The organism is Streptomyces sp. NPDC006435 (genome assembly GCF_040612315.1).
Lineage (GTDB): Bacteria > Actinomycetota > Actinomycetes > Streptomycetales > Streptomycetaceae > Streptomyces.
The window spans coordinates 73,824-130,907 of record NZ_JBEXPY010000004.1 but is presented as its reverse complement, the minus strand read 5'-3'; the positions used below and the strand labels follow the sequence as shown (position 1 = coordinate 130,907).

Here is a 57,084-nt window from a genome sequence, read left to right as displayed (position 1 = left end):
TCCTGGTGGTCTTCGGACTGATCTTCCACGGACAGACCGTCGAGCAGAGCGGCAAGCCCTACATCAACTACATCGCCCCCGGCGTCCTGTCGTGGGGCGTCGGCAACGCCGCCGTGTTCGGCGTCGGCTTCGTCCTCATGCAGTGGCGGCGCGACGACATCCTGCGCCTCATCCGGATGACCCCGACCCCGGTCTCCGCCGTGCTCGCCTCCCGCTACGTCCTGGCACTGGGCATCGGCGCCGTGCAGTGCGTGCTCTTCGTCGCCGTGGCCATGCTGCCCTCGTTCGGCCTGGAACTGGACGGCCGCTGGCCGCTCGCCCTGCCCGTGCTGGTCCTCGGCATCACCGCGTTCCTCGCCCTGGGCGTCATCGTCGGCAGCTACGCGAAGACCCCCGAGGCCGTCGCCGCCGTCGCCAACTGCCTGATGATCCCGATGGCGTTCCTGTCCGGTTCGTTCTTCCCGCTGGACGCCATGCCGGACTGGATGCAGAACCTCTCCCGCGTCCTGCCGCTGCGCTACCTCAACGACGGGATATCCGGCGCCCTGACCGGCGACGGCACCACCGGGGACATCGGCCTGTCCTGCGCGGTGCTCGCCGGCTTCGCCCTCGTCCTGATCGCGATCGCGCTCAAGACCTTCCGCTGGAGCGACAAGTCATGACGACCGCCACCGCCGCCGCCCCGCCCGTGCGCGGCGAGAGCCCGCTGGAGGACGCCCGCACCGTCCTCCAGCACGCACTGACCGCCCGCCACGCCCGCTCGGCGGACCCCCGGCCCCTGCCCGTCCCGCTCGTCGTCCCGCTGGGCGCGGCCGACACCCTCGGCTTCGGCCGCCCCGACCCGTATGCCGCAGACCGCCCCGCCGCCGACGTCCAGCTCACCTCACGCGCCGTGCTGATCGGCCCCTGGGGCGGCGACCCGGACGCCGCGGCCTGCGGACAGTGTCTGGCCATGCGCTGGCAGCGGCTGCGCAGCCGCTCGGAGCGCGAGGCCCTGGAACTGGGCGGCGCCCCGCACGGCGCCACCCACTGGCCGGTCCTCACGGACTACGCGGTCGACGCCGTCTGGGCCACCTACCGCGCCGCGCTGGGCGGCGGCCACGACCTCCCCGACGCGACCCCCGCCGACCGCGCCCTGCCCCGGGTCACCCGGGTCGACCTGGTGACCCTCGCCACCGCGACGTTCCCGCTGCTGCCCGAACCGCTGTGCCCGGCCTGCGTCCAGGAGGTCCCCGACACCGCCGACGCGGCCCGCATGGTGCTGCGCCCCGCCCCCAAGCCCGACCCGGACGGCTACCGGCTGCGCCCGCTGTCCTCCTACCTGCTGCCGACCGCGGCCCTGGCCAACCCGGTGTGCGGAGCGCTGGGCTCGGACGTCTGGATCAACCCCACGTCCACCACCACGGCGCCGGTCGCCGGCACCCACTTCGTCCGCGGCTACGCCGGACTCAACGACGTCACCTGGAGCGGCCAGGCCAACGGCTACGACACCAGCCGGGTCCTGGCCCACCTGGAGGGCCTGGAACGGTACGCGGGCACCACCCGCAGACGCGGCACCTCGCCCGTCGTGGGCAGCTACCACGAACTGGCCGACCACGCCGTGGACCCCGCCGAGTGCGGGCTCTACGCCCCCGAGACCTACGCGAGCGACCCGATGGTCTCCCCGTTCGACCCGGACCGGCCCATCCCCTGGGTGTGGGGCCACTCCCTGCGCGACGACCGCCCGGTCCTGGTGCCCGCCCGGCTCGCCCACTACAGCGCCGGGGTCGAGGCCGACAACTTCGTCTTCGAGTGCTCCAACGGCTGCGCCACCGGCGGCAGTCTGGAGGAGGCGATCCTCTACGGGCTGCTGGAGATCGTCGAACGGGACGCCTTCCTCCTGGCCTGGTACGGCCGAACCCCGCTCACCGCGATCGACCTCGGCGCCTGCCGCTCCCCGGCCGTCCGCACGATGATCGACCGGGCCGCGCTGCACGGCTACGACGTCCACGCCCTCGACACCCGGATGGACCTGACCGTCCCCGTCGTCACGGCCCTCGCGGTGCGCCGGGACGGCGGGTACGGGACGCTGTCGTTCGCCGCCGCCGCCGGATTCGACCCGGAGGACACCGTCGAGTCCGCCCTGTCCGAAGTCCTCACCTACATCCCGCACCTGCCCTACCAGGTCGCCGAACGCCATGACGAACTCGTCGCGATGGAACGGGACTTCACCCTCGTGCGGCAGCTGAAGGACCACGCCCAGCTGCACGGCCTGCCCGCGATGGCCGAGCACGCGCGGGAGTACCTGAACCCCGTCGCCGTCCGCTCCCCGGCCGACACCTTCGCCGACTGGGAACCGCTGCGCCCCCGCACCGGGGACCTGCTGGACGACCTGAACCTCCTGGTCGGCCGGATCGCCGCCGCCGGGCACGACGTCGTCGCGGTCGACCAGACCACCCCCGAACAGCGCCGGATGGGCCTGCACACCGTCGCCGCCGTCGTCCCCGGCCTGCTTCCGCTGGACTTCGGCTGGACCCGGCAGCGGGCCCTGCTGATGCCCCGGCTGCGCACCGCCCTGCGGACCTCGGGACGGCGGGCGGACGACCTCCCGGAGTCCGCGGTCAAGCGCGTCCCGCACCCCTTCCCGTGAGGACCGCCGCGGACCTTCCCGCAGCGGCCCCCGCGTCCCTTCCCGGGACGCCCGCGGGCCCCCTTTGCGCCGTCGGCGCGAAGAGGGCCCGCGTACCCGCGTGTGCGACCGGATCAGGCGCAGCAGGAGGTGGTGCTGGTGGTGCTGGAGCAGGTCGACGTCGAGGAGCAGGACGTCGAACCGGCGAGCACGACCTCGGCCGCGTCCGAGTAGTCCGAGATCTCGAAGGTCTCCGACTCCAGCTCCAGGATCTCGTCGGCGAGGGTGGCGAGCTCGGTCTTCGGGGCCATGGTGTTCTCCCTTGGCTCACGGGGATCGGCCGGCCGATCCGGCACTGTTCCCCTGCGGTGCTGCCATTGCAGCGGGGACCGCTGTCAGATCGGCCGCGCTTTCGCTGTCAGATCGCTGGCACCCCGTGACAGCGGAACGCCGAACTCCTGAAACCGGACCGGCGCAGGCTCATGACAGGACCCAGTGCTCCCCCCGGCACCGGACCGCGTGCTCCGCCCGGCACCGGACCGCCCCAGCGGAACGAGGTGAGATGGCATGACGACGAAGGAGAACCCCGCTCCACCCCAGCCCCCGCCGCCGGTACCGGCCCCGGCCGTCGCCCGGACGGTCCTGCGCCCCGCGCTGGAGCTGTACCTCGACGTGCACGCCCACCCGGAGCTCTCCGGGGCGGAGGCCCGCACCGCCGACCGGTTCGCCGCCCGGCTGGAGGCGAGCGGCTGCACGGTCACCCGGAAGGTCGGCGGCGGCCACGGACTCGTGGGCGTGCTGCGCAACGGGCCCGGTCCGACCGTGCTGCTGCGCACCGAACTCGACGCGCTGCCGGTCACCGAACGCACCGGCCTCGCCTACGCGAGCACCGTGCCCGGCGTCATGCACGCCTGCGGCCACGACCTCCATCTCGCCGCGGTCGCCGGGGCGGTGGACGAACTCTCCCGGACGCGCGCGGAGTGGAGCGGCACGGTCCTGGTCGTGGGCCAGCCCGCCGAGGAGACCCTGAACGGGGCGCGGGAGATGCTCGCGGACGGGCTGTACGAGCGGTTCGGCACCCCGGACGTGGCCCTCGCCCAGCACACCTCGCCCGCCCCCGCCGGCACCCTCGCGCACGCCGCGGACTTCCGCGCCCCCCTGATGGCGGCCGGTGCGGCGGTGGACATCACCCTGTACGGGCGGGGCGGCCACGCGGGCACCCCGCACCTGGCCGTCGACCCGATTCCGGCGGCGGCGGCCACCGTCCTGCGACTCCAGTCCGTCGTCTCGCGGGAGACGGCCCCGGCCGAACAGGCGGTGCTGGGCGTCGGGATGCTGCGGGCCGGGGAGCGCGGCAACGTGATCCCGGAGACGGCCGAACTGTCCCTGTGCATGCGGGCGTCGTCCGACCGGGCGCTCGACCGGATGACGGCCGCGGTGCGCCGGATCGTGGCGGGCGAGAGCGCGGCGTCCGGCTGCCCGAGGGAACCGGACCTGGTCGTCACCGCGCGCTCGCCCGCCCTGCGCACCGACGCCGCCGTCACCGCGGGGGTGCGCCGGGCGCACGTGGCGCTGTTCGGCCCGGAACGGGTGACGGACTGCGAACCCCTGACGGCCACCGAGGACTTCTCGTGGTTCGGCGCCCCGTCCGGTGTTCCGTCCGACGCTGCGTCCGGTGTTCCGTCCGACGCTGCGTCCGGCGCCCCGGAAGGTTTCCCGCCCGGCTTCCCGGCGGTGGCTACGGTGTACTGGCTGCTCGGCGCGACCGGGGTCCGGCAGTGGCGTGCAGCCCGTGCCGGCGGGCCGCCCGTACCGCCCAACCACGCACCGGAGTTCGCCCCGGACGTGCGCACCGCGCTGCCGACCGGGATCGCGGCGATGGCCTCGGCCGCCCGGCACGTGCTGAACCCGGAAGGGAACGCGCCATGACCTGCTTCGACCGGAAGACCGCCCACGCCGCCGGCCCCGGGCGCGTCGCGGGCCACCCCGCCGACCACGCCACCGGTCACGTCGACGTGATCACCGTCCGCCGGGACAGCACCGCCCCGACCGGGGAGACCACCGTCGTACGCCTGCTGAGCCTGCTCCCCGCCCACTGGGCCTGCACCCCGCACTCCGTGGGATCCGACCGGATCGCCCTGCGCATCGGCCTGACCCGCACCGTGGACCGGCCGACGGTCCACCGCGCGGTCTCCGGCGCCCTCGCCGACCGGGCGCTGGAGGGCTGGACGGAGGAGCGGTGACGGCGGGGGCGGGCTCGGGGCGGGGCCGTCCGCAGCCGCCCCGCCCGCCGCGTCCGGCGATCAGATCCAGCCGCGTTCCCGGGCCAGCAGGGCCGCCTGGGCCCGGCTCGCCGCGCCGAGCTTCTGCATCAGGTCGGCGACGTAGCGCCGGTAGGTCCGCACCGACAGGCCCAGCTCCCGGGCGCCCGCCTCGTCCTTGCCCACGGTGCACATGGACACCAGCACCCGGCGCTCGGTGTCCGACAGGCGGTCGTCGCCCGCCCCGGCCTCCTCGGCGTCCGCCTTCGACAGGTCCTCGGCCTGGTCCCAGATCTTCTCGAAGAGGGCGATGATGTTGGAGACCAGCCCGCTGCGGTGGGCGAGCAGCGCGCCGCGCGAGGTGTCGTGCGGGTCCAGCGGGACCAGCGCGGCCCTGCGGTCGTACACCAGCAGCCGCTCGGCGGTGTGCGCCGTCACCCGGATCGCGGCCCCGTGCTCGACGAGCTCGCGCAGGTATGCGGCGGTTGCCGCATCCTGCAACGCGGCCCGGGCGACGACGTTCCGGATGCGCACACCGCGCCGCAGGCACCGCAGATCCAGCGGGCGGGAGCGGGCGATGTTCTCCGGCGACAGCTTCGTGTACGGCTCCACGGAGAGGATCTCGTCCCGGGCGAAGAAGGCGAGATCGTCGATCCGGTCGCGGATCCGGTCGAGCCCCTCCAGCTGTTCGATGCCCGGCGGGGAGGGTCTGCGGGCCCCCTGCTCCGCGCGTAGACCGTCGACGACGTGCCGGGAACAGGTGACGCGCTGGAGCTCCTGGTGCAGGGCGTGCAGCCGCAGATCGGTCAGCCGGGTCAGCGCGACTTCCGGATCCGTCGGGAAAATGCGCTGGTCAGGGCCTTCCGTGTGGATCAGCCCGAGGTCATGGAGCCGCTCGACGCACGCGCGGGCCGCCTCGGGGGCGGTGTGCAGCAGGAGATGCAGGTCGTCGGCGCAGGTGCCGGGGTTGCGCAGGAAGTGCCGGTAGAGCTCCTCCTCGGCCTCCGCGACCCCGAACACGGACATCTCGTTGTCGCCCACGCGCGCCCCCGCTGACTGATCCGTGCATGGCCGTACACCTCTGGAGGTCACCCGCGGGTGCTGGTCGACGGCTGCTCTGCTCACCGGCTGTGGAATCTTCGGCCAAAGCGTAGACGCTGGGGCCGCTCCTGTGAGGATCCCGGACGCAACTGTGTGGGATGTGGAGATGAACGGTGCGTGGCCCACGACGAGCGGCCCCGGACGTGCGCCGGACGGTAACCGGGGCCCCGCGCACGGGGGAGCGGCACCGGCCGACGACACCCCGACGCCCCGCCGGATTCACCGCCCCGCCGGATTCGCCGCCCCCACGGCCCGACGGATACCGGCCGCCCGCCCGTTCCGACGGACCGGCCGTCGGCCCTTCCCGCCCGGGACGGCTCGTTCCCGGGCCCGGTGACGGGAGCCTTGCCCGAGGAACGGGTGTCATCCGGCGTTCCGGGCCCTCAACAGTACGATCCCGGTGGCCACGACTCCGAGAGCGACCACTGCCAGCACGATGGTCGCAGTGCGCAGCCTCCTCTCGAGGGCTCGGGCGTGAGTACGGCGGATCCTCCGGGTGGGCGTGGGATCCCACCGCTGCTGATCCGCGTCCCACCCGGTCACGGCAGCATTCCGGTGATCGCAGCGGCGGCCACCGCCGCTGCCGTCTGCCCGCCCACGGACCCGGCGGCCCGGCCCGCGAGTACGGCGATTCTCCGGAGCAGTCCTTCTTCGACTCCGCCGCCGGCCCGGATCTCCTCCTCGGCCCGAGCGGCCTCCGTGCGCAGCTCGCCCGTTTCGCCGCGCAGCAGCGTCAGCGCCTCGATCAGCCGAGGTGTCGCCTCGATGAACCGTTCCGACCGGCTGATGGCCTGTGCGTCCGGACCCGAAGCCGCCGCGCCACCAGTCATCCGGCCGATGGAGATGCCACCCGGAAGCGGTGCCGCCACCGGCGGCGGCGAGGGGGTGGCACCGTGGGCGCCGAGCGTCCTGCCGGAATCGTCGGCCGTCGCCCGCGTCCCCGCGGCGACGGCGCCCCCGGCGAACTCGCCGATGACGATGGAGCCCGGCGGTTCCGGGGGCGCTGCGGGCATGTCGGTGCCGGGACCCTCGTCCTCGTCCTCGTTCGTTCCTGCGCTCATTTCCGGTCTCCTTCCGTCGTGCCGGTCGTAGGGGGCGGACACGTCATCGGCCTTGCGGCGAGGCCGGTGACCTCCGCCGCGACTGGCGGCCGATGTTTCTCGCGGTGGCGCCACGACCGGTCGCCACCGCGCCCCCCTGCATGGAGCTGATGTAGACCCCGCCGCTGTTCACCTGGACCACCTGCTGCTTCAGTTCTTTTGTGTCATAGCCCTTCTTGTCCAGCAGTTGGAGAAGGCCGGTGCCGATACGCTCCTGGAGCGTCCTGAGATAGCGTTCGGCGTCCATCGCCTGGAACGGCGACAGAGTCTGCTGCGAGGCCATCTCGCGCACCGATGTCCGAGGCCCGTTGGAGGGCGTCACCTCGAGTGGGTCATGGCGCTTGAACCGTCCTTTTGCCCGGACCGCGCAACTACGTGCCGAATCCGCGGCGGAGAAGACCGCCGCCAACGAGGCCGCCGGGGCCGCCAGCAGGGTCTGCACCGCCGAAACCAACGACAGATCGCGATCCCGCTCGATGATGTCGTCGAGAAGCCTGAACTTCGGCTTCAGCGGGGCCAGGACATGGGGGGCGACCTCCAGCGCCAGCAGCTCACCCTGCGTATGCACGCGGACCAGGACGGAGACCACCATCTGTGAGTCCCACGCGCTCAGCCGGACACGCAGGAAGTGCCGCCTCGCCTCGCCGCCCTCCCCGGCCGACGCGACCAGATGTGCGGTCGTCGTGGCTTCCCGGTGATCGATCCGGTGTCTCGGCGGGCCTGCGGGCAGACAGACCATCTCGTCGATCTCCACCTCCCCGAGCCGGTCCCGGCTCCGCGTGGCCCCGGTGGTCCGGGCCAGATCGGCCACCTTCTGCCGTATCGCGTCCAGCGCCTCCGGGGTGGTGACAGGATCGGAGACGACGGTCCCCGGCTTGGGTTCCAGGTCCATCACCAGCGACCACGACTCGGTGAACTGCCCCTGACCGGCGAACGGGTGGTCCAGGTCGTACAGGGCGATCCGCGAGTGCTGTTCCTGCCGGATGGCCTCACCGATGCTCTGCAGCCGCGCGGACCCGGTCACCTCCTCCCGGGGCTGTTGCCCGAAGGTTTCCTCGTCGAACCGCTCGCGCAGCACCTTCCCGACAGCACGGCGATGGGCCCGCACGGGAACGGACAGCAACAGCGGGAACACCACCGCCGCCCAGTTCGCGGAGTTGTTCCACACGGCGGTGACGGCCGCCCACCAGTAGGCGGTCAGCAGGACCCCGGGTATGAACAGAGTGTGCATGAGCACCCCCCGATTCCCGAGCGGCAGGCTGCTTCCGGTGTGCGCGTCGAAACGGCGGGAAAGGGCCTGTACCAGCCACATCAGCACACTCACGACGGAGTAGGCCAGCACCCAGGTGCCCTTGCCCGGCTCGAGGGAGTCGAAGAGGTCGGGCATGAATTCCGGACACAGCTGAACGAAATTCACCAGGCGCTCAGGGCCATCCTCCGGGGCGGTCAGGTCGTAGGCCCTGGCGAGGCTCCAATCGGTCATCCAGCCGAATTTTCCGCCGCCCAGGTCCACCACCAGGAAGAGCACCCACAGGAACGCGACGCGGCGGCCGGCCCGGAGTCCGAGTCTGCCGGCGCGTAACGCGTGGGCCAGTACCGTCTCCACATCGACATCGGCCGACGGTGCCACCGCCCGCTCGTCGTGCTCGACCAGTTCCTTCACGACGCGGTGCCGGAAAAACGGCTGAAGATAGACGCCTGCACAGAGCAGCCGGGTGATTTCCGAACGGGCACGCTTGCCATGGGGCGAGAGCGGTGGAACTTCTCCGGAATCCGGCTGGGACGGAACCGTCAACGTGCCTCGTTCCTTTCCTGATGTCGCAGATCACGGCTCTTCCATTGCTGTTCCGCCGCCTCTGCGAGCCGCGCGGACGGGGTGGCGGGAGCACAGACTTCAGGGGATCTGTTCGCATGGTGCCCGGTATTCACGGCAGTACGTGACCGGCGTTGGGGAATTCGGTCACCCGGTCTGCCGCACGCCCCGTTGCCGCGCCCGCGCCGGGAAGTCCACGGGCGCGGTTGTCGCACCGGCGTCGTACGCTGGACTCCCCCGGCCCGTGAGACGTGTCGGGCCCTTCGCGTTGCCCCTCGCGCGGCCCTGGCAGCAGCCGGCTGTCGGGATCCGCCCTCGTTCCCGGACGGAAGCCCTTCATGAGTCTGCACGGTCTGCTGGATGTCGTCGTACGTGACCCGGCACTCTCCGAAGCGGTGGAGGCCGCCGGCGACGGCCACCGGATGCATGTGGACCTCGTCGGCCCGCCCGCCGCCCGCCCCTTCGCCGTCGCCGCGCTGGCCCGCGGGACCGGGCGCACCGTGCTCGCCGTCACCGCGACCGGCCGGGAGGCCGAGGACCTGGCCGCCGCGCTGCGCACCCTGCTGCCGCCGGACACGGTCGCGGAGTTCCCGTCCTGGGAGACCCTGCCGCACGAGCGGCTCTCGCCCCGCTCGGACACCGTGGGCCGCCGCCTCGCCGTGCTGCGGCGCCTGGCGCACCCGAGGGAGGACGACCCGGAGACCGGGCCGGTCTCCGTCGTCGTCGCCCCCGTCCGTTCCGTGCTCCAGCCGCAGGTCAAGGGGCTCGGCGACCTGGAGCCGGTGTCGCTGCGCATCGGGCAGGCCGCCGACCTCGGCAAGACGGTCGAGGCACTCTCGGCCGCGGCGTACGCCCGGGTCGAACTGGTCGAGAAGCGCGGCGAGTTCGCCGTGCGCGGCGGCATCCTGGACGTCTTCCCGCCGACCGAGGAACACCCCCTGCGGGTGGAGTTCTGGGGCGACGACGTCGAGGAGATCCGCTACTTCAAGATCGCCGACCAGCGGTCGCTGGAGATCGCCGAACACGGGCTGTGGGCCCCGCCCTGCCGCGAGCTGCTGCTCACCGACGAGGTGCGGGAGCGGGCCGCCGGACTCGCCGAGGCCCACCCCGAACTGGGCGAACTCCTCAACAAGATCGCCGAGGGAATCGCGGTGGAGGGCATGGAGTCCCTCGCCCCGGTCCTCGTCGACGACATGGAGCTGCTGCTCGACGTGCTGCCGAAGGGCTCGATGGCGCTGGTCTGCGACCCGGAGCGGGTCCGCACCCGGGCGGCCGACCTGGTCGCCACCAGCCAGGAGTTCCTCCAGGCGTCCTGGGCCGCCACCGCGGGCGGGGGACAGGCCCCGATCGACGTCGGCGCGGCTTCCCTGTGGGGCATCGCGGACGTCCGGGACCGGGCCCGCGAGCTGGGGATGATGTGGTGGTCGGTCTCCCCGTTCGCGGCCGACGCCGCCGACGAGGAGGACGACACGCTCACGTTCGGCATGCACGCCCCGGAGGCGTACCGCGGCGACACCGCCCGCGCGTTCGCCGACACCAAGGGCTGGATCGCCGACGGCTGGCGCACGGTGTACGTCACCGAGGGTCAGGGCCTGGCCTCCCGCACCGTCGAGGTGCTGGGCGGCGAGGGCATCGCCGCCCGCCTCGACCCGGACCTGGCGGAGGTCTCCCCGTCCGTCGTCCACGTCTCCTGCGGCGCGATCGACCACGGCTTCGTCGACCCGGCGCTGAGGCTCGCCGTCCTGACCGAGACGGACCTCACCGGCCAGCGCACCGCCACCAAGGACCTGGGCCGGATGCCGGCCCGCCGCCGCAAGACGATCGACCCGCTGACACTGGAGACCGGCGACTACATCGTCCACGAACAGCACGGCGTGGGCCGCTACATCGAGATGGTGCAGCGCACCGTGCAGGGCGCCACCCGCGAGTACCTCCTCGTGGAGTACGCCCCCGCCAAGCGCGGCCAGCCCGGCGACCGCCTGTACATCCCGACCGACCAGCTGGAGCAGGTCACCAAGTACGTCGGCGGCGAGGCACCCACCCTGCACCGGCTCGGCGGCGCCGACTGGACCAAGACCAAGGCGCGCGCCAAGAAGGCCGTCAAGGAGATCGCCGCCGACCTGATCAAGCTGTACTCGGCCCGTATGGCGGCCCCCGGCCACACCTTCGGCCCCGACACCCCCTGGCAGCGCGAACTGGAGGACGCCTTCCCGTACGCGGAGACGCCCGACCAGCTCTCCACCATCGCCGAGGTCAAGGAGGACATGGAGAAGTCCGTCCCGATGGACCGGCTGATCTGCGGCGACGTCGGCTACGGCAAGACGGAGATCGCGGTCCGGGCGGCGTTCAAGGCGGTCCAGGACGGCAAGCAGGTCGCCGTCCTCGTGCCCACCACCCTCCTGGTCCAGCAGCACTACGGCACGTTCACCGAGCGCTACTCCCAATTCCCGGTCAATGTACGGGCGTTGAGCCGCTTCCAGTCCGAGGCGGAGTCCAAGGCCACCCTCGAAGGGCTCCGCGAGGGCTCCGTCGACCTGGTCATCGGCACCCACCGCCTCTTCTCCTCCGAGACCAGGTTCAAGGACCTGGGCCTGGTCATCGTCGACGAGGAGCAGCGCTTCGGCGTCGAGCACAAGGAGCAGCTGAAGAAGCTCCGCGCCAACGTGGACGTCCTCACCATGTCCGCGACGCCCATCCCCCGTACGCTCGAAATGGCCGTGACCGGCATCCGCGAGATGTCGACGATCACCACCCCGCCCGAGGAGCGCCACCCGGTCCTCACCTTCGTCGGCCCGTACGAGGAGAAGCAGATCGGCGCGGCCATCCGCCGCGAACTGCTCCGCGAGGGCCAGGCGTTCTACATCCACAACCGGGTCGAGTCGATCGACCGCGCCGCCGCCCGCCTCCGCGAGATCGTCCCGGAGGCCCGGATCGCGACGGCCCACGGCCAGATGTCCGAACAAGCCCTGGAACAGGTGGTGGTGGACTTCTGGGAGAAGAAGTTCGACGTCCTGGTCTCCACGACGATCGTCGAGTCCGGCATCGACATCTCCAACGCCAACACCCTGATCGTGGAGCGCGGCGACAACTTCGGCCTCTCCCAGCTCCACCAGCTGCGCGGCCGGGTCGGCCGGGGCCGCGAGCGCGGCTACGCGTACTTCCTCTACCCGCCGGAGAAGCCGCTCACCGAGACCGCCCACGAACGCCTGGCCACGATCGCCCAGCACACCGAGATGGGCGCGGGCATGTACGTGGCGATGAAGGACCTGGAGATCCGCGGCGCCGGAAACCTCCTGGGCGGCGAGCAGTCCGGCCACATCGCGGGCGTCGGCTTCGACCTGTACGTCCGCATGGTGGGCGAGGCGGTCGCCGACTACCGGGCCTCCCTCGAAGGCGGAGTGGAGGAGGAACCGCCGCTGGAGGTCAAGATCGAGCTCCCGGTCGACGCCCACGTCCCGCACGACTACGCCCCCGGTGAGCGGCTGCGCCTCCAGGCGTACCGCGCCATCGCCTCCGCCAACACGGAGGACGACATCCGGGCCGTGCGGGAGGAGCTGACCGACCGCTACGGCAAGCTCCCCGAGCCGGTCGAGAACCTCCTCCTGGTCGCAGGCCTGCGCATGCTGGCCCGCGCCTGCGGGGTCGGCGAGATCGTGCTCCAGGGCCCGAACATCCGCTTCGCCCCGGTCGAGCTGCGCGAGTCGCAGGAGCTGCGCCTCAAGCGCCTCCACCCCAAGACGGTCATCAAGCCGGCCACCCACCAGATCCTCGTGCCCCGCCCCACCACGGGCCGGATCGGCGGGAAGCCGGTGGTGGGCCGCGAACTGCTGGCGTGGACGGGCGAGTTCCTCACGACGATCCTGGGCTCCTGACCCCGGCGCCCGGTCCCGGCCCCGTCGCACGCGCGCCGGGCACCGGGACCGGGCGCCCCGTCACCCCTGCTGCCGAAGGGCCGTACGCGCCCGGTCGGCGTCTATCACGATCGAGAACTCCTCGAACGCCACCCGCATGACGTCGTCGGGAGTGGGCCGCCGGCCCTCGGGGAGACGATGGGCGGCGAGCCGGGCCGCGCCGCGGGCCAGGATCGCCAGCCGCCGGTCCTCGTCCAGGGTGTCGTCCTGGAGCGCCGCCAGCACCAGCCGCCACAACATCAGCAAACGCTCCCGGCCGCGTGGGTGAGCGGGGCGAACAGACGCGCTCCGACGAGGCAGGCCGGGCCGCGCCCCCGGGGCCGCAGGGCCGGGCGCCCGCCCGGGAGCCCCGGCGCGGACAGCGGGCCGCCGCCCGCGGCCGCCACCGCCGCACGGGCCGCCCCGTGCGTGTACACGGAACGGAGGCGGCCGACGGCGCCGGCCACGACCGCGACGTCGCCGTCCCCCCGGTGGACGACACCGGGGTGCTGGGGCCAGAACGCCACCTGGTCGAGGAAGTCGGGGCCCACCCGGACGACGGTCGTACCGTTCGCCCCCCGGCCCGCGGCGATCCGGTCCACGGGCGGGGCGAACACCAGACGCGCACCGCGAACGGACCCGCGCGACCGCACCGCGACGGACCGGGGCAGGGGCGCCGCCACGACGACGATCGCCCCGGCCCGCAGCGCCCCGAAGTACAGGACGGGGAGAACGGGGTCGCCGCACACCGCGACCTCCACCCGGTCACCGGGACGCACCCCGTGCGCCAGCAGACCGCCGGCGACGCGGGCGCTGAGCTCGTCCAGGTCGAGCAGGGCCAGGACGGTCCCGTCGATCCGCAGTGCAGGCCGCCGGGGGTGGAGCCCGGCCGCATCGGTCAGGACACTGGCGAGATTGGTCACGTCATTCCGCTTTCATGCGCACACGTCGGTCTCAACATGGCGATCCTCACAGCCACCGGACGCCGCGCACCATGTCGACGCCTACAGCGACCTCTGTAGCAGACGACAATGACCTCGTCCCCGTTTCGCCCGTTGTGGGAAGACCGCGGTTCCGGCTGTTCTAGGCTCGCCCCGTGCCCACGACACCATCGCGCCTCCTGGTGGCCGAACTCGCCGAGGCCCTGACGCCCAGACTCGATTCCATCGCCTCGACCATGTCGCAACTCATCTACGAGAACATCGACTTCTACCGGTCCATGGTCGTGGGACCCGAGGACCTGCATGCCTCGATGCGGCTGAACGTCTCCTACGTCCTCAAACACCTCACCGACCACACCTCGGCGACGGTCGACCTGGTCGGCCCCACGGAGACCGGCCGCAAACGGGCCCTGCAGAACGCCCCGTTGCCGGAGGTCCTGCGCGCCTACCGGCTCGGCTTCCGGCACCTCTGGGAGCAACTCCTCGACGCCGCACGGGAAGCGGGCGGCGAGGCTCCCGGCGCCCTGCTGGACTCCGCCTCGCACATCTGGGAGCTGGCGGACGACTACTCGACGGCCCTCACCGACGCCTACCGCGAGACCTGCGCGGAACGGATGGTGGAGACGGACCGCAGGCGCTCCGCCCTGGTCTCCGAACTCATCGACGGGCCCTCGCTGAGCAGCGACACCGTGTGGGAGGTCGCGCGCATGCTCGACTTCCCCTTCCAGGGACGGTTCCTCGTCGTGGCGGCGGAGGTCCGGACCAGCGGCGAACCGCCCCTTCCGGGACTGGACCGGCGACTGCGCGCCCTCGACGTGGGCCACGCCTGGCGCGCACAGCCCGGCTCCGAGATCGGGGTGCTCTCCTGCCCGCCGCGGCAGTCGGTGGAGGAGATCCTCGCCGCCGTGCGCGCCGTCGCGACCAGCCGCGTGGGCGTCAGCCCGCTCTACGAACGGCTCGACCAGACGAGCCGCGCCCTGCGCTACGCCCAGGTCGCCGAACAGTCGCTCACCGCCGACAGCGCGGCGGTGCGCCAGCTCGACGACACCCCGCTGACCGAGCTGGTGATGAACAACCTGGAGACCACCCAGCGCGCCGTGCAGCGCATCCTCGGCGGGGTCCTCTCCCTGCCGGAGGAGGACCGCACCACCCTCCTGGCCACCGCCCGCGGCTGGCTGGAGGCCCATGGCTCGGCGGCCGAGGCGGGCCGCCGCCTGTTCTGCCACCAGAACACGGTCCGCTACCGCATGCACCGTCTGGAGGAGTTCCTGCGGGGCCCCCTGGACGACCCGAAGATCATCGCCGAACTGTCCATGGCCCTCGACGCCGTCGGCACCTTCCCCATGCTCCTGGAGAGCAACCAGCCCCACACCCAGCCCCCGGGCGCCCGTAGCGCGTGACGCCGCTTCAGGCCCCTCCCCGCCGGGCGCGGGACGGCGCGGACACCTTGAACGCGAGCCACACGGTCTTGCCGACGACATGATCGTCGACCCCGAAGCCGTCGGCGAGCTCGTTCACGATGCGTAACCCGCGCCCCGAGCAGGCCTCGGGGTCGGGGTGCCGGAGCACAGGTTGTCCGGGCCCGCTGTCGCGAACCTCCAGCCGCACCGACTCCTCGTCCCGGTGGAGACCGACGCGGAACTCGCGCCCGGGTGGCACGCCGTGGAGCAGCGCGTTGGTGGTGAGCTCCGAGACGCACAGCGCTATGTCCTCGATCAGGAAGTGGAGCTCCCACTCGACGAGGACGCCGGTGACGAAGTCGCGCGAAGCGCCGACAGAGGTGCGCCTGCGGGGAAGCGTCGCTGCTGCGACAGAGGCATGGCGACTCACCGCCTTGCTCACGGTCCGTGATGTGGCGACGACTGTACTGCTATTCGCGAAAAGCGGCAAGGTTTTCCTGTGGTGATGGGACGGGGGCGCTTACCGTGTGGTGCGACAGGTCGGCACGGGCATCGGCTGCGGAGGAGAAGGACATGGGAACGGGTGAATGGACCAGCACTTCGCTGCCGTATCTCGCCGCGCACTCCGGGATCCGGGGCGACGCGTGGGCCGCGGAGGCCGCGGCGGAAGGCCGCCGGGGTGGTCAGCGCATCGTTCGGGCCGGTGAGGTGGCCGCGTCGGCGGAGGTCGCCGGACTCCTGGGGGTTCCGTTCGGCGGACCGGTCGTCGCCCGCCGCAGGATCATGTATCTCGACGACGAGCCCTGCGAGTTGACGGATACGTACTACCCGCTGGACATCGCGGGCGGTACGGCCCTCGCCGGGACGGCGAAGATCAAGGGCGGTGCGATCAGGCTCCTGGCAGAGCTGGGCCACGTGGGCGCACGCGTGCGCGAGGACGTGACCGCGAGACCGGCGACCGATCACGAGTGCGAGCAACTGCGCCTGGCGGCCGGTGAACCCGTGCTGCAACTGACCCGCCTCACCCTCGACGGGACGGACCGGCCCATTCAGGCCGACGTGATGGCCATGCCCCCGCGACGTCAGAAGTTGCGGTACGAGATCAGGATCGGATGACCGTGCCCAGAACCGAAGCCGACGCCTCCGACCGCCGTTCGCTGCACGAGCGGATCGCGGCCGACATCAGGGACCGGATCCTGGGCGGCGACCTCGCTCCGGGCGCCGGCCTGCCCTCCACCGCACACCTCAAGGAGCGGTTCGACGCCTCGAACGCCACGATCCAGAAAGCCCTGCAACTGCTCAAGGACGAGCAACTGGTGATCGGCAGGGCGGGCGCCGCCGTGACGGTCCGCGAACACCGGCAGCGAACCGTCCGCCCGGCCTCGTACATGGCTCCGGCGGCCGAGGGCGAGCCGTACCGCTGGCTGACGGAGAACGCGAAGAACGGCCTCCGGGCCCGCGCCACTCTTCTGGAGGTCGCCGAGTGCGAGCCGCCCGCGGACGTGGCGGAGGCTCTCGGTCTCCAGGAGTCCGGGGCCGCGCTCCTGCGGCACCAACTCCTCACCATCGACGACGAACCGGCCGAGCTCGTCTCCTCGTACTACCCGCTGGAGATCGTGCGCGGCACGGCGATGACGGAACGCCGGAAGATCCCCGGAGGCGCCCCCACTCTGCTTGCCGAGCTGGGTTACCCACCGCGGCTCAGCGTGGACCGGGTCTCCGCGCGGGTCCCGACACAGGAGCAGTACCGGGCCCTGCGGCTGCCCGGTGACCTTCCGGTGCTCCGCACCCTGCGCGTCGTCCACAGTGACGGCGACCGGCCCGTCGAGGCGACCGTCATGGTCAAGGCGGGGCATCTGTACGAGCTGCAGTACGAGTTCACGGCCGGGTGAACGCGGCAGGAGGCAACGCAGGCGCGATCAGCCGGCGTTCTCCCGGACGTCCTGGACGTCCTGGACTTCTTGGGCTTCCTGGACCTCCCGGGCCACCCGTTCCAGCCGGGCGTGGTGGTTCTTCCACCAGGCCGGGTCGTGGGACGGCAGGCTGTCCTGGACCGGGGTGTAGCCGGTGGAGCCGTCGATGAGTTCCCGCACCACGTCGGCGTGGCCGGCATGGCGCTGGGTGTCGGAGATGACACGGATCAGGAGGTGGTGGAGCGTCACCTCCCGGCGCTCCTCGGGCCACCACGGGACGTGACCGGTCGCGTCGAGGTCGAGGGCCCCGATCGTGCTGTCGGAGTGCGCCCAGGCCCGGTGGTACAGCCCGACGACGTCCTCGCGGGACTCGTCCGCGGTGGCCCACATGTCCGCGTTGGGCTCCGCGTCCCGCGTATACCACCAGGACGGCGTCTCCCCGGTGAAGAACGGCCGCCCGAACGTGTCGCCGAAGTAGCCCAGCTCCACGCCCGCGAGGTGCTTGAGCAGCCCGAGCAGGTTCGTGCCCGTGGGGGTCAGCGGGCGGCGTATGTCGTACTCGGAGAGCCCGTCGAGCTTCCACACGAGGGCGTCGCGCCCCTGTTGCAGGTACTGGAGAAGGTCCGCTTTCGGGTTCGGCTCGATCATGCCGGGAAGTCTCGCACCCGGCACTGACAAGGGGGCCGCGGCCGGTGCCCCCGGAGTGGTGCAGGGTCAGTGCCGGATCAGGCCGCCGACCGGTACGGGGGCGACGTGGCCGGTCGCCGGGGTGGTGCGGGCCAGGGCGAGGCCGATGTCGACCAGGGACGACCGGCGCAGGCCGGTGACGTCGGGGAGCGGGGTCCAGGCCGACTCGACGGTGTCGCCGTTCGGTTCGGGGCGGAGCCGGCCGCCGGTGACGCGGACCCGGTAGAAGACGCCGACGTTCTGGTGGTCGGGACCACCGGGCACGGCGCGTTCGGCGGCGGGGATCAGCCGTGAGTCCACGCCCAGCAGGCGTTCGACCACCGCCTCGCAGCCGGTCTCCTCGGCGACCTCCCGGACCACCGCGTCGAACGGGTCCTCCCCGTGCTCGACCCTGCCGCCCGGAAGGGTCCAGGTCCGCGAGACGTGATGGGCGAGCAGCACCCGCCCCTCCTCGACACACACGGCGTACGCCGCCAGCCGGAAACTCATCCTCGTACCTCCCGCCGGACATTGTGCCGGGGCGGGGTGAGGGTGCCGGCCCGCCCCCGGTCCCGCCGGTGCGTTCAGGAGCTCTCTGGTGCGAACAGCAGCTCCGCGAGCGACCGGAAGACCGCCTCGGGGTCCTGCGTGCCCACCGCCCCGTCCAGGTTGCCGCTGAGCAGCAGCGTGGCGAAGCCGTGGGCCAGTGACCAGGCGGCCACGCCCGCGAGCCGGTCGTCGTCGCCGCGCCCGGTGGCGGGGAGGCCGGTGACGCCCGCGCGCAGTTCGGCCGAGGCCCGGTCCTTCGCGGCGAGGAGTTCGGGGTCGTCGGCACGGTGGAGGTCCGGCCGGAACATCACGTGGAAGTGCGCCGGGTGGTCGGCGGCGAAGCGTACGTACCGCACGCCCCGCTCCTTGAGGTCCGGGGCCGCGGCCAGTTCGTCGGCGAAGAGGGCGTAGCCCTCGGCGGCGATGGCGGTGAGCAGGCCCGTGCGGTCCTTGAAGTGGTGGGCGGGGGCCGCGTGGGAGACGCCGGCCCGGCGTGCCAGGTCGCGCAGGCTCAGTGCGCCCGGCCCCTCGGTGCGGATGACGTCGAGTGCGGCGGTGAGGACGGCTCGTCGCAGGTCGCCGTGGTGGTAGGCGCGCTCGCTGGTCATGTGCAGCAGATTACGCGGAATCTTGTCATTGACAAGTTCTGGGAGGGGGAGCACTCTGAGGATCTAGTCAGTGACAAGATCGATGACGTCGCGGAGGGCGGAGACATGTCCGAGGAGCTGGGCCGGGTACGGCGGATGTGGCACCTGCTGGAACCCCTGCACGCCGTCCTGTACTACGCGCCGGAAGCCGTCGAGGAGGTCGCCGCGCTCGGGTACCGCACCGATGAGCGGTGGCCCGGCTACTTCGCCTGGCGCGCGGCGCCGCTCGGGGCGGCCGGTGCGGGGCGGGTGGCCGACACGTTCCACAGCTTCAGTCCGGCGATGGTGGGCGAATACGTGCCCGCCGTCTGGTCCGTCGCCTCCCCGGACACGGTGCTCGCGGCCCGGACGCGGGCGGTCGACCGCAGCTGCCGGAAGGTGCTCGGGGACGCGGTCGCCGGACCGGGACCGGGCGAGGCCGCCGCGCTCGTGCGGCGCGTCGCGGAGGCCGCCGACACCGCCGGCCGGCCGCTCGCCGCGGCCAACGCCGCCCTGCCCCGGCCGGACGAGCCGCACCTCGCGCTCTGGTGGGCGGCCACGGTGCTGCGCGAGCACCGCGGCGACGGCCATGTCGCGGCGCTCGTGGAGGCGGGGCTCGACCCGGTCGAGTCGCTGGTCTCCTTCGCCGCCGTCGGCGCGGCGCGCCCGGAGGTGTTCGCGAGCCGGGGATGGAGCGGGGCGGAGTGGCGGGACGCCCGGCAACGGCTCGTGAAGCGTGGCCTGTTGGACGAGGACGGCACGGCGACCGAAGCGGGGCGGGCGCTGCATGTCGAGGTCGAGCGGCGTACGGACGAGGCGGCCGCGGCCCCGTGGCGGGTGCTCGGCGAGGGGGAGCGGGAGCGGCTCGTCGAACTGCTGGAGCCGCTCTGGGTGGCGGTGATCGGGTCCGGGACGCTGCCTTCCGAGACGACGCTGGGCATCGGGAAGGTGTGAGCGGCCGGAAGGTCGGACGGTGTGATTCCGGCCGCACCCCGGGCGTGGCGTGCTCATGAATGCCCGCGGGCGGGGAAGGCATCCTTACGATTTCATGATTCTGCTTTCTCCCCGTCAGGACGGCTTCACGTGATATCTCCCCGTGTGTACCGAGCGACCCTGCCCGCCCTCGGCGCGGTGGCGGCGCTGACCCTGGCCGGCTGCGATCTCGAACCGTCGTCCTCGGAGGAGGGCGGCCGGGCCGTCACCGGGTTCGGGGCCAGCCCGCTGGACAACGCCGACGGCACGAAGCCGGGGCTCGCGCCGCTCACGTCCGAGGCGGACCGCGCGGCCGGCCGGAAGATCATCGAGAAGGTGGCGACGAAGGGGCGGGGGCCGAAGACCGGGTACGCGCGCGAGGAGTTCGGCTACGCGTGGAAGGACTCGATCGACGGGCTGGCGCTCGCCAGGAACGGCTGCGACACCCGCAACGACCTCCTCGCCAGGGACGGCAAGGACGTGAAGCTCCGGTCCGGTTCGGACTGCGTGGTCGTGTCGATGACCCTCAAGGACCCGTACACCGGCTCGACCATCGACTGGACCAAGCAGCGGCCCACCAGGATCCAGATCGACCACGTCATGCCGCTCTCGTACGACTGGCAGATGGGGGCCTCGCACTGGGACCGGGACAAGCGGCAGCGGATCGCCAACGACCCGCTCAACCTCCTCCCGGTGGACGGCCCGGCCAACAGCGCCAAGCGGGATTCGGGGCCGGCGTCCTGGCTGCCGCCGTACAAGCCGGTCCGCTGCTCCTATGCGGTGCGGTTCGCGCAGGTCTCGCTGAAGTACGAACTGCCCGTCACCGCCGCCGACAAGAAGGCGATGCTGGAGCAGTGCGGCGGGTGAGCCGGAAGGGGTGAGCGGTGGCGGCCGGCCCGTGCTTCCGGCCAGGTCCACGGGCCGTGTCCGGGTGTCAGAGTCCCGCGCCGCCGGTCGCGTCGATCACCCGGCCGGTCACCCAGCGGGCGTCGTCGGAGGCGAGGAACGCCACGATGTCGGCGATGTCCTCGGGGCGGCCGACCCGGCCCAGTGCGGCGAGCGACGCGGCGTGCGCCTCGGCCTCCGCGTCGCCGCGCAGCCAGGCCGCGTTGACGTCGGTGTCGACGATGCCCGGGGCCACCGAATTGGCCGTGATGCCGCGCGGGCCGAGCTCCTTGGCCAGGTTGAGGGTGAAGGTGTCCAGGGCGCCCTTGGTCGAGGCGTAGGCGATGATCTCCGGCATGGCGATGCGGGCCGCGCCGCTGGAGATGTTGATGATCCGGCCGCCGTCGCGCAGCCGGTCCAGCCCCTCCCGCACGATGAAGAACGGCGCCCGGACGTTGACGGCGAACAGCTCGTCGAACGCCTCCTCGGTGAGTGACGCAAGATCCGAACTCCGGCCTATACCGGCGTTGTTGACGATGATGTCCACGCCGCCGCCGGGGACGTGCTCGGTGATCCCGGCGTCGAAGGCGGACCACAGGGCCTCCGCGTCGCCGTGCGCCCCCAGCTCCGCCCGGATCGCGAACGCCGCCCCGCCCCTCGCCCGGATGCCCGCCACGACCTCCTCGGCCGCCGCCGTCGCACGGGCGTGGGCGACGGCCACGACCGCTCCGTCCCGCCCGAGCCGTTCCGCGATGCCCCGGCCGATGCCCCTGCTGCCGCCGGTGACGAGTGCGACCTTGCCTTCGAGTGCGTGAGTGGTCATGGCTGTGCCCACTGCCCTTCCCTCCGGGAGCCCCATTTGTTGAGTGCTCGCTCAAAAATAAGCTAGCACGACTTCTTGAGCGGGCGTTCTAGAATGTGCGGCATGAGTGACGACGACGGCGGTGGCGGCACGGGCGGCGGTGGCGGCACGGGGAGTGGCCGCGGCGGCAGGGGTGGCGCGGCGCGTGGTCGTCCGCGCTCCTTCGACCGGGACGCGGCGCTCGCCGCGGCCACCCGGCTGTTCTGGGAACGGGGCTACGGGGCGACCTCGGTCGGTGAGTTGACCGAGGCGATGGGCATCAGGCCGGGCAGCCTCTACGCCGCCTTCGGGGACAAGCGGTCGCTCTTCGAGGAGTCGGTCCGGGCGTACGGGCAAAGCCCCGTCGGGGCGTTCATGGGCAACGCACTGGAGGAGGAGCCCACGGCGTACGGCGCGTTCGCGCGCATCCTGCGCGAGGCGGCGGAGATCTACTGCGACCCCTCCCATCCGGCGGGCTGCCTGACGATCACCGCCGCCACCAACATCGCCCCGCAGGACGCCGAGGTCGCCGCCTTTCTCCGCGACCTGCGCAACGCCAACATCACGGCCTGGGAGTCACGGCTGCGGGCGGCGCAGAGGGAGGGCGAGCTTCCGGCGTACGTCGATGTCCGGGTCCTGGCCGGCTACTTCGCGATGGTGATCCAGGGCATGTCGCAGCGGTCCCGGGACGGGGCGGGCCGGGCCGAACTCGCCGGGATCGCCGAACTGGCCCTGGCCGCGTGGCCCGGGGGAAGGCCGTCGGCGGGGGCTGTGGCCGGGGATGCGGCTGAGTCCCCCTCCTGAAGGGGGCTGTGGCCGTGCCGGGCGGACGGCGGACGCGCGGAACCCGCCCCGGGGCGGGGCGGGTTCCGGCGGTGCGGTTCACGGAGGAGGGCGGGTCAGGGCTTCGGCTGCCGCGCCGTGAACGGCTTGCCGAACTCCGAGAACTCGACCGTCACGGGGGCCGCGCCGTGCCCCGTGCCGTCGGGGCCGGGCGCGGCGCGCAGCTCCAGGAGGTAGGGGCGGCCGTCGGTGGCGATGCTCGCCGACCACTTCCGGCCGTCCGCCCCGCCGGTGACGGCCAGGGCGGGCGTACCGGAGGCGGGCTCGGAGGAGGGGCCCGCGGAGGCGGGTTCTTCATCGGGGGAGGGTGCGGTCACCCTTCCCTTGCGGGCCGTTCCGCTCGTCGGCGCGAGGAGGCCGAGGAACGTCTCCCGGTCGCAGTAGCGCTCGGCCGTCCTCGCCTGCCGGTCGCCGTCGGCGGGCTCCACCCAGCGGCCGGTGAGCCTCTCGACCTCGGCGTCCCCGCGCGGGCCCCGTGCGGTGGGGGCCGCCCGCAGCATCGCGGCGTCGGAGCGGGTGCGGACCGTGCCGCCCGTCCGGACCAGCTCCAGGGTGCCCGCCGCGCCCATGGAGAGCGTGACCGTGCACGCGCCCCTGACGTCCGTGGCGATATACGCCTCGACCGGGCCGTCGGGTGTCGTCGTCCGCACCATCATGCGCACCGCCTTGGCGGCCCGGGTCGCCGCGAGGGCCTTGTTGACGACCTCGGGGCCGGTCAGCCGCGCGTAGGGGGCGGCGGCTTCGGGCGCGTCGTCCGGGAGCATGTCGCAGGCCGTCGCGAGGACGAGGGCGGTCGCGGCGCTCAGGGCGGCCGCCGAGACACGGGCGGGAAGGCGCATGGTGGATCGGCTCCGGTCGGGGCGGGAGGGGACGGGTCCGGCGACGGGGAGCGAAGCCCCCGGGAGGGTCAGAGCTTCAGGTCCCACTGGGAGGCGTCGTACGTGAAGCCGGGGTTGACCTCGACCGTCAGGTTCTTGGCGTCGGCGGGGGCGTCGAAGGCGAACTGGACGGTGACCTTCTTGCCCGGCAGGACCGTGCCGCTGAAGCCCGCGCCGACCTTGTCGTCGAAGATCTGCTCGGCGTCCACGCCCTCCTTGCCGGCGCGGGCCGTGACGTTGACGAGCGCGGAGTCGAACTTCTCCTTGCCGGAGTTCTCGATGACGACGGCGACCCGGTATGCCTTGTTGCCCTTGGTGTGACCGGCGGCGTACTCGTCCGGGGCGTACGAGGTGGCGTCGCCGACCGTGACCGTCAGGTCGTCGTCGTACACGGCCGAGTCCCCGGCCTCCAGCGCCTCGGCGGTGTCCTTCTTCTCGCCCTTCCCGGCCGCGCCGCCGCCCTCGGCGGAATCCCCGCCGGGCTTCGGCTTCGCGGAGGCCGTGGTCTCCGAGAGCGCCTTGTCGATGTCGTTCACCGCGTCGTCCACGGCCTTGAACGTGATCACCGCTCCCACCACCGCGAGGATCAGCGAGACCAGTCCGAGGGCGGCGCCGAAGGTGGTCACGCCCTTGTTGGTGGCCTCGCCGCGCTTGGCCCGGCCCCGGCCCGCCAGGCCCAGGACCAGGGCGATGACGCCGAGGACGCCCGCCAGCCAGAACAGCAGCGGGATCAGTCCCGACACGGCGCCGATGACACCCAGTACGAGCGCGGCGATGCCCAGTCCGTTGCGGGCCGGGCGCACACCCGGCGTCTGGACCGGGCCGTACGGCTGCTGGGGCTGCGGGGACTGCGGCGACTGCGTGAACTGGGACATGGCTGTGCCCTCCGGCAAAAGCAGATGAGTGGTGAGCGGTTCCGTGCATCGCTCCGTTGCAGCGACGGGTCAATAACAGCAGAGCTTGTGAACCGAGTCAACACGATTCACGACGGAGGGGTTGATGCACGCTGTGAATCGGTGTCTCGTGGACAGGTCGGTATGCTCGCCGACAACGACGAACCGGCGCCGGGACCAGCGCCGGTACCGGGGCGAGCGCCAGGACCAGGGAGACAGCCAGTGCCGGAGAACGCGACAGAGGTGACCGCGGCGGGAATCGCACGGCTCGCCGGGGTGGGGCGTGCCGCAGTCAGCAACTGGCGCCGCCGCCACGCCGACTTCCCCAAGCCCGTCGGCGGCACCGAGACGAGTCCGTCCTTCGCCCTGTCCGAGGTCGAGCAATGGCTGCGCGACCAGGGAAAACTCGCCGAGGTGCCACTCCGTGAACGGGTCTGGCAGCAGCTCGCCGGGCACCCCGAGGGCCCCGTCCCCGCCCTCGTCCACGCGGGCTGCGTCCTGCTCCTGCTGCGGACCAGCCCCGCCGCCTGGCGGGAGATCGCCGCCGTGGCGGACGAGCCGATGGCCGGCGTGCTGTCCCTCGCCCTCGACGACCTCCTCACCACCCGCTTCGGACCGGCATCGGAGGCGGGGCGGGCCGTTCGCGCCCCCGGCCGCGCCGAGCTCCTCCCGTCCGTCCCGCTGCTCCGGGGCGTCGCGGAACTCGCCGCCGGGGGCGGGGCCCCGGAGACCTTCGAGTTCCTGCTCGGCCGCCAGCTGGACGCCAACCCGCGCCAGTACACGCTCACCCCGTCCGGCCTCGCCGGGCTGATGGCCGCCCTGGTGGGGGCGGGCGGGCAGTCCGCCCGCACCGTCCTCGACCCCGCCGCGGGCACCGGCGCCCTGCTGCGCGCCGTCACCGGGCCGACCGCCCTGTACGCCCAGGAGAGCGACCCCGACCTCGCCGCGCTCACCGCGCTGCGGCTGGCCCTGCACTCCGACACCGGCTGCGCGGTCGTGGCACGCACCGGCGACACCCTGCGCGCCGACGCCTTCCCGCGGCTCGCCGCCGACGCCGTGCTCTGCCACCCGCCGTTCAACGAACGGAACTGGGGCCACGACGAGCTCGCCTACGACCCGCGCTGGGAGTACGGCTTCCCGGCCCGTACCGAGTCCGAGCTCGCCTGGGTCCAGCACGCCCTGGCCCATCTGCGCGAGGGCGGCACCGCCGTGCTGCTGATGCCCCCGGCCGCCGCCTCGCGCCGCTCCGGCCGCCGCATCCGGGCCGATCTGCTGCGCCGCGGCGCCCTGCGCGCCGTCATCGCCCTCCCGGCGGGCGCCGCGCCCCCGTACGGCATCCCGCTCCACCTCTGGGTGCTCCGCAGGCCCGGCAACGGCCTGCACCCCTCGCCCGAGCTGCTGCTCGTCGACACCGCCGAGCCCGCCGAACCGGCCCCGGCGGGCGCGGTGTCCGCCGCCCCGTCCGGCGGTCGCGACCGGATCGACTGGCAGGCGGTGCACAGGGCCGTCCTCGACGCCTGGCGGTCGTTCGACGGCGTGGGCGACCCGGGCACCGGCACCAGTACCGAAGCGGACGCAGGCACAGGCACGGGAGCAGGCAGGGCCGTCCCGGTCATCGAACTCCTCGACGACGACGTGGACCTGGCCCCCGCCCGCCACCTGCCGCCCCCGGCCGCCGCGGGCGGCCCCGCCGAACTGGTCGGCGTACGACAGCGGCTGACCGAGACGCTCGGCCTCACCGGCACCCTCACCCCGCCCGCCGTGACCCTCTCCGCCCCGGCCCACTGGCCGCTCACCACCGTCGGCGAACTCGCCCGCGCCGGCGCCCTCCAGCTCCGTACCGGCGGCTCTGGCACCGGCCCGACGCCCGTCCTCACGGAGCACGACGTCCTCGGCGCCACCGCACCCTCGGGGAGCCTGCCCGTCGACGGCCCCCCGGAGGAGCCGGTCCTCGTCGAGGCCGGTGACGTCGTCGTCCCCGTGCTCGGCGGCGGTTCCGTCGCCCGCGTCGTCGACGGGGCGACCGCGGGCGCCGCGCTCGGCCGCAACCTCCAGCTGCTGCGCCCCGACCCGGCCGCGCTCGACCCGTGGTTCCTGGCCGGCTTCCTGCGCGGCACCGCCAACAACCGCCAGGCCAGCAGCTACGCCTCCACCGCCACCAGGCTGGACGCCCGCCGCCTCCAGCTGCCCCGGCTGCCACTGGCGGAACAGCGGCGCTACGGGGACCGGTTCCGGGCCCTGGCCGAGTTCGAGGACGCGCTCCGGCTGGCCGGCCGGCTCGGCGGACAGCTGATCCAGGGCATGTACGACGGGCTGACGGACGGCACGGTCCGCCCGGAGTGATCCGAAGCACAACGGTTCGGTACAACCCGGGGCGGACCGTCGTTGTCGCCCCTTACGCTCGGACCTGCGCGCGCGAGTGCGTGCGCGGATCTCCAACGACCAGGTCTCCAGGAGCAGCCATGTACGCCCCGGGTCATCCGCCGACGCCGCCTCGCCGGGTTCCCGGCAGGGCCTGGATCGTCTCGATGCGCGTGCTGTTCACCGCGCTCCCGGTGTGCTCGCTCGGGCTGCTGCTGTGGAGCCCGCTGCTCCGACTCGCGATCGTGCGCCGCCGGGCCCTCGACTGGTGGCTGACCGGGGCCGGGTTCGTGTTCGTGTGCGTGCTCCTGCCGATCCTCGGCAGGGAGGGCAGCGACGAGCCCACCACCACCGACGGCATCCTCATCGCGCTGCTCCTGATGGTGACGGCGGGCGCGATCGCGTACTACTTCGTGGGCGACATCCGGCACCACGACCGGCTGACGAAGCAGTACCCCGTGGGCGGGTACGCGGCGCCGGGGTACGCCTACGCGACCACGGTGCCGGCGGTGGGGACGCCGGGCCCGGCGCTCGCCCCGCATCCCGTGCAGTCACCGCCCCCGCCCGCCGCGCAGCAGCAGCCGCCGCAGCCGCAGCAACCACAGCCGTACGGGCCGCTGCGGCCGACCGGGCAGGACCCGAGGATCCCCCGGACCCCGGTGGCCCCGCAGCACCCGACGGTCGGGCGGGATCAGCCGGTGGGTCCGACCCGGCCCCGGGCACAGCCGACCCCGACCCCCCACCCCCAGCCGCAGCGCATCGACCAGGTCCGCGCCGAGCTGGACGAACTGAGCGACTACCTCCGCAAGGAGGAGGGGCGGTGAGCGGACGCCTCATCGGCGGGCGGTACCAGCTGGCGACCATCCTCGGCCAGGGCGGCATGGGCCAGGTCTGGACGGCCTACGACCAACGCCTGGACCGCCGTGTCGCGGTGAAGCTGCTCCGCCCCGACCGGGTCACCGGACCCGTCGCCGACGAGGCCGCGGACGAGCTGCGCCGCCGCTTCGTCCGCGAGTGCCGGGTCACCGCCCAGGTCGACCACCCGGGCCTGGTCACCGTCCACGACGCGGGCAGCGACGGCGAGGACCTGTTCCTCGTCATGCAGTACGTCGAGGGCGCGGACCTCGCCGACCACCTCGCCGAGCACGACCCGTACCCCTGGCAGTGGTCCGTCTCGGTCGCCGCCCAGCTCTGCGCCGTCCTGGGCGCCGTGCACGCGGTGCCGATCGTCCACCGCGACCTCAAGCCCCGCAACGTGATGGTCCGCCCGGACGGCACCGTCACCGTCCTCGACCTCGGCGTCGCCTCGGTCCTGGACACCGACACCACCCGCCTCACCCACACCGGTTCACCGATCGGCTCCCCGGCCTACATGGCCCCCGAGCAGGCGATGGGCGGCGCAGTCGGCCCGTACACCGACCTGTACGCGCTCGGCGTGCTCCTCCACGAACTGCTCAGCGGGGACGTGCCGTTCGCGGGCTCCACCGCCCTCGGCGTGCTGCACCGCCACCTCTACGAGCCGCCCGTCCCGGTCCGCCGGATCAGGCCGGACATCCCCGAGCCCCTCGAAGCGCTGGTGCTGCGGCTGCTGGCCAAGGACCCGCAGCACCGCCCGTCCGGCGCCCAGGAGGTGTACGAGCACCTCGCCCCGATGCTCCCCTCCTGGAACAACGCTTCCTGGAACACCACTTCCTGGAACGCCGGTTCCCGGGGCACCAGCGTTCCCGTCGGGCCGCTCGACCCGACCCGGCCCTTCCTGCGCCCGCATGCCCCGTGGCCCGACCGGGCCGCCGCCCCGCCCCCGCCACCGGCCCCGCCCGCCCCGGCGACCGGCCGGCCCGATGTGGCCGCCGCCGTCGACGACGTCAAGAAACTGCTCGGCGAGGGCCGCATCACCCAGGCCGTGGACATCCTCGGCTCGATCCTCCCGGTCGCGGCCGAACAGCACGGTGAGGACTCCGCCGTGGTCCGCATCCTGCGCAAGCAGTACGCGGCCACGCTGATGGACGACGGGCAGTACCGCCGCGCCCTGCCCGAGCTGCGCCGCCTCGCCGACGACCGCGCGGCCGAGGCGGGCCCGGCCGACGCGCAGACGCTCCAGTTCCGCCACGACGCCGCCCAGTGCCTGGAGCAGCTCGGCGAACCGGCCGCCGCGCTCGCGGAGTACCGCGCGGTCCTCCCGTACTACGAGAACCAGTACGTCACGGGCGGCGACCCGGCCCGCGCCTTTGAGATCCGCAACCGCATCGGCCATCTGCTGCTCGCGGTCGGCGACCACACGACGGCGCGCTCCCAGCTCCAGGCGCTGCTGTACGACACCGAGCGGGTCTACGGCCCGCACCACCCGCTGCCGGTGGAGATCCGCCGCCGGCTGGACCGTCAGGCGGAGGTCGGGGGCGGCTGAGCCGCGGGACGGACGCCGGACGATCCGCAGATGTCAGGAGGCGCGCACGGCCTCCGGCAGCCCGGCGCGCGACCCGGTACCGGCCTCCGCTTCCGCCTCCGCTCCCGTACCCGAGCCCGTACCCGTACCCGTACCCGGTCCCGTGCGCCGTCGGTACGCGAGCACCGCTCCGACAGCCACGAGCACGGCGAGCGAACCCGCCCCCGCCGTCAGGCCGGCCCGCAGGCCGGGAGGCCGGAACGTACAGCTGACGGTGGCGCCGTCGGCGGGCACCGGGACGGCGACCAGGCCCAGGTAGTCGTCGGCGGGCCGGCCCTGGCAGCGCCAGCCCGCGATCCGGGGCGCGGCGAGGACCACCGTTCCCGAGGAACCGGCCGGCAGTTTTGCCCGGATGCCGTCCGCGGTGACGTGCACGGCGCTCGCGCCGGTGCGCCGCAGCTCCGCGACGGCGGAGGCCAGCCGGGGCCGGTCCAGGCAGCCGACCGCTCCGTGCGGCACGGTCCCCGCGCGCGTGGGGACCAGCGTCACCCGCACCGCCCCGTCCCCGCCCACCGTGCCCAGGCGCTGCACCGGGGCGCGCTTGGCCGGCAGCTTCCCCCTGAACCAGACCTCCTCCGAACCGTCTCCGGACCGCGCCGTGCCCAGCCGTGCCGAGCCGAACAGGCCGGGCGCCCACAGATACGCCTCCGTGCCCGCCGGACAGGTGGCGGTCAGCGTGTACGTCCCGCGCTCCACCCCGTAGTCGTCCGCGCCCCGGTCCGCGACCGCGCCGCCCCCCGCCGCGCGCAGCGCCGTCCCCGGCACCGTGTAGACCCGCGAACCGAGCAGCTTCTCCTGGTTCCGGAACGGCGACCGGCCGTACGGCACCGGCGCCCCCGGCGGGCGCACCGTCACCAGCGGCGGCACCGGGGCACGGCCCACCGTCACCGGCCGGTCGTCCGGCGCGTTCCACGCCTGGTACGGGTCGCGCGGCCGGTGCACCCGCGCGCCGACCGAGAAGACCGCGTCCGTGACCGGGTTGTCGAGGCTCTGCACGGCCCGGCCGTTGGACGTCCAGCCCGCGCCGAGCGCCCGCATGGTGTCGGTCAGCACGGCGGGCGTGTGGCTGCTGTAGTACGCGCCGCCCTGCCCGCCCAGCAGCAGAGGGTCGTTGGTGGTGGTCTGCTCCCGGCCCGGGTCCGTGCGGGTGCGCGGCCAGTCGTCGGCGCCCGCGACCACGTCCGCCTGCGCCTGCTGCCGCTCGCCCCAGGGCGCGTAGTGGTCCAGCCGGTTCAGCCGCGCCCGGTCGACGAACGCGGTGGTCGCGGCGGCCTGCCCGGCCTGTGCGCCGATCAGCAGCACGGCGGCCAGCACCGTCCACCGCCGGCCGCGCCCGGCCAGGAGCAGCGCCCCGAGCGACGCCACCAGACCGACCGCGAACAGCGGGTACGTCCACTGCGTGATCAGGGCGCTGAAACCGGCCCCGGCCGCGACCGGCGCCAGTACCGCGCACCCGCCCGCCAGCGCCCGCCGGTCGGGCAGGCCGTGCACGACTGAGACCCAGGCGGCGATCACCACCAGCCCGGCCAGCACGAACGTCTGCCGGTACGGGCTGCCGTTGGGCGTGGCGAAGGCGTGCCACAGCAGATGTGTGGGCTCCCACTGCAACGACAGCGCGACGCCCGCCACCAGCCCCGCCCACGTCCACCGCTCGCGCCCCGGCACGGCCCGCTGGAAGACCAGGGCGCACGCCAGGAGCAGGGTGCCGGTGCCGATGAAGAGCGCCGGGGTGAAGAAGGTGTACGTGGCGGGCAGCAGCCGGGCGAGCACGTCGGACCAGCCGGCGGCCGCGAACGGCCGGTCCCAGCCGGGGTACGCGTGCTTCGTGCCCAGGTAGACGGGGACCAGGACGGGCGCCGAGAGCCCGATGCCCAGTACGACCGTGCGGGCCGCACGCCCCAGCGCCCGGACCGCCGTGCGCCGGTCGTCCCGCTCGGTGAACAGCCGCGCCGCCAGTACCAGCGCCGCCCCGAGCGTCGCCATGTAGGCGGTGTAGAAGTTGGCCACCCACATCACCGCGACGAGCAGCGGGGCCACGACGGGCCGCCGCCCCGTGCGCGCCCACTCGGCGGCCAGGCAGAGGACGGGCAGCGCGATCAGGCCGTCCAGCCACATCGGGTTGTACGACGCCTCGGCGAGGGACCAGCCGCACAGTGCGTACGAACCGCCGAGCATCCCCGCCGCCCACCACCGCCCGCCGCGCAGCGTCAGCAGCAACAGGGCCATGAGCGCCGCGGCCGACGCCGTCTTCAGGACCGTCACCGCATAGACCGCGAGATCGATCCGGTCGCGCGGGAAGACCCCCACGAGCAGGGCGAACGGACTGGTCAGATAGGTGCCGAGGTCCGGCAGGAAGCTCGTCCCGTACCCGGACGACCAGTTGAGCAGCACCCCGCCGTCCGCGTCGCCGTGCAGCAGGTCCCACAGCCGGGCGTGGAACGGCACGAACTGGTTGCCCAGGTCGTTGACGCTCCGCGTGTGGTGCCCGAACGGGAAGACGCGCGCCAGGGCGTCGCCCGCACAGACGGCGACGACGGCGAGCAGCGCGGCGAGCGCGCCCGCACGCGGGCGGGAACGGTCCGCGTGCAGGCCGGGACGGTCCGCGCGCAGCGGGAGGAGACCCGCGCGCGGACGGGGACGGGAAGTCGGCATACGCGGGAATATGCCAGCTTCGGACGAGCAAATCCGTTACGGAACAAGGCAGTTCACGCAATGGATGCCCACCGGCCATGCGGAGCGACGGGTTCCGACACATGTACCGGCTGGTGTACTTCTGTGCTGATCTCGCTGGTGGTGCCCTGCTTCGACGAGGAGGAGATCCTCGAACGCTTCCATGAGCGCGTCACGGAGGAGATGGTCCGGCTGGGGCACGAGTTCCAGCTGGTGTACATCGACGACGGCAGTGCGGACCGGACCCTGGTGATCCTCCAGGAGCTGGCCGCCTCCGACCCGAGGGTCCGCTACGTCTCCTTCAGCCGGAACTTCGGCAAGGAGGCCGCCATGCTGGCCGGTCTCCGGCACGCCGAGGGCGACGCCGTCGTCATCATGGACGCCGACCTCCAGCACCCGCCCGAGCTGGTGGGCCGGATGCTCGACGAGCACGAGCGGGGCCACGACCAGGTGATCGCCCGCCGCACCCGCACGGGCGACCGCGTCACCCGCACCGTCACGGCCCGCGCCTACTACTGGCTGATCAACCGCCTGGTGGACGTGGAACTGGTCGACGGCGTCGGGGACTTCCGGCTGCTGTCCCGCCGCACCGTCGACGCGGTGCTGGAGCTCACCGAGTACAACCGCTTCTCCAAGGGCCTCTTCGCCTGGGTGGGGTTCCGCACGACGACCTTCAGCTACGAGAACGCCGTCCGGGAGCAGGGGCGCTCCGCCTGGACCTTCGGCAAGCTCCTCAACTACGGGCTCGACGGGCTGCTCTCCTTCAACAACAAGCCGCTGCGCGCGGCGCTCTACCTGGGCATGCTGCTGCTGTCCGTGGCCCTCGCCTATGCGGCGTGGATCGTCGGTGTCGCGCTGGTGAAGGGGGTGGAGACGCCCGGGTATGTCACGCTTCTCGTCGTGGTCACCGCGCTCGCCGGAGTCCAGATGGTGATGCTCGGAGTGGTCGGCGAGTACGTCGGCCGCATCTACTACGAGGTGAAGAGGCGCCCGCACTTCCTGGTCAAGGCCACGAACACCACGGCGGCGCCGCGACGGAAACGGGAACCCCAGGAGTTCGTACGCCGATGACGGTTCCGGCACAGATGGCCCGGTTCGCCCTCGTGGGAGTGGTGAACACCGGCACGTACTACGGCTGCTACCTCCTGCTGCTGAACGCTCTGCCGTACATCGCCGCCCATGTGGCGGCGTTCCTGCTGAGCATGACCGGCTCCTTCTTCCTGAACTCCTGGTTCACCTACCGGACCCGCCCCACCTGGCGGAAGTTCCTGCTCTTCCCGCTCACCAACGTCGCCAACTTCGTCATCACGACCGGCGGCGTCTATCTGCTGGTGGACCTCGCCGGGTTCGACGACCGGTACGCGCCGCTGGTCGCGGCGGTGGCGGCCATCCCGATCACCTTCGTCGTCTCGCGCACGATCATGCTGCGACCGGACACCGGGGAGCCCGTTCCCCGGCGCGTGCCCTGAACCGGGCCGCCGGGCCCGGACGGCGCCGCACGGGCCCACATCCCCAACTCCTTGCGAATCGTTGGTCGAATCGGTGGCCCCAGCCACCTCCACTGCCTAACATCGATCACCGCAAGGTCTTGTGCACTGATGCACAAAGTCTCCCCGGGAGGTTCCTTTGCACCGCCGCCGCCGCACCGCGCTCACCGTCTCCGCCGCCCTCCTCGCCGGCGCCCCACTCCTGACCGCCTGCGGCGGCGAGACCCACCCGGGCGCCGCCGCCGTCGTCGGCGGGGACCGGATCGAGGTGTCCGCGCTGCAGGGCCAGGTGGCGGCCGTGCGCGACGCCCAGCGCGGCGCGCAGGACGCCTCCGACCTCATCGACAAGTCCGGCCAGCTCAGCCGGGCCAAGCTGCACGGCATCATCTTCGACAAGGTCCTGGACCGGGCCGCGAAGGACGCCGGCGTCACCGTCAACCGCAACGAGATCCAGCAGCTGCGCAAGGCGGCGGCGGCCCAGTCCGGGGGAGAGACCCGGCTGCGCACGGTGATGCTCCGGCAGAGCTGGGTCGCCCCGGGCCAGATCGACGCCGTCTTCCGCGAGCAGGTCCAGCTGACGAAGCTGGCCGCGTCGCTCGGCGTCGACATCCAGCAGCCCGCCGGGCAGCAGGTCGTCGGCGAGGCGCTCAGCAAGGCGTCGAAGGCGCTGCGGGTCGACGTCAACCCGCGCTACGGCACCTGGGACGACAAGCAGACCCAGCTCGCCGGCTACAAGGCCCCGTGGATCAGCCAGGTCACCAAGCCCGAGGGCGTGGCGGCCGGGGCCTGACGGCCCGGGACCGACGGTCGGGGGCCAGTGGTCGGGGGCAGGCGGCCACCGGCCCGGTCATCGGCCCGATCGGAGTAGATTCGAACGGTGAACGCTGAAGATCCCGGCCGTATCGTCCTGCTCACCGCCAGCCACCGCGTCGCGCCCGGACTGCTGTCCTGGCCCGCCTGGCAGGCGCTGCACGCCGCCGACCGGGTGCTCTGCGCGGAGCGGGAGCACCCGCAGCTGCCGTACCTGCGCGAGGCGGGTGTCGCCGTCGAGCACGCCGAGCCCGCCGCGCAGGAGCTCGTCGACGCCTGCGCGGGCGGCCGGAGCGTCGTAGTCCTCGCGGGCGGCGAGGGCTCCGGGCCGCTGACCGACGGGCTCGCCCGGCTCGCGGGTTCGGGCCGGGTGCGGATGCCGGACCTGGAGCTGCTGCCCGGCTCGTACGACCTGCCGGGCGCCCGGTTCCTCGACCTGGTCCAGATCATGGACCGGATCCGGATCGAGTGCCCCTGGACCTCGCGCAAGACCCATGAGGGCCTCGCCAAGTACGCCATCGAGGAGGCGTACGAGCTGGTGGAGGCGATCGAGGACGGCGACCGCGACGAACTGCGCGAGGAGCTGGGGGACGTCCTGCTCCAGGTGGTCTTCCACGCGCGGATCGCCGAGGAAGGCCGCCCGGGGGACGGAGCGGAGCCGTTCTCCGTGGACGACGTGGCCGCGACCCTCGTCGAGAAGCTGATCCACCGCCACCCGCACGTCTTCGGCGACGAGACGGCCGAGACCCCGGAGGACGTGCACGCGCACTGGCTGCGGACCAAGGCCGTCGAGAAGCAGCGCGAGTCGGTCACCGACGGGGTGCCGCTCGGCCAGCCGGGGCTGGCGCTCGCGGCGAAACTGGCCGGCCGGGTCCGTACCGCCGGGCTCGACGTGGCCCCGCCCACCGGCGACGGCATCGGCTACGAACTCCTCGCCCTCGCCGTACGGGCCGAGCGGGACGGCATCGACCCCGAGGCCGCGCTGCGGGCCGCGGGCCGCGCCTACCGGGACGCCATCAGGGCCGCGGAGGGCAACGGATAACGTCGGGGGCGTGAACCACAGCCCCGCCGACCGCCCCACCGATCAGCCCGCGGACCGGCCCGCGGACCGTTTCGCGACCTCGTCCGCCGTCCCGCCCGCCGACGGTTGCCCCGTCGGCGGGTCCGGTGTCCGTCCCGCCGCGCCCGAGCTCTTCACCTGGGAGTTCGCCACCGACCCGTACCCGGCCTACGCCTGGCTGCGCGAGCACAGCCCCGTGCACCGGACCGCGCTGCCCAGCGGCGTCGAGGCCTGGCTCGTCACCCGGTACGCGGACGCCCGGCAGGCGCTCGCCGACACCCGGCTCTCCAAGAACCCCGCGCACCACGCCGAACCGGCGCACGCCAAGGGGAAGACGGGCATCCCCGGGGAGCGCAAGGCGGAGCTGATGACGCATCTGCTGAACATCGACCCGCCCGACCACACCCGGCTGCGCCGCCTCGTCTCCAAGGCGTTCACCCCGCGCCGGGTCGCCGAGTTCGCGCCGCGGGTGCAGGAGCTGACGGACCGCCTCATCGACCGCTTCGCCGAGGAGGGCAAGGCGGACCTCATCCACGACTTCGCCTTCCCGCTCCCCATCTACGCGATCTGCGACCTGCTGGGCGTGCCGCCCGAGGACCAGGACGACTTCCGGGACTGGGCGGGGATGATGATCCGCCACGGCGGCGGCCCGCGCGGCGGGGTGGCCAGATCGGTGAAGAAGATGCGCGGCTACCTCGCCGAGCTGATCCACCGCAAGCGCGAGAACCCGGGGGAGGACCTGATCTCGGGGCTGATCCGGGCCAGCGACCATGGCGAGCACCTCACCGAGAACGAGGCCGCGGCGATGGCCTTCATCCTGCTCTTCGCCGGGTTCGAGACGACGGTCAACCTCATCGGAAACGGCGTCCACTCCCTGCTGCGCGACCCGGAGCAGCGCGCCCTGCTCCAGCACTCCGTCGACACGGACGGGGGCGGGCTGCTGGAGACCGGGATCGAGGAGCTGCTGCGGTACGACGGTCCGGTCGAGCTGGCGACCTGGCGGTTCGCCACCGAGCCGCTGACGCTCGGCGGTCAGGACATCGCGGCCGGGGATCCCGTGCTCGTGGTGCTCGCCGCCGCCGACCGCGACCCGGAACGCTTCACGGACCCCGACACCCTGGACCTCGCGCGGCGTGACAATCAGCACCTCGGGTACGGGCACGGCATCCACTACTGCCTGGGCGCGCCGCTCGCCCGGCTGGAGGGCCGGACCGCGCTCACCACGCTGCTGAGACGCCTTCCCGACCTGCGGCTCGCGGTGGAATCCGGTGATTTGCGGTGGCGTGGCGGGCTCATCATGCGCGGACTGCGCACCCTCCCGGTGGAGTTCACGCCGGAGTCCGGGCGGCCCGGAAGTGACGCCTCGTCAACTCTGTGACTTTTACGTGATCCGCGCTGCATCGACTTGTGACTCCCGTTCGAGTCCAGCTAGGTTCACCGTTCGACCCACCAGTCACACGTCAGCTACACGGAAGGCAACCCCATGGGCTCCGCGAACGGCAAACACCGTCGCCCCCGTCAGGCACCCGCCATCGTCGTCGCCGCGGGCGTGACCGGGTCCGCCATCGCCATCCCGCTGCTCGGCGCGTCCGGTGCGCACGCGGCCGACGCCACGACCTGGGACCGGGTGGCCGAGTGCGAGAGCGGCGGCACATGGAGCGCCGACTTCGGCAACGGCTCCTACGGCGGGCTCCAGCTCTCGCCGGAGACCTGGAAGGCGTACGGCGGCGAGTCGTACGCCGAGCGCGCCGACCTCGCCAGCCGGGCGCAGCAGATTGCCGTGGCCCAGAAGGTCCTGGAGGACCAGGGGCCGCAGGCGTGGCCCAGCTGTGCGGTCATCTCCGGCCTCGCGACGGACGGGACGCTGCCCGGCGTCGACCCGGGGACCGCGCCCTCCGTCGACCCGGGGCAGGACGGCAAGTCCACCGGGAAGCCGTCGAAGACCCCGGCCGACGAGGCCGGCCCGTCGGACGGCGCCACGGGCGACACGGACGGCGCGGGTGCGGTGGACGGCGAGGACGGTTCGTCCGGACCGGGCGGCGCCGACGAGCCGTCGGGGACGGTCACGCCGTCGCCGGATCCCTCGTCCACAACCCCCACGACCCCGCCCGCGGAGGGCTCCGCGGAGGGCTCCACGGAGGACCCTGCCGACACGCCCGGGAAGTCCGTCCCGTCCGGTTCACCTGAATCGTCCAGCGGTCAGGGCGGCAAGCATCGCGGCGCCCCGGCCGTCGAGAACGGCCGCGGGGCCGGCGCCGACGAGGGCCGCGAGTCGGGCCGTCACGCCTCCCGCGGCGGTGACGGCGCGCGCGACACGGATGCCCCGGTCGCCGCCGACCCGTACACCGTCCGCCCCGGTGACAACCTCTGGGCCATCGCCGACGAGCAGAAGGTCCCTGGTGGGTGGGCCGCGCTGTACGAGGCGAACAGGGCCGAGGTCGGCTCCGACCCGGACCTCATCCTTCCCGGCCAGCGGCTCGACCTCGATGTGAGGGCCGAGTGAGAGCCGAGTGAGAGCGGCCTGACAACCGGCTGAAAAAGACCCCGAAACCGGGGCAGTTCAGGGGCCTATGTCCACTTATGCGTAAGTGAGACATGGGTCTCTTTGCGTCAACTGGCGTGTCGCGCGCCGGGAACCCCCGCACATCGGGTCCGACCTGCGGAAACAACAGATCCTCAGATGCAAGTAAGGGCTTATTGTCCGATGTGTCCATCTTTGAATGTGGGGGTTGCGTATGTTTACGGTCGGAACCGCTCGCACCGCGGGCCCCGTCGACCGTCACGCCGAATCCTGCCGTCGGTCGGAGGGAACAGACGCGTAAAGCGCCGTAGGCAGGAGCGGGGGACCCAGGTAGGCGCCGGCCCCGATCGTCGAAGGACGCATCAGGACCGGCTTGGGGTGAAGTCGCGTGCTAGGACGTGCGACCGGGCAACTCACTTGGCCCGAACCCGACAGCTCACCTCGTAGGCGTCGGTGAGGAGAAGTTCCATGCTGTTTTCCAGCAAGGGCAAGCACCGCCGCCCGTCCAAGGCCGTCCGCATCGCCACGCTCGCCGGTGTCACCGGTGCCGCCGTCGCCGCCCCCCTGATGGGTGCGACCAGCGCCTCCGCCGCCTCCGTCGCCACCTGGGACGCCGTCGCCCAGTGCGAGTCCGGTGGCAACTGGTCGATCAACACCGGCAACGGCTACTACGGTGGCCTGCAGTTCTCCCAGTCCAGCTGGGCCGCCGCCGGTGGTCTGCAGTACGCCCCCCGCGCCGACCTGGCCACCAAGGCCCAGCAGATCGCCACCGCCGAGCGCCTCCTCGACTTGCAGGGCCCGGGTGCCTGGGCCTGCGCCGGTGCCGGCGGCCTGACCAACGACGGCGTCGACCCGGGCGTCGACACCGGCTCCTCCGGCTCCACCGAGAAGTCCGGCTCCACCCAGCAGCAGAGCACCCCGGCCGCCCCGAAGCAGCAGTCGCAGCCGACCCGCCAGGCCCAGCCGAAGCAGGAGCGCACCGAGGCCCCCGCCGCCTCCCGCTCCGAGCGCTCCGCCGCCCCGCGGGCCGAGGCCAAGAAGACCGTCACCACCCCGACCGGCAAGAAGGTCAAGAAGGGCGACGGCGAGTACAAGGTCGTCACCGGCGACTCGCTGAGCAAGATCGCCGCCGACCAGGACGTCGAGGGCGGCTGGCAGAAGCTGTTCGAGCTGAACAAGGACATCGTCGAGAACGCCGACCTGATCTACCCGGGTCAGCAGCTGCACCTGACGAAGTAGCCGGGACCCTCTCCTCCCCGGCGGCCCCGGCCCGCGCGACCCTCCGTACGCGCGGGCCGGGGTTTCCGCCTTCCCGCCGCGCGGACGGCCCCGGCCCTCACGGGCGGGCCCCCGCCGCCGGAGTCCTCCTCCCCGTAAGGGGGAGGGGTGCCCGTAAAAGGGGAGGGACTGTTCAACTCCTGTAGTTACCAGCCGGTAAAAATCTGGTCTTTCATCCCGCATTGTCCGCCCCCGGGTCCTTTTTCGTCCCAGGGGACGGGCGGTCGTCGGGCTGATCGGGCCGGGCCGGTTAGGCTCTTGTCGCAAGGCCAAAGCGACCCTGCACAACCAGCGTCATATCCCAGAAGGAGATGCCTCGTGCCGTCCATCGACGTCGTCGTAGCCCGGGAAATCCTCGACTCCCGCGGAAACCCCACGGTCGAGGTCGAGGTCGGCCTCGACGACGGCAGCACGGGCCGTGCTGCCGTCCCGTCCGGCGCCTCCACCGGTGCGTTCGAGGCCATCGAGCTTCGTGACGGTGACCCCAACCGCTACCAGGGCAAGGGCGTCGAGAAGGCCGTCCTCGCCGTGATCGAGCAGATCGGCCCGGAGCTCGTCGGCTACGACGCCACCGAGCAGCGGCTGATCGACCAGGCGATGTTCGACCTGGACGCCACGGAGAACAAGGGCTCGCTCGGCGCCAACGCCATCCTCGGCGTCTCGCTGGCCGTCGCCCACGCCGCGTCCGAGGCCTCGGACCTGCCGCTGTTCCGCTACCTGGGCGGCCCGAACGCGCACCTGCTGCCCGTTCCGATGATGAACATCCTCAACGGCGGTTCGCACGCCGACTCCAACGTGGACATCCAGGAGTTCATGATCGCCCCGATCGGCGCGGAGTCCTTCTCCGAGGCCCTGCGCTGGGGTGCCGAGGTCTACCACACGCTGAAGAAGGTCCTGAAGGCCAAGGGCCTGTCGACCGGCCTCGGTGACGAGGGCGGCTTCGCGCCGAACCTGGACTCGAACCGCGCCGCCCTCGACCTCATCCTGGAAGCCGTCAAGGAAGCCGGCTACGTCCCGGGCAAGGACATCGCGCTCGCGCTCGACGTCGCCGCGTCCGAGTTCTACAAGGACGGCAAGTACGAGTTCGAGGGCAAGTCCCGCTCGGCCGCCGAGATGACCGAGTACTACGAGGAGCTCGTCTCCGCGTACCCGCTGGTCTCCATCGAGGACCCGCTGTACGAGGACGACTGGGCCGGCTGGAAGGTCATCACCGACAAGCTCGGCTCCAAGGTCCAGCTCGTCGGCGACGACCTGTTCGTCACCAACCCGGAGCGCCTGGCCCGCGGCATCGAGGAGGGCTCCGCCAACGCCCTGCTCGTCAAGGTCAACCAGATCGGTTCGCTGACCGAGACCCTGGACGCCGTGGAGCTGGCCCAGCGCAACGGCTTCAAGTGCATGATGTCGCACCGCTCCGGCGAGACCGAGGACGTCACCATCGCCGACCTCGCCGTCGCCACCAACTGCGGTCAGATCAAGACCGGCGCCCCGGCCCGTTCCGAGCGCGTCGCCAAGTACAACCAGCTGCTGCGCATCGAGGAGATCCTCGACGACGCCGCGGTGTACGCGGGCCGCTCGGCGTTCCCCCGGTTCCGTTCCGCCAACTAGTTCCCCGTCCCGCGGACCGGGGCGTGCGCCGGGAACGGCGCCGACCGCCCCGCCGCGAGTACGGGCCATGGCGTCCGTCCGTCCCCGCACTCGGTCCCGTACCGTGTGCGGGGACGGACGTGCGTATCGGGTGCGTATTGGGGAGGCGGAGAAATGGCCGCGAAGGACCGGGACCGGTTCTCCACCGCGACCCGGCTGCGGCTGCTCGGCGAGCAGACCGCCGCCCGCGTCTACCGGTCCCAGAGCCGCCGCCAGGCCCGCCGCTCACGGCTCACCGGCCGGGCGGCGTTCCTCGCCCTCGTCGTCTGCTCCCTGGTGGTCGCGCTCGCGTACCCGATGCGCAGCTACGTCTCGCAGCGGGACGAGATCGCCGAACAGGAGCGACTGGCCGAGGAGGCGCGGACCCGTACCGAGGAGCTGCGCGACGAGAAGGCGCGCCTCCAGGACGACGCGTACATCAGGCAGCTGGCCCGTACGCATCTGCACTACCTTCTTCCCGGGGAGACCGGTTACACGGTGATCGACCCCGACGCGGTCGAGGAGCGCAACGGCAGGGCGGGCGAGTCCGGCCGGCCGTGGCACTCCAACCTCTGGGACGGCATCGACACCGCCGACGGCGCCGACCGCGACTGACCCTCTCCACCCATCTGCAGAACCGCAGTTCGAGCAGCCCGACCAGAACCTAGGCAGGCATGGAAACGCCCCCTCCCCAGACCGAGCCCACCGCGCCCACCGAGGCGGACATCGCCGCGTTCCAGCAGCAGCTGGGCCGGCCGCCGCGCGGCCTGCGCGCGATCGCGCACCGCTGCCCGTGCGGCAACCCCGACGTGGTCGAGACGCAGCCCCGGCTGGAGGACGGCACGCCGTTCCCGACGACGTACTACCTGACGTGCCCGCGCGCCGCGTCCGCGATCGGCACGCTGGAGGCGAACGGGGTCATGAAGGAGATGACCGAGCGCCTCGCCACCGACCCCGAGCTGGCCGCCGCCTACCGGGCCGCCCACGAGGACTACATCGCCCGGCGCGACGCCATCGAGGTGCTGGAGGGCTTCCCGAGCGCGGGCGGCATGCCGGACCGCGTGAAGTGCCTGCACGTCCTGGTCGGGCACTCGCTGGCCGCGGGGCCGGGGGTGAACCCGCTGGGCGACGAGGCGATCGCGATGCTGCCGGAGTGGTGGCGCAAGGGGCCGTGCGTCTCGCCGTGCGGCGAGCCGGACGAGGGCTGACGGTTCCTTCCGGGGGGCTCCGCCCCCGGACCCCCGCTCCTCAATCGCCGGAGGGGCTTGCATGTGCTCCTCGGCCGCCGGAGGGGCCGATCCGCCCCTCGGATGCCGGAGGGGCTTGGTTCGCTCCTCCGTCTCCGTTCCTCGGAGGGGCTCGATCTGGGAGTACTTCATGACCCGCGTGGCCGCCATCGACTGCGGTACCAACTCCATCCGTCTGCTCGTCGCCGACGCCGACCCGGCCACCGGTGAACTCGTCGAGCTCGACCGCCGGATGGAGATCGTCCGTCTCGGCCAGGGCGTCGACCGCACCGGGCGGCTCGCCCCCGAGGCCCTGGAGCGGACGTTCGCCGCCTGCCGCCGGTACGCGGCGGTGATCGAGGAGCACGGCGCGCAGCGGATCCGCTTCGTGGCCACCTCGGCCTCCCGCGACGCGGAGAACCGGGACGAGTTCGTCCGCGGCGTGCGGGAGATCCTGGGCGTCGACCCCGAGGTGATCAGCGGCGACCAGGAGGCGGAGTTCTCCTTCACCGGCGCCACCAGGGAACTCGCGGACCACGACCACCTGGCGAAGCCGTACCTCGTCGTGGACATCGGCGGCGGCTCCACCGAGTTCGTCGTGGGCGACGACCACGTCCGGGCCGCGCGCTCCGTGGACATCGGCTGCGTCCGGATGACCGAACGTCACCTGGTGCGGGACGGCGTCGTGACCGACCCGCCGTCCGCCGGCCGGATCGACGCGATCCGGGCCGACATCGAGGCCGCCCTCGACCTCGCCGAGGAGAGCGTCCCGCTCGCCGGGACCGCCACCCTCGTCGGCCTCGCCGGGACGGTCACCACGGTCGCCGCGATCGCCCAGGGGCTGGAGGAGTACGACTCGGAGGCGATCCACCACTCCCGGATCTCCTTCGACCAGGTGCAGGGGATCACCTCCCGGCTCCTCGCCTCCACCCACGCCGAACGGGCCGCGATCGGCGCGATGCACCCGGGACGCGTCGACGTGATCGCCGCCGGGGCGCTGATCCTGCTCGCCGTGATGAAGCGGACCGGGGCCGAGGAGGTCGTCGTCAGCGAGCACGACATCCTCGACGGCATCGGCTGGTCGATCGCGTAGGGGCGCCCGACCGGTCGGGGACACCGGGCCGGCGGGGGCGTCGGGGCCGGGGCGGGGCGCAGGGCCGGGGCGGTGCCCGGACGCTCTTCCGTCTGCACTTCTGAGCCTCCGTCGGGTGGCTCTGGAGGGGTTCGGACGGCCTGGCGCGACGAAGTTCGTGAACTTCTTCACAAGGAATTCGGCCCTTCGGAGGGCGGTTCCGGTCCGTACGGACGTCCGAAGTGCCGGAGGGGTGCGTTCCGCGCCGTCCGGGGAGCGCTCCCGGAGCGTTTCCCGGACGCGTTCCGAAGCGGCGATCAGCCCCTCGTTCGGGGCCAAGGGCCAGCTCACAAGCGGTGAACAACGTTCGTGACCGCCTCGTGGTTCCCCCGAGGTCCCATGACCTGGGTCACGCGGGCGGCGAAGTGTAGCAGAGGGTCGCCCATACCTTGTGAAGGGGCTCACGAGGGCTCCCCCGGAGGGGGGTGGATACTCGATGGCATGAGCACCACGGAGCGTCCCAGGATCCTCGTAGTAGGCGGTGGGTACGTAGGCCTGTACGCAGCTCGTCGCATTCTGAAGAAGATGCGATACGGAGAGGCGACCGTCACGGTCGTCGACCCGCGGTCGTACATGACGTACCAGCCCTTCCTCCCCGAAGCTGCCGCCGGCAGCATCTCGCCTCGGCATGTCGTCGTCCCGCTGCGACGCGTGCTGCCCAAGGCTGAGGTACTCACCGGTCGTGTCACGACCATCGATCAGGACCGCAAGGTCGCCACGGTCGCGCCGCTCGTCGGCGAGGCCTACGAGCTGCCCTTCGACTACCTGGTCATCGCGATGGGCGCGGTCTCCCGCACCTTCCCGATCCCCGGCCTTGCCGAGCAGGGCATCGGCATGAAGGGCATCGAGGAGGCCATCGGCCTGCGCAACCACGTTCTCGAGCAGCTGGACAAGGCCGACTCGACGACCGATGAGGACGTCCGCCGCAAGGCGCTGACGTTCGTCTTCGTGGGCGGCGGCTTCGCCGGCGCGGAGACCATCGGCGAGGTCGAGGACATGGCCCGCGACGCGGCGAAGTACTACACGAACGTGAAGCGCGAGGACATGCGCTTCATCCTCGTCGACGCCGCCGACAAGATCCTTCCCGAGGTCGGCCCGAAGCTGGGCACCTGGGGCCGGGAGCACCTGGAGTCCCGTGGCGTCGAGGTCTTCCTCTCGACCTCCATGGACTCCTGCGTCGACGGCCACGTCGTTCTGAAGAACGGCCTGGAGGTCGACTCCAACACCATCGTGTGGACGGCCGGCGTGAAGCCGAACCCGGCGCTGGCCCGCTTCGGTCTGCCGCTCGGCCCCCGCGGCCACGTGGACTGCAACGAGAAGCTCCAGGTCAACGGCCTCGACTACGTGTGGGCCGCGGGCGACAACGCCCAGGTCCCGGACATGGTCGGACGCCGGGCCGGCAACCCCAACGCCTGGTGCCCGCCCAACGCCCAGCACGCGCTGCGTCAGGCCAAGGTCCTCGGCGACAACGTCATCTCCGGGATGCGCGGCTTCCCGCAGGGCGAGTACAGCCACGCCAACAAGGGTGCCGTCGCCGGTCTGGGGCTGCACAAGGGCGTCGCGATGATCGTCATGGGCAAGATGAAGATCAAGCTCAAGGGCCGTCTCGCCTGGTACATGCACCGTGGTTACCACGGCATGGCGATGCCGACCTGGAACCGCAAGATCCGGGTCTTCGCCGACTGGACGCTCGGCATGTTCCTCAAGCGCGAGGTCGTCTCGCTCGGCGCCATGGAGACGCCGCGCGAGGAGTTCTACGAGGCGGCCAAGCCGACTCCGGCACCGGCCGCCGCCAAGGCCGAGGGCGAGAAGGCCAAGGCCTCCTAGCCCGATCGCGGACCCACTCGTCCGCGAAGCACACGCGCGACCCCGAAGGGGCCGTCCGCCATCCGTGGTGCGGACGGCCCCTTCGGCGTATCCGGCCCCGTGCCGCGAGGCGCGGCACGGGGCCCCGGTGGTCGCCGCAGCGGCGGATGCGTGCAAAGGGCAGCTATTTTGCCCTTCCATTGCGCGGTAGCGGGATGGGGCATGCTTCGCCGACTGTTGACGGGTATGCGGCTCGCCGCGGTGCCACCGGTGCCCGGCGCGGCCGCGGCATGCCCGGGCGTGCCCGGGCACATCGGGAACACCACCACGGAGGTGTGTGCCATGGCAGACGCCGCGCTGCGGCTGACCGCTCTCGTCGAGGAGTTGCTGGGAGAAAGGCTGCCGGTCCGGATCCGGGCCTGGGACGGCAGCGAATCAGGACCGCCCGGTGCACCCGTGCTCGTCGTCCGCAGGCGCCGCGCGCTGCGCAGGCTGCTCTGGAAGCCGGGCGAACTGGGCCTGGCCCGCGCCTGGGTGGCGGGCGAGATCGACATCGAGGGCGACCTCTACGAGACCCTGGACCTCCTGGCCGCACTGATCTGGGAACGCCCCGACGGCGCCGGGGAGCGGGTCCACCCGGCCCGCGACCCCCGGGTCCGGGCCTTCGCCAAGGGGCTGCTGCGACTGGCCGGTCCCTGGCTCCCGCCGCCCCCGCCGCCCGAGGAGGTGCGCCGCCGCGTCGGCGCCCTGCACACCAGGCGCCGCGACAAGGAGGCCATCAGCCACCACTACGACGTGGGCAACGACTTCTACGAACTGGTCCTCGGTCCGTCCATGGTCTACTCCTGCGCCTACTGGGAGGACGGCGGCGACCTGGAGGGCGCCCAGCGCGACAAGCTGGACCTGGTCTGCCGCAAGCTCGCGCTGAAGGAGGGGGACCGCCTCCTGGACGTCGGCTGCGGCTGGGGCTCGATGGCCATCCACGCGGCCCGCGAGTACGGCGCCAGGGTCACCGGGGTGACGCTCTCCGCCGAACAGGCCGCCTACGCCAGGAAACGCGTCGCGGAGGAGGGTCTGGCCGACCGGGTGGAGATCCGGGTCCAGGACTACCGGGACGTCAGGGACGGCCCGTACGACGCCGTCTCGTCCATCGGCATGGCCGAGCACGTCGGAGCGGTCCGCTTCCGCGAGTACGCCGACGACCTCTACGCACTCCTCAAGCCCGGCGGCCGGCTCCTCAACCACCAGATCGCCCGCCGCCCGGAGCGGAACGAGTCCGCGTACCACGTGGACGACTTCATCGACGCCTATGTCTTCCCGGACGGCGAACTGGCCCCGGTCGGACGGACCGTGACGGCCCTTGAGGAGGCCGGTTTCGAGGCCCGTGACGTGGAGTCGATCCGCGAGCACTACGCCCTGACCCTGCGCCGGTGGGTCGCCAACCTGGAGAAGCAGTGGGACCGCGCGGTCCGGATGACCTCGTACGGGCGGGCCAGGGTCTGGCGCCTCTACATGGCCGCCTCCGCGCTCTCCTTCGAGCACAACAAGATCGGCGTCAACCAGATCCTCGTGGTGCGTCCGGCGGAGGGCGGGTCCTCCCGCATGCCGCTGCGGGCCCGTGACTGGACGGCGTCCGCGACCGGCTGACACCACGACGGAACGGGGTCCCTCGTAGTAGGGGCAGGGGGCCCACGACGGAGCGGGGCCCGGTGCCCCTCGCGGCAGGGGCAGGGGGCCTCATGACGGAACGGGGGCCGGTACGCGCAGCACCGTGCTGCGCGTACCGGCCCCCGGCCGTGTGCGGGCCCCCGACGGCTATTCGGTCTTGATCGCCGTCAGCATGTTCAGCTTCGCGGCGCTGCGGGCCGGCCAGAGCGCGGCCAGCACGCCCACGGCACCCGCCAGCACCAGGAAGACCGCGATCCGGTCCCACGGGATGACCAGCGCGTACTCCGGGATGTCCGACGACAGGGTCTGCCCGATGGCCCAGCCGAGGAACATGCCGAGCGCCACACCGATCACCGCGCCGAAGAGCGAGATGACCACGGCCTCCAGCCGGATCATGCGCTTCACCCTGCGCCGGTCCAGGCCGATGGCCCGCAGCATGCCGATCTCCTGCTGACGCTCGAAGACCGACATCGCCAGGGTGTTGATGACCCCGAGCACCGCGATGATCAGGGCCATCGCCAGCAGCCCGTACATGATGTTCATCGCGAGGTTGACCGAGCCGCCGAACATGTCGCGGATGTCCTGACGGTCCATGATGCTCATGGCCGGGTTGTCGCCCAGCGCGTCCACCACGGCCTGCTCGTTGGCCTCGGTCGCGCCGCCGTCCATCTTCAGCCAGACCTCCCGGATGTTGGCCAGGCTGCCGTGCCGGTCGGCGATGTCCCTCGGGAGCAGGACCGGGGAGAGGAACTCGTTCCCCTTGTAGACGGCGCCGACCTTCAGCTCGCCCTTCTTCTCGTCCTCGAACTTCACCGGCAGGGTGTCGCCGGTCTTCCAGCCGTTGGACTTCGCGGTCTTCTCGTCGACGGCGATCTCGCCCCTGCCGAGCGAGTCGAGCGAACCGGAGACGGCCTCGATCGCGAAGACCTGCTGCACGGCACCGGGGGTGACGGCGGACGCGGAGTGGTACTCGCCCTCGACCTCGATCGAGGCGGCCTGCTGCGGCGAGACCGCCGAGGCGCCCTTGGTCTTCTCCAGGGCGGCGAGCGCCGACTTGTCGAGCGCGTCGCCGCTCGCCATCGTCACCATGTAGTCGGCCCGGACGTTGTCCGTGGTCATCCGGTCGACCGCCTGGCCGAGTGTGACGCCGAGCACCGAGATGCCGGTGACCAGGGTGAGGCCGATCGCCAGCGCGGAGGCGGTGGCGCCGGTACGGCGCGGGTTGCGCACCGCGTTCTGCGCGGCCAGCTTGCCGGAGACCCCGAACAGCCGCTTCAGCAGCGGACGGACCAGTGCGATCACCGGCCGCGACAGCAGCGGGATCAGCACGATGACACCGATCAGCGCGAGGAAGGCACCCGCGGCGATGAGGGTCCGTCCGGCCGAACCGGACTTCACGGCGCCCGCCACGATCCCCGCCGAGCCCAGCAGGGTGAGCACCGCGCCGATCGAGTTGCGCAGCACCAGGGACTTGACGGTGGCCGTCGCGTGCACGCTGCTCATCGCCGCGACCGGCGGGATCTTGGCGGCCCGGCGGGCGGGCAGCCAGGCGGCCAGCACGGTGATCAGGACGCCGACGGCGAAGGCGGAGCCGATCGCGGTGGGCGAGACGATCAGCGGACCGGCCGGGATCTTCCCGCCGAACATGCCCATCATGGAGCGCAGCGCGGTGGCGAGGCCGAGACCGAGGGCGAAGCCGATGACCGAGGCGATCGCGCCGACCACGGCGGCCTCGATGAGCACCGAGCGCTTGACCTGGCGGCGGGAGGCGCCGACGGCGCGCATCAGGGCCAGCTCCTTGGTGCGCTGGGCCACCAGCATCGTGAAGGTGTTGGCGATCAGGAAGATGCCGACGAACAGGGCGATGCCGGCGAAGGCGAGCAGCATGGTGTTGATGGTGCTCAGACCGCTCTCGATGTCCTCGGCCTGCTGGTCCGCGAGGTCCTGGCCGGTCTTGGCCTCGGCGTCCTTGGGCAGCAGCGGCTTCACCGCGGACAGCAGCTCGTCGGCGGAGGCGCCGGAAGCGGCGGACACGGTGGCCTCCCGGAACACGCCGGGCTTCAGGTACAGCTTCTGGGCGACCTCGGTGTCGAAGAGCACCAGGCTGCCGCCGGCGTTGACCGCGCCGTCCTCGGTGGTGAAGACGCCGGAGAGGACGTACTCCTTCACCGGGCCGTTCGTGGCGACCCGGACCCGGTCACCGACCTGGTACTCGCCCTTCTTCGCGGTCTCCTTGTCGAGCGCGATCCGGTCGGCCGAGGCCGGGCCCGTGCCCTGGACGAAGGTGTACGCGTGGTCCTTGCCGTCCTTGCCGGGGGAGTAGTTCCCGCCGGTGTTCGACCAGCCGTTGCCTATCAGCTTGCCGTCGGGGTCGGCGACCCCGGCGAAGCCGGAGACCCGGCCGGTGGCGGTGTCGACGCCGTCCAGGCGCTGGATCTTCTCCAGGGTGGCGGCGGTGATGCCGGCGACCTTCTCGTCCTGCTGGTCGGCGTAGGTGGTGACGGCGACGGCGACGTCGTCGTAGCTCTTGGCCGACTGGTTGCGAAGGGCGTTGCCGAGGGTGTCGGTGAAGACCAGGGTGCCGGAGACGAAGGCCACGCCGAGCATCACGGCGAGGACGGTCATCAGCAGCCTGGCCTTGTGCGCGAGCACATTGCGCAGGGCGGTACGGAACATGTCTGTCAGTCCTGGGATGGGAAGGGGCTCTGAAGGGCGCGGGGGAGGGCGGGGTTCAGCTGGTGCGGCCCTTGGCGTCGAACGCCTTCATCCGGTCGAGGACCCCGTCCGCGGTGGGGTGCAGCATCTGGTCGACGATCCGGCCGTCCGCGAGGAAGATGACCCGGTCCGCGTAGGAGGCGGCGGCGGGGTCGTGGGTCACCATCACCACGGTCTGTCCCAGCTCGCGCACCGAGTTGCGCAGGAAGCCGAGGACCTCGGCGCCGGAGCGGGAGTCCAGGTTCCCGGTCGGCTCGTCACCGAAGATGATCTCCGGCTGCGAGGCCAGGGCGCGGGCCACCGCGACGCGCTGCTGCTGTCCGCCGGAGAGCTCGGTGGGCCGGTGGGTCAGCCGGTCGGAGAGCCCCACCATGTCGATGACGCGGCGCACCCACTCGGCGTCGGGCTTGCGGCCCGCGATGTCCATGGGGAGCGTGATGTTCTCGTACGCCGTCAGCGTGGGGAGCAGGTTGAACGCCTGGAAGATGAAGCCGATCTTGTCCCGGCGGAGCTGGGTGAGCTGCTTGTCCTTGAGGGAGCCCAGCTCCGTGTCGCCGATCCGCACCGAACCGCTGCTGAAGCTGTCCAGGCCGGCCACGCAGTGCATCAGCGTGGACTTGCCGGAGCCGGACGGGCCCATGATCGCGGTGAACTCGCCCCGGGGGAAGTCCACGGTGACCCCGTCCAGGGCGGTCACCCGGGTCTCGCCCTCTCCGTAGACCTTCGACAGATCCGTGGCGCGGGCGGCCACCGTGGTGGCGCGGGGTGCGGTGGAAACGGTGGTCACGGGAATCTCCTGGTTCGGGGCTCCGGCCGAGGCATCGTCCGGGGGTGGATCGGAACCCTTCCATCGTCACCGCCGGTCCGCCGCCGGACGTCAGTCCCCGTGCCCGTTCCTGGGGCCGTCTTGAGTCGCACCGGGGTGCCCGCGGCCTCCTCCTGCGGTATGACACCGACCCCGAGGCCACCCGTCCCGGGGACCACGCGACCGGTCCTCCGCCCGGTTTTCCCCCGGTCCTCGGGCCGCCCCGGCGGATGCGCCGTCCGGGTGCGGCGACTTTACGTCAATCCGGAATCATGCCCGGTGTGCCCGCTACCCCGCCCAGGCATGTGGCGATGTCGTTCGACGAGTGCTGACGCCCCCTCAAACGATCAATAAAATAAGACAACATCGCGCCACTGATCCGCTGTTCGGGGGAAGTCCCCGGCTAGGGTCATGTGCCAACGCGGAGCCGCGCGCCAGGCCCGGATGGTGGAATGCAGACACGGCGAGCTTAAACCTCGCTGCCCCTCGGGGGCGTACCGGTTCGAGTCCGGTTCCGGGCACCACTACGCACATGGCGCGGGCGGCCGCATCCCCGCCCCGGCACTCATGGACCGGCGACGGGAATCCCCTCGTACGGCGCGTGCCCGGTCGGCGGCGCGTGAAACCCGCGGAGCGCGCCCGTCCCCGCCACTGCTTCGTCCTCGCCACCGCTTCCGCCGTGCGGTGGCTGAGCTGCCGGGGCGGGGACGCGGGGGGAACATGGGAGGACGGCTGCGCGGGACGGGCGAGGCGCGGAGCCGCCCCGCTCCGGACGGTCCCCGGTGCGGGCAAGGAGGTCCGTTCGATGGTTGCGTCGGATGCGTGGCGGGCGGAGACCGGGGCGGAGGCGGAGTGGGACGCCCAGTCGGCCCCGGGCAGTCTGCTGGACGCGCTGAGTGTGGCCGCGGTGGTGCTCGGCGCCGACGGGCGGATCGTGCTGTGGAGCCCACAGGCCCAGGACCTGTTCGGCTGGAGCGCCGAGGAGGCGCTGGGGCAGTACGCGGCCGCGCTGATGGTCGCGGAGGAGCACGTGGGCCGGGTCGTGGAACTGTTCGCGGCCGTCATGGCGGGGAAGGGCAGCTGGGCCGGGGTCTTCCCCGTACGGCACAAGGACGGCTCCACCCGTCGGCTGGAGTTCCGCAACATGCGGCTGCTGGACGAGCACGGCGACGCGTACGCGCTGGGGATCGTCTGCGAGGAGGCCACGCTGCGCGGCGTGGAGCGCGATCTGGCGCTCCACGCCCGGCTGGTGGCGCAGTCGCCCTTCGGACTGGCCGTGCTGGACCCCGAGCTGCGCCTCCTGCTGGTCAACCCGGCGCTGGAACGGATCACCGGGCGGCCGGCCGCCGAACACCTGGGCCGCGGCCCCCGCGAACTGCTGCCGTTCCTGGACTGCGACGGGATCGAGTCCGCCATGCGCCGGGTGCTGGCCACCGGCGTCTCCGTGCGCGACCGGTTCATGACCGGCCGTTCCCCCGCCGACCCCGGCCACGAGAGCGCCTGGTCGATCTCGTGCTACCGGCTGGAGGACACCAGAGGGCGGCTGATCGGCGTCACGATGATCATCTCGGACGTGACCGAGCAGCACCGGGCGTCCATCGAGGCCGCCGAGGCCCGGCGGCGGCTGGCGGTCATCGCCCGCGCCTCCGAGCGGGTCGGCACCGCCCTGGACCTGGAGCTCACCGCCCGCGAACTGGCGGAGGTGGTCGTGGACGAGCTGGCCGACATCGCGGCGGTCGACGTACTCGACTCGGTCCTGACCGCCTCCGAGCCGGCCGCCCCGCTCGACCGGGGCCCGCACGCCTTCCGGGCCCTGGCCGTGGCCGCCGGCCACGAGAGCCCCGGCACGCTCGCCGCCGACCCGCCCGGGGAGACCGCCCTCTACGCGGCGGAGCGCCTGGTCACCCGCTGCGTGACCACCGGCCGCCCGGTCCTCGTGGCCGAGGTCACCGACCGGGACCTGCACCGCATCGCCCGCGACGAGAAGGCCGTCGACCTGATGAAGGAGGCGGGCGTGCACTCCTACCTGGCCGTGCCGCTGATCGCCCGCGGCCAGGTCCTCGGCGTGCTCGACCTCGTACGCACCCGCGACCCGCGGCCGTTCGACGACGAGGACGTCGCGATGACCTGCGAGCTGGCCTCCCGCGCCGCCGTGTGCATCGACAACGCCCGCTGGTACCAGCACGTGCACGGCACCGCCCTGACCCTCCAGCGCCATCTGCTCCCGCACCGGCCCCCGCAGCCGTCCGGTCTGCGGATCGCCTACCGGTACCAGCCGGCGGAGGCGGACAGCGGGATCGGCGGCGACTGGTTCGACGCCATCCCCCTCCCGCAGGGCCGCACGGCCCTCGTCGTCGGCGACGTGATGGGCCACGGGATCAACGCCGCCGCCACGATGGGACAGCTGCGCACCGCCACCCGCGCCCTCGCCGGACTCGAACTCGCCCCCGCCGAGGTGCTGCACCACCTGGACCGCGTCACCGCCGACCTGCACGAGACGACCGCCACCTGCGTCTACGCCGTCATCGACCCGCACCGCCACACGTACCGCGTCGCGCTGGCCGGCCACCCGCCGCCCGTCCTGCTCCGGCCCGGCAGCGCCCCCCGACTGCTGGACCTGCCCACCGGGGCGCCGCTGGGCGTCGGCGGCGTCCCCTTCCGCACCGCGGCCCTGGACCTGCGGGCCGGGGACAGCCTCGTCCTCTACACCGACGGGCTGGTGGAGACCCGTGACGAGCCCATCGACGCCCGCCTGGGCTCCCTGCTGCGCCTGCTCGCCGAACCCCACGCCTCCCTGGAGGCGGCCTGCGACCGGGTGCTGACCGTGCTGCGCCACCCCGGCCACGACGACGACGTCGCCCTGCTCATCGCACAGCTCACCCCCGACCGGGACTGAGCGGCCCGGACCGCGCCGGACACGGGCCCCGGTATGAGCGAATTGCAAAATTATGCAATTAATTACATGCTGTGTTCGGTGTGTCTGCAACTGTCCGCGGGCGTGCCGGTGTCCAGCGACGTCCCGGAACCCCGGGGCCGAAGGGGGTCCGTGGTCGTGCCGGTTCCGCTGTACCAGGCGAAGGCCGAGTTCTCCCGATGGGCGCCCGGCCCCCGGCGGGTGTCCGGCTCATGACCGAGCGGCTCGAAGCCCTGCCCCTGCGCCACGTGCTGACCCTGCCCACGATGGGCGCCGCCGTCCGCACGGCGCGCGAGACCACCGAACAGGTGCTGGTCGAGTGGGGCATCGGCCTGAACCACCCCAGCGTCGGCCCGACCCTGCTGATCCTCAGCGAGCTGGTCACCAACAGCGTCCGGCACGCGGCCGTGCTGTCCCCGAACGTGACCGTGCTCTACGCGGCGGGCCCGGACACGTTCGCGTTCGGCGTCCACGACCGCCACCCGTACCGGCCCGCCCTGCACGCACCGGCCGTCGGCGCGGCCGGCGGCGGCCTGGCCACGGTCACCGAACTCACCATGGCCCTCGGGGGCACGGCCGTCGTGCGCGACGACGCGGACGGACTGGGCAAGAGCATCTGGATCACCGTGCCCCTGCGGTGAGGACGGAGCGCGGCCGCCGCCCGGCCGCCCCTCCCGCACCTGCCACCAGAACATTACGAATTGTTAATGTCGGCAATTCACGAGGCCCGCGCATCGGAGCGGGCGCGCGAGGATGGCCCCATGGCGAAGAGTTTTGGGTGGACGCGATGCACGGGACACGTACGACCACGGCGGACCGGCCGGCCGGCCGGGGCCGAGTGCGCGAGGCCGCTGCGATGAGTGCGCCGCTGTACCAACTGAAGGCCGAGTTCTTCAAGACGCTCGGCCACCCCGTGCGGATCCGGGTGCTGGAGCTCCTCAGCGAGCGGGAGCACGCGGTGTCCGAGATGCTGTCCGAGATCGGCGTCGAGCCGGCCCACCTCTCGCAGCAGCTGGCCGTGCTGCGGCGGGCGAACCTGGTGGTCACGCGCCGGGAGGGCTCGGGCGTGTACTACTCGCTGGCCAACGCGCAGGTGGCGGAGCTGCTGAGGGTCGCCAGGACCATCCTGTCGGGGGTCCTCGCCGGTCAGGCCGAGCTGCTGGCCGACCTGCGCGCGGCCGAACCGGACCGCCGCTAGGGGAGGGCCGTCCACTCGAACACGGACCACATCCTGCTCGGGGCGCCCGTCGGAAAGCGACGGGCCGTCCCCCGTGGATCCGGGCCCCGGGGCCCGGATCCACGGGGGACGGCCCGTTCATCGTTTCCGTAAAGATCCTCCCCAAGCACTAGTCTGATTCTTTTGCCTACCCATTACTCTTGTGGGAAGGCCACGCAGGGTGGCCATGGAGGAGTGAGATGAGGAGCAGCAACCCGGTCTTCTCGCGACGGGGCTTCAGCCGCGACAACGGATACGCGGGCTTCAACGCGGCGCCGCAGGCCGGGGCCCCCGCAGCGGGCACCAACCCGTACGCGCAGGGCGCCGCCGCGAACCCGTACGCCACCAACCCCTACGCCCAGCCGGACGCCCAGTACGGCGCCCCGCAGGCGCCGACGCGCCCCGGCGCGATGACGATCGACGACGTCGTCACCCGGACCGGGATCACGCTCGGCACCGTGGTGCTCGGCGCCGCCCTCGCCTGGCTCCTGCTGCCGGTCGACGCGGCCAACCTCGGCAAGTCGTACGGCATCGCGATCGGCGCCGCACTGGTGGCGTTCGTCCTGTCGCTCGTCCAGTCCTTCAAGAGCAAGCCGGTCCCGGCGCTGATCGTCTCGTACGCGGCCTTCGAGGGCGTCTTCCTCGGAGTGATCTCCAGCGCGGTCAGCACGTACATCGGACCGGGCGTCGTGGTGCAGGCGGTGATGGGCACCATGTGCGTCTTCGCCGGTGTGCTCATCGCGTACAAGATGCGCTGGATCCGCGTGACCCGCCGCTTCTACGGCTTCGTGATGGCCGCCGCCATGGGCTTCATGCTCCTGATGGTGGTCAACCTGCTGTTCTCCGTCTTCAGCGGCGGTGACGGCCTCGGCTTCCGCAGCGGTGGCCTCGGCATCCTCTTCGGTGTCATCGGGATCATCCTCGGCGCCTGCTTCCTGGCGCTGGACTTCAAGCAGGTCGAGGACGGCATCGCGTTCGGCGCCCCGCGCGAGGAGTCCTGGCTGGCCGCCTTCGGCCTCACCATGACCCTGGTGTGGATCTACCTGGAGATGCTGCGTCTGATCTCCATCCTGAGTGGCGACGACTGATCGTTGCCGCACCGCAGCAGCACCCGTACGACGGGAACGGCCCGCAGGCACTGTGCCTGCGGGCCGTTCCCGTTTTTCCGTGCCCGCCGGTGCGGGCGTGCGTGCGGGTGGGGGCGGGGCGGGCCTGATGCGTCCGGCCGGCGTCCTGTTGGCGGCCACCCGGCCGGGGCGCGTAGGGTCGCGGGGTGCTCGATACGACCCCGCTGATCACCGCCGTGGACCGCTTCGCCGACCGGCTGCGCGCCGCCCCGCAGAGCCGTCTCCAGCGCGGAGCCGCCGCCGAGGCGCTCGCCGCGGCCAGGGAGCTGGCGCTGCGGGCCCAGCGGATCGAGGCGCCGGACCGGGAGCCCCGGACCATGCCGGACGCGGGGGTCTTCGCGATCGGCGACCAGCTCGCCGTGGCGGGGCGCGATCTGGCGGTGGCACTGGAAACGGCCTCGTCGGCAGAGCTCGACGAGGCCGTGCGATTCGTCACGGAAGCGGCTGAGCGGGCATTCGCCTAGCCGGAAGCCGGAAGCCGGAAGCCGGGAGCCGGGAGCCGGGAGCCGGGAGCCGGGAGCCGGGAGCCGGGAGCCGGGAGCCGGGAGCCGGGAGCCGGGAGCCGGAAGCCGGATGACCGTGGGGGCGGGGCCGGGGACCGACCGGGGCGGTGACCGGCGAGAGCCGTTCCGCCCGTGTGCCGTGGTGCCGGTCCGGCCGTCGACCGGTCGGCCGGTCGTCGGTCAGAACGAGGCGATGACGCGGTCGGCGAGGATGTAGACGTTCTCCTTGCCGCAGGAGAACGTCAGCGCGTACGCGCCGGAGACGCCGGAACCACCCAGCAGAACCGGGTGCTCACCCGCCAGCAGGGATTCGGACAACCGCTCGGCCGTCTCGCGGTGCCCCGGGGTCATGCAGAGCGTGGTGCCGTCGGCGAAGACGTAGACGTCGAGGGTGCCGAGCGGGCCGGGGCGCACGTCGGCGAGCTCCGTACGGCTGTCGGCGAGCTCCTCCAGGCGGTTGACGGTGCGCTCGTGATCGGTGACGACGGGGGTCTGCACCGGTACGAAGTCGGGGTGCGAGGGGTGGCGGCGGCGGGCCGCGGCCAGCTCGGGGGAGTCCTCGGCGAACTCCGTGGCCCCGGTCAGCTCCGTCATGTCCGAGAGCCCGGTCAGCTCCGCCAGCTCCTCCAGGGCCTCGGTGGCGTCGAGATCCATCGCGTCCAGCCCCGCGAAGTCCGCCTGACGGGGCATGAAGAACGGCCCCTCCTCGCCCGTTCCGGCCGGGCCGCCCAGCAGGGACGGGGCGTCGGCGGCGTCACGGGCCTCCTGGGAGGCCCAGAAGGCGCGGGCCTCGGCGAGTTCGCGCTCGCGCTCCTCGGCGAGCGCCTCGGCGACGGCCGCGCGTATTTCGGCGACGGGGGTGGCGATGTCACCGCGGTTCTGCGCGGGCACGACGGTGCCGTGGACGCGGGCTGCGGCCAGCTCCGTACGGAGGGCCGAGACCTGCTTGCGCAGCCCGTGAGCAGCGTGCAGAGCAGCAGCGCCCACGGCCGTGGCGGCGGCGGTGGTCAGCAACAGGGCAAGAGGCATGGCGCTCACACATACTCCCGGTTTCAATCGATCCCCCGACTTCCTACCTCAGCTTGTCCCCTACCTGCGCCCTGTGTCAGTGCATTACGTCACGAATTGGACAGGTCTTTGGGCCCGGGGTTTAACCCCGGTGTGGGTGTGACCTGCGGGAATGGCTCTCCCCCAGGAGATAGGTCACATCCTGGGGGAGATTCGGTCACGGTCGGGGCTCGGAAACAGCCACTTCGGGGTCCGGAGATCGGCCGAAAGCCATGCCCTCCGGCGGCGGCCGGGTGTCGGGCCCACTAAAGGCGGGCCCGACACCCGGCCGACTCGGCCGCGCGTGTTCGTCGGTCGCGTTCGCTTCGTTTCCGCTGCGGGCAGGTGCCGCCCTCGTTCCTCGGGCGACCCCTACCCTCCGCTGCACCTCAGCTCAGCCGCGCGTGTTCGTCGGTCGCGTTCGCTTCGTTTCCGCTGCGGGCAGGTGCCGCCCTCGTTCCTCGGGCGACCCCTACCCTCCGCTGCACCTCA

The 57,084-nt window shown here is 72.5% G+C and carries 49 protein-coding genes, 1 tRNA gene and 1 riboswitch (1 of these 51 cut by a window edge); of the genes, 33 read left to right on the top strand and 17 right to left on the bottom strand.

Annotated elements, in window-relative coordinates:
- Positions 1–662, top strand: the 3' portion of a protein-coding gene (locus ABZZ04_RS06595) for an ABC transporter permease (RefSeq protein WP_356931073.1). Its footprint begins 94 nt before the window's first position; only the last 662 of its 756 coding nucleotides appear in the window; the start codon falls outside the window, past its left edge; it ends in the stop codon at positions 660–662.
- Entirely contained in the window at positions 659–2,629 is a 1,971-nt protein-coding gene (locus ABZZ04_RS06590; RefSeq protein WP_356931072.1) for a TOMM precursor leader peptide-binding protein, read from the top strand. Before ABZZ04_RS06595 ends, ABZZ04_RS06590 begins: the two co-directional genes overlap by 4 nt.
- A gap of 113 nt (positions 2,630–2,742) precedes the next feature.
- Here ABZZ04_RS06590 and ABZZ04_RS06585 read toward each other — a convergent pair whose 3' ends face one another.
- Positions 2,743–2,919 (bottom strand): thiazolylpeptide-type bacteriocin, encoded by a 177-nt coding sequence (locus tag ABZZ04_RS06585; protein WP_073790073.1) that lies wholly within the window; start codon positions 2,917–2,919, stop codon positions 2,743–2,745.
- Between the two features lie 256 nt (positions 2,920–3,175).
- Between ABZZ04_RS06585 and ABZZ04_RS06580 the strand changes: the two genes are divergently transcribed.
- Positions 3,176–4,537, top strand: coding sequence for an amidohydrolase (locus ABZZ04_RS06580; RefSeq protein ID WP_356931071.1), 1,362 nt, complete (start codon positions 3,176–3,178; stop codon positions 4,535–4,537).
- Entirely contained in the window at positions 4,534–4,851 is a 318-nt protein-coding gene (locus tag ABZZ04_RS06575) for a hypothetical protein (RefSeq protein ID WP_356931070.1), read from the top strand. The genes ABZZ04_RS06580 and ABZZ04_RS06575 overlap by 4 nt, the downstream gene beginning before the upstream one ends.
- 60 nt (positions 4,852–4,911) lie before the next feature.
- Here ABZZ04_RS06575 and ABZZ04_RS06570 read toward each other — a convergent pair whose 3' ends face one another.
- The 3 genes from ABZZ04_RS06570 to ABZZ04_RS06560 form a co-directional block, all read right to left on the bottom strand.
- Positions 4,912–5,910 (bottom strand): helix-turn-helix transcriptional regulator, encoded by a 999-nt coding sequence (locus tag ABZZ04_RS06570; RefSeq protein WP_356931069.1) that lies wholly within the window; start codon positions 5,908–5,910, stop codon positions 4,912–4,914.
- A gap of 599 nt (positions 5,911–6,509) precedes the next feature.
- Positions 6,510–7,031: a hypothetical protein gene (locus ABZZ04_RS06565; RefSeq protein ID WP_356931068.1), complete on the bottom strand. Its 522-nt coding sequence runs from the start codon at positions 7,029–7,031 to the stop codon at positions 6,510–6,512.
- A gap of 43 nt (positions 7,032–7,074) precedes the next feature.
- On the bottom strand, positions 7,075–8,865 hold the full coding sequence (locus tag ABZZ04_RS06560; RefSeq protein WP_356931067.1) for a hypothetical protein: 1,791 nt from the start codon (positions 8,863–8,865) through the stop codon (positions 7,075–7,077).
- Positions 8,866–9,221: 356 nt separating this feature from the next.
- Between ABZZ04_RS06560 and mfd the strand changes: the two genes are divergently transcribed.
- Positions 9,222–12,755 carry a transcription-repair coupling factor gene (mfd, locus tag ABZZ04_RS06555; RefSeq protein ID WP_356931066.1) on the top strand — a complete coding sequence of 1,178 codons (3,534 nt, stop codon included), beginning with the start codon at positions 9,222–9,224 and terminating at the stop codon, positions 12,753–12,755.
- Between the two features lie 60 nt (positions 12,756–12,815).
- Here the strand turns inward: mfd and ABZZ04_RS06550 are convergent, their stop codons facing one another.
- Together ABZZ04_RS06550 and ABZZ04_RS06545 are read right to left on the bottom strand one after the other, a co-directional pair.
- Complete coding sequence (locus ABZZ04_RS06550) at positions 12,816–13,034, bottom strand: hypothetical protein (protein ID WP_356931065.1); 219 nt, start codon at positions 13,032–13,034, stop codon at positions 12,816–12,818.
- Positions 13,034–13,696, bottom strand: a complete 663-nt coding sequence (locus ABZZ04_RS06545; protein WP_356931064.1) for an AMP-binding protein — start codon at positions 13,694–13,696, stop codon at positions 13,034–13,036. The genes ABZZ04_RS06550 and ABZZ04_RS06545 overlap by 1 nt, the downstream gene beginning before the upstream one ends.
- A 173-nt stretch (positions 13,697–13,869) precedes the next feature.
- On the opposite strand from ABZZ04_RS06545, the gene ABZZ04_RS06540 reads away from it, so the two are divergent.
- Positions 13,870–15,114 (top strand): helix-turn-helix domain-containing protein, encoded by a 1,245-nt coding sequence (locus ABZZ04_RS06540; RefSeq protein WP_356931063.1) that lies wholly within the window; start codon positions 13,870–13,872, stop codon positions 15,112–15,114.
- A gap of 7 nt (positions 15,115–15,121) precedes the next feature.
- On the opposite strand, the gene ABZZ04_RS06535 is transcribed toward ABZZ04_RS06540, so the two are convergent.
- A complete protein-coding gene (locus ABZZ04_RS06535) occupies positions 15,122–15,556 on the bottom strand; it encodes an ATP-binding protein (RefSeq protein ID WP_356931062.1) in 435 nt (144 codons plus the stop codon).
- Between the two features lie 131 nt (positions 15,557–15,687).
- Here ABZZ04_RS06535 and ABZZ04_RS06530 point away from each other — a divergent pair, with 131 nt between their 5' ends.
- Positions 15,688–16,230 (top strand): UTRA domain-containing protein, encoded by a 543-nt coding sequence (locus ABZZ04_RS06530; RefSeq protein WP_356931061.1) that lies wholly within the window; start codon positions 15,688–15,690, stop codon positions 16,228–16,230.
- A complete protein-coding gene (locus ABZZ04_RS06525; RefSeq protein WP_356931060.1) occupies positions 16,227–17,006 on the top strand; it encodes a GntR family transcriptional regulator in 780 nt (259 codons plus the stop codon). Before ABZZ04_RS06530 ends, ABZZ04_RS06525 begins: the two co-directional genes overlap by 4 nt.
- Positions 17,007–17,033: 27 nt before the next feature.
- Here the strand turns inward: ABZZ04_RS06525 and ABZZ04_RS06520 are convergent, their stop codons facing one another.
- The 3 genes from ABZZ04_RS06520 to ABZZ04_RS06510 form a co-directional block, all read right to left on the bottom strand.
- Positions 17,034–17,675 carry a DinB family protein gene (locus ABZZ04_RS06520; RefSeq protein ID WP_356931059.1) on the bottom strand — a complete coding sequence of 214 codons (642 nt, stop codon included), beginning with the start codon at positions 17,673–17,675 and terminating at the stop codon, positions 17,034–17,036.
- Positions 17,676–17,741: 66 nt separating this feature from the next.
- Complete coding sequence (locus ABZZ04_RS06515) at positions 17,742–18,203, bottom strand: NUDIX domain-containing protein (RefSeq protein WP_356931058.1); 462 nt, start codon at positions 18,201–18,203, stop codon at positions 17,742–17,744.
- A gap of 74 nt (positions 18,204–18,277) precedes the next feature.
- A complete protein-coding gene (locus ABZZ04_RS06510; RefSeq protein WP_356931057.1) occupies positions 18,278–18,850 on the bottom strand; it encodes a TetR/AcrR family transcriptional regulator in 573 nt (190 codons plus the stop codon).
- Between the two features lie 105 nt (positions 18,851–18,955).
- Here ABZZ04_RS06510 and ABZZ04_RS06505 point away from each other — a divergent pair, with 105 nt between their 5' ends.
- Together ABZZ04_RS06505 and ABZZ04_RS06500 are read left to right on the top strand one after the other, a co-directional pair.
- Positions 18,956–19,822: a hypothetical protein gene (locus tag ABZZ04_RS06505; protein WP_356931056.1), complete on the top strand. Its 867-nt coding sequence runs from the start codon at positions 18,956–18,958 to the stop codon at positions 19,820–19,822.
- A gap of 129 nt (positions 19,823–19,951) precedes the next feature.
- Positions 19,952–20,707 carry an HNH endonuclease family protein gene (locus tag ABZZ04_RS06500; RefSeq protein WP_356931055.1) on the top strand — a complete coding sequence of 252 codons (756 nt, stop codon included), beginning with the start codon at positions 19,952–19,954 and terminating at the stop codon, positions 20,705–20,707.
- Between the two features lie 67 nt (positions 20,708–20,774).
- Here ABZZ04_RS06500 and ABZZ04_RS06495 read toward each other — a convergent pair whose 3' ends face one another.
- Positions 20,775–21,548, bottom strand: coding sequence for an SDR family oxidoreductase (locus ABZZ04_RS06495; protein WP_356931054.1), 774 nt, complete (start codon positions 21,546–21,548; stop codon positions 20,775–20,777).
- A gap of 102 nt (positions 21,549–21,650) precedes the next feature.
- Between ABZZ04_RS06495 and ABZZ04_RS06490 the strand changes: the two genes are divergently transcribed.
- Positions 21,651–22,370: a TetR/AcrR family transcriptional regulator gene (locus ABZZ04_RS06490; RefSeq protein WP_356931053.1), complete on the top strand. Its 720-nt coding sequence runs from the start codon at positions 21,651–21,653 to the stop codon at positions 22,368–22,370.
- 95 nt (positions 22,371–22,465) lie between these two features.
- Here ABZZ04_RS06490 and ABZZ04_RS06485 read toward each other — a convergent pair whose 3' ends face one another.
- Both ABZZ04_RS06485 and ABZZ04_RS06480 read right to left on the bottom strand, forming a co-directional pair.
- Positions 22,466–23,248, bottom strand: a complete 783-nt coding sequence (locus ABZZ04_RS06485; RefSeq protein WP_356931052.1) for a hypothetical protein — start codon at positions 23,246–23,248, stop codon at positions 22,466–22,468.
- A gap of 68 nt (positions 23,249–23,316) precedes the next feature.
- Entirely contained in the window at positions 23,317–24,162 is an 846-nt protein-coding gene (locus ABZZ04_RS06480) for a DUF4190 domain-containing protein (RefSeq protein WP_356931051.1), read from the bottom strand.
- 240 nt (positions 24,163–24,402) lie between these two features.
- On the opposite strand from ABZZ04_RS06480, the gene ABZZ04_RS06475 reads away from it, so the two are divergent.
- From ABZZ04_RS06475 to ABZZ04_RS06465, 3 genes are all read left to right on the top strand, one after another.
- Positions 24,403–26,523: an N-6 DNA methylase gene (locus ABZZ04_RS06475; protein WP_356931050.1), complete on the top strand. Its 2,121-nt coding sequence runs from the start codon at positions 24,403–24,405 to the stop codon at positions 26,521–26,523.
- 119 nt (positions 26,524–26,642) lie between these two features.
- Complete coding sequence (locus ABZZ04_RS06470) at positions 26,643–27,365, top strand: hypothetical protein (protein WP_356931049.1); 723 nt, start codon at positions 26,643–26,645, stop codon at positions 27,363–27,365.
- Positions 27,362–28,945: a serine/threonine-protein kinase gene (locus ABZZ04_RS06465; protein WP_356931048.1), complete on the top strand. Its 1,584-nt coding sequence runs from the start codon at positions 27,362–27,364 to the stop codon at positions 28,943–28,945. Before ABZZ04_RS06470 ends, ABZZ04_RS06465 begins: the two co-directional genes overlap by 4 nt.
- A gap of 33 nt (positions 28,946–28,978) precedes the next feature.
- On the opposite strand, the gene ABZZ04_RS06460 is transcribed toward ABZZ04_RS06465, so the two are convergent.
- Complete coding sequence (locus tag ABZZ04_RS06460; protein ID WP_356931047.1) at positions 28,979–31,636, bottom strand: YfhO family protein; 2,658 nt, start codon at positions 31,634–31,636, stop codon at positions 28,979–28,981.
- Between the two features lie 123 nt (positions 31,637–31,759).
- Here ABZZ04_RS06460 and ABZZ04_RS06455 point away from each other — a divergent pair, with 123 nt between their 5' ends.
- The 13 genes from ABZZ04_RS06455 (at position 31,760) to ABZZ04_RS06395 (ending at position 46,244) form a co-directional block, all read left to right on the top strand.
- Positions 31,760–32,725: a glycosyltransferase family 2 protein gene (locus ABZZ04_RS06455; protein ID WP_356931046.1), complete on the top strand. Its 966-nt coding sequence runs from the start codon at positions 31,760–31,762 to the stop codon at positions 32,723–32,725.
- Positions 32,722–33,123, top strand: a complete 402-nt coding sequence (locus ABZZ04_RS06450; RefSeq protein ID WP_356931045.1) for a GtrA family protein — start codon at positions 32,722–32,724, stop codon at positions 33,121–33,123. The genes ABZZ04_RS06455 and ABZZ04_RS06450 overlap by 4 nt, the downstream gene beginning before the upstream one ends.
- 157 nt (positions 33,124–33,280) lie before the next feature.
- Positions 33,281–33,931 (top strand): SurA N-terminal domain-containing protein, encoded by a 651-nt coding sequence (locus ABZZ04_RS06445; protein WP_356931044.1) that lies wholly within the window; start codon positions 33,281–33,283, stop codon positions 33,929–33,931.
- Positions 33,932–34,018: 87 nt separating this feature from the next.
- Entirely contained in the window at positions 34,019–34,993 is a 975-nt protein-coding gene (locus ABZZ04_RS06440) for a nucleoside triphosphate pyrophosphohydrolase (RefSeq protein WP_356931043.1), read from the top strand.
- 10 nt (positions 34,994–35,003) lie between these two features.
- Positions 35,004–36,389, top strand: a complete 1,386-nt coding sequence (locus tag ABZZ04_RS06435; RefSeq protein ID WP_356931042.1) for a cytochrome P450 — start codon at positions 35,004–35,006, stop codon at positions 36,387–36,389.
- A gap of 105 nt (positions 36,390–36,494) precedes the next feature.
- A complete protein-coding gene (locus ABZZ04_RS06430) occupies positions 36,495–37,514 on the top strand; it encodes a transglycosylase family protein (protein WP_356931041.1) in 1,020 nt (339 codons plus the stop codon).
- A gap of 311 nt (positions 37,515–37,825) precedes the next feature.
- Positions 37,826–37,997: riboswitch (cyclic di-AMP (ydaO/yuaA leader) on the top strand.
- A 3-nt stretch (positions 37,998–38,000) separates the two neighbouring features.
- Complete coding sequence (locus tag ABZZ04_RS06425) at positions 38,001–38,771, top strand: transglycosylase family protein (RefSeq protein ID WP_356931040.1); 771 nt, start codon at positions 38,001–38,003, stop codon at positions 38,769–38,771.
- 357 nt (positions 38,772–39,128) lie between these two features.
- Positions 39,129–40,415, top strand: coding sequence for a phosphopyruvate hydratase (gene eno, locus ABZZ04_RS06420; protein ID WP_356931039.1), 1,287 nt, complete (start codon positions 39,129–39,131; stop codon positions 40,413–40,415).
- 153 nt (positions 40,416–40,568) lie between these two features.
- Entirely contained in the window at positions 40,569–41,048 is a 480-nt protein-coding gene (locus tag ABZZ04_RS06415; protein ID WP_356931038.1) for a septum formation initiator family protein, read from the top strand.
- Between the two features lie 59 nt (positions 41,049–41,107).
- Positions 41,108–41,641: a DUF501 domain-containing protein gene (locus tag ABZZ04_RS06410; protein ID WP_283851962.1), complete on the top strand. Its 534-nt coding sequence runs from the start codon at positions 41,108–41,110 to the stop codon at positions 41,639–41,641.
- Between the two features lie 169 nt (positions 41,642–41,810).
- Complete coding sequence (locus ABZZ04_RS06405) at positions 41,811–42,752, top strand: Ppx/GppA phosphatase family protein (RefSeq protein WP_356931037.1); 942 nt, start codon at positions 41,811–41,813, stop codon at positions 42,750–42,752.
- Between the two features lie 480 nt (positions 42,753–43,232).
- On the top strand, positions 43,233–44,618 hold the full coding sequence (locus tag ABZZ04_RS06400) for an NAD(P)/FAD-dependent oxidoreductase (RefSeq protein WP_356931036.1): 1,386 nt from the start codon (positions 43,233–43,235) through the stop codon (positions 44,616–44,618).
- A 321-nt stretch (positions 44,619–44,939) separates the two neighbouring features.
- On the top strand, positions 44,940–46,244 hold the full coding sequence (locus ABZZ04_RS06395; protein WP_356931035.1) for a cyclopropane-fatty-acyl-phospholipid synthase family protein: 1,305 nt from the start codon (positions 44,940–44,942) through the stop codon (positions 46,242–46,244).
- Positions 46,245–46,412: 168 nt separating this feature from the next.
- Here ABZZ04_RS06395 and ABZZ04_RS06390 read toward each other — a convergent pair whose 3' ends face one another.
- A complete protein-coding gene (locus ABZZ04_RS06390; RefSeq protein WP_356931034.1) occupies positions 46,413–48,941 on the bottom strand; it encodes an ABC transporter permease in 2,529 nt (842 codons plus the stop codon).
- Between the two features lie 55 nt (positions 48,942–48,996).
- A complete protein-coding gene (locus ABZZ04_RS06385; protein WP_356931033.1) occupies positions 48,997–49,767 on the bottom strand; it encodes an ABC transporter ATP-binding protein in 771 nt (256 codons plus the stop codon).
- 456 nt (positions 49,768–50,223) lie between these two features.
- Here ABZZ04_RS06385 and ABZZ04_RS06380 point away from each other — a divergent pair.
- The 6 genes from ABZZ04_RS06380 to ABZZ04_RS06355 all read left to right on the top strand — a co-directional run bounded on the left by ABZZ04_RS06380 (position 50,224) and on the right by ABZZ04_RS06355 (position 55,506).
- Positions 50,224–50,309 (top strand) — tRNA-Leu (locus ABZZ04_RS06380).
- Positions 50,310–50,590: 281 nt separating this feature from the next.
- Positions 50,591–52,681: a SpoIIE family protein phosphatase gene (locus ABZZ04_RS06375; RefSeq protein ID WP_356931032.1), complete on the top strand. Its 2,091-nt coding sequence runs from the start codon at positions 50,591–50,593 to the stop codon at positions 52,679–52,681.
- A gap of 230 nt (positions 52,682–52,911) precedes the next feature.
- On the top strand, positions 52,912–53,340 hold the full coding sequence (locus ABZZ04_RS06370) for an ATP-binding protein (RefSeq protein WP_356931031.1): 429 nt from the start codon (positions 52,912–52,914) through the stop codon (positions 53,338–53,340).
- Between the two features lie 215 nt (positions 53,341–53,555).
- On the top strand, positions 53,556–53,897 hold the full coding sequence (locus ABZZ04_RS06365) for a metalloregulator ArsR/SmtB family transcription factor (RefSeq protein WP_356931030.1): 342 nt from the start codon (positions 53,556–53,558) through the stop codon (positions 53,895–53,897).
- A 218-nt stretch (positions 53,898–54,115) separates the two neighbouring features.
- A complete protein-coding gene (locus ABZZ04_RS06360) occupies positions 54,116–55,003 on the top strand; it encodes a Bax inhibitor-1/YccA family protein (protein WP_356931029.1) in 888 nt (295 codons plus the stop codon).
- Between the two features lie 185 nt (positions 55,004–55,188).
- Positions 55,189–55,506 (top strand): hypothetical protein, encoded by a 318-nt coding sequence (locus ABZZ04_RS06355; RefSeq protein ID WP_356931028.1) that lies wholly within the window; start codon positions 55,189–55,191, stop codon positions 55,504–55,506.
- 219 nt (positions 55,507–55,725) lie between these two features.
- Here ABZZ04_RS06355 and ABZZ04_RS06350 read toward each other — a convergent pair whose 3' ends face one another.
- Positions 55,726–56,559: a hypothetical protein gene (locus ABZZ04_RS06350; protein ID WP_356931269.1), complete on the bottom strand. Its 834-nt coding sequence runs from the start codon at positions 56,557–56,559 to the stop codon at positions 55,726–55,728.
- Between the last annotated feature and the right edge of the window lie 525 nt (positions 56,560–57,084).

Excerpts from the sequence above, each read along its gene's own strand:
- ABZZ04_RS06485 (WP_356931052.1), bottom strand. The coding sequence starts at position 23,248 with ATGCGCCTTCCCGCCCGTGTCTCGGCGGCCGCCCTGAGCGCCGCGACC.
- ABZZ04_RS06530 (WP_356931061.1), top strand. The coding sequence starts at position 15,688 with ATGGGAACGGGTGAATGGACCAGCACTTCGCTGCCGTATCTCGCCGCG.
- ABZZ04_RS06515 (WP_356931058.1), bottom strand. The coding sequence starts at position 18,203 with ATGAGTTTCCGGCTGGCGGCGTACGCCGTGTGTGTCGAGGAGGGGCGG.
- ABZZ04_RS06520 (WP_356931059.1), bottom strand. The coding sequence starts at position 17,675 with ATGATCGAGCCGAACCCGAAAGCGGACCTTCTCCAGTACCTGCAACAG.
- ABZZ04_RS06390 (WP_356931034.1), bottom strand. The coding sequence starts at position 48,941 with ATGTTCCGTACCGCCCTGCGCAATGTGCTCGCGCACAAGGCCAGGCTG.
- ABZZ04_RS06580 (WP_356931071.1), top strand. The coding sequence starts at position 3,176 with ATGACGACGAAGGAGAACCCCGCTCCACCCCAGCCCCCGCCGCCGGTA.
- ABZZ04_RS06375 (WP_356931032.1), top strand. The coding sequence starts at position 50,591 with ATGGTTGCGTCGGATGCGTGGCGGGCGGAGACCGGGGCGGAGGCGGAG.
- ABZZ04_RS06450 (WP_356931045.1), top strand. The coding sequence starts at position 32,722 with ATGACGGTTCCGGCACAGATGGCCCGGTTCGCCCTCGTGGGAGTGGTG.
- ABZZ04_RS06400 (WP_356931036.1), top strand. The coding sequence starts at position 43,233 with ATGAGCACCACGGAGCGTCCCAGGATCCTCGTAGTAGGCGGTGGGTAC.
- ABZZ04_RS06550 (WP_356931065.1), bottom strand. The coding sequence starts at position 13,034 with ATGTTGTGGCGGCTGGTGCTGGCGGCGCTCCAGGACGACACCCTGGAC.
- ABZZ04_RS06405 (WP_356931037.1), top strand. The coding sequence starts at position 41,811 with ATGACCCGCGTGGCCGCCATCGACTGCGGTACCAACTCCATCCGTCTG.
- ABZZ04_RS06410 (WP_283851962.1), top strand. The coding sequence starts at position 41,108 with ATGGAAACGCCCCCTCCCCAGACCGAGCCCACCGCGCCCACCGAGGCG.
- ABZZ04_RS06525 (WP_356931060.1), top strand. The coding sequence starts at position 16,227 with ATGACCGTGCCCAGAACCGAAGCCGACGCCTCCGACCGCCGTTCGCTG.
- ABZZ04_RS06510 (WP_356931057.1), bottom strand. The coding sequence starts at position 18,850 with ATGACCAGCGAGCGCGCCTACCACCACGGCGACCTGCGACGAGCCGTC.
- ABZZ04_RS06590 (WP_356931072.1), top strand. The coding sequence starts at position 659 with ATGACGACCGCCACCGCCGCCGCCCCGCCCGTGCGCGGCGAGAGCCCG.
- ABZZ04_RS06495 (WP_356931054.1), bottom strand. The coding sequence starts at position 21,548 with ATGACCACTCACGCACTCGAAGGCAAGGTCGCACTCGTCACCGGCGGC.
- ABZZ04_RS06460 (WP_356931047.1), bottom strand. The coding sequence starts at position 31,636 with ATGCCGACTTCCCGTCCCCGTCCGCGCGCGGGTCTCCTCCCGCTGCGC.
- ABZZ04_RS06415 (WP_356931038.1), top strand. The coding sequence starts at position 40,569 with ATGGCCGCGAAGGACCGGGACCGGTTCTCCACCGCGACCCGGCTGCGG.
- ABZZ04_RS06370 (WP_356931031.1), top strand. The coding sequence starts at position 52,912 with ATGACCGAGCGGCTCGAAGCCCTGCCCCTGCGCCACGTGCTGACCCTG.
- ABZZ04_RS06430 (WP_356931041.1), top strand. The coding sequence starts at position 36,495 with ATGGGCTCCGCGAACGGCAAACACCGTCGCCCCCGTCAGGCACCCGCC.
- ABZZ04_RS06565 (WP_356931068.1), bottom strand. The coding sequence starts at position 7,031 with ATGAGCGCAGGAACGAACGAGGACGAGGACGAGGGTCCCGGCACCGAC.
- ABZZ04_RS06395 (WP_356931035.1), top strand. The coding sequence starts at position 44,940 with ATGGCAGACGCCGCGCTGCGGCTGACCGCTCTCGTCGAGGAGTTGCTG.
- ABZZ04_RS06360 (WP_356931029.1), top strand. The coding sequence starts at position 54,116 with ATGAGGAGCAGCAACCCGGTCTTCTCGCGACGGGGCTTCAGCCGCGAC.
- ABZZ04_RS06490 (WP_356931053.1), top strand. The coding sequence starts at position 21,651 with ATGAGTGACGACGACGGCGGTGGCGGCACGGGCGGCGGTGGCGGCACG.
- ABZZ04_RS06480 (WP_356931051.1), bottom strand. The coding sequence starts at position 24,162 with ATGTCCCAGTTCACGCAGTCGCCGCAGTCCCCGCAGCCCCAGCAGCCG.
- ABZZ04_RS06575 (WP_356931070.1), top strand. The coding sequence starts at position 4,534 with ATGACCTGCTTCGACCGGAAGACCGCCCACGCCGCCGGCCCCGGGCGC.
- ABZZ04_RS06470 (WP_356931049.1), top strand. The coding sequence starts at position 26,643 with ATGTACGCCCCGGGTCATCCGCCGACGCCGCCTCGCCGGGTTCCCGGC.
- ABZZ04_RS06365 (WP_356931030.1), top strand. The coding sequence starts at position 53,556 with ATGAGTGCGCCGCTGTACCAACTGAAGGCCGAGTTCTTCAAGACGCTC.
- mfd (WP_356931066.1), top strand. The coding sequence starts at position 9,222 with ATGAGTCTGCACGGTCTGCTGGATGTCGTCGTACGTGACCCGGCACTC.
- ABZZ04_RS06505 (WP_356931056.1), top strand. The coding sequence starts at position 18,956 with ATGTCCGAGGAGCTGGGCCGGGTACGGCGGATGTGGCACCTGCTGGAA.
- ABZZ04_RS06585 (WP_073790073.1), bottom strand. The coding sequence starts at position 2,919 with ATGGCCCCGAAGACCGAGCTCGCCACCCTCGCCGACGAGATCCTGGAG.
- ABZZ04_RS06425 (WP_356931040.1), top strand. The coding sequence starts at position 38,001 with ATGCTGTTTTCCAGCAAGGGCAAGCACCGCCGCCCGTCCAAGGCCGTC.